Origin of the sequence: Cupriavidus sp. a3 (genome assembly GCF_051015765.1) — a bacterium.
Lineage (GTDB): Bacteria > Pseudomonadota > Gammaproteobacteria > Burkholderiales > Burkholderiaceae > Cupriavidus > Cupriavidus oxalaticus_A.
In genome coordinates, this window is record NZ_CP170643.1 from 1323100 (window position 1) to 1379415 (window position 56316).

The 56316-nt window shown below is 65.6% G+C and carries 52 protein-coding genes, 3 tRNA genes and 1 pseudogene (2 of these 56 cut by a window edge); 42 read left to right on the forward strand and 14 right to left on the reverse strand.

The window, feature by feature from the left end:
* Both ACAD63_RS06395 and ACAD63_RS06400 read left to right on the forward strand, forming a co-directional pair.
* Window positions 1-247, forward strand: the 3' portion of a protein-coding gene (locus ACAD63_RS06395; RefSeq protein WP_133096129.1) for a DUF2160 domain-containing protein. The gene continues 62 nt to the left of window position 1, outside the view; only the last 247 of its 309 coding nucleotides appear in the window; the start codon falls outside the window, past its left edge; its stop codon occupies window positions 245-247.
* A 133-nt stretch (window positions 248-380) separates the two neighbouring features.
* Complete coding sequence (locus ACAD63_RS06400) at window positions 381-2111, forward strand: ABC transporter substrate-binding protein (RefSeq protein ID WP_195431789.1); 1731 nt, start codon at window positions 381-383, stop codon at window positions 2109-2111.
* 85 nt (window positions 2112-2196) lie between these two features.
* Here ACAD63_RS06400 and ACAD63_RS06405 read toward each other — a convergent pair whose 3' ends face one another.
* Window positions 2197-4230 carry a diguanylate cyclase domain-containing protein gene (locus tag ACAD63_RS06405; protein WP_434033620.1) on the reverse strand — a complete coding sequence of 678 codons (2034 nt, stop codon included), beginning with the start codon at window positions 4228-4230 and terminating at the stop codon, window positions 2197-2199.
* 551 nt (window positions 4231-4781) lie between these two features.
* Between ACAD63_RS06405 and ACAD63_RS06410 the strand changes: the two genes are divergently transcribed.
* From ACAD63_RS06410 to ACAD63_RS06450, 9 genes and pseudogenes are all read left to right on the forward strand, one after another.
* Window positions 4782-5117, forward strand: a complete 336-nt coding sequence (locus ACAD63_RS06410; protein WP_135705543.1) for an ArsR/SmtB family transcription factor — start codon at window positions 4782-4784, stop codon at window positions 5115-5117.
* On the forward strand, window positions 5114-5596 hold the full coding sequence (locus tag ACAD63_RS06415) for an ArsI/CadI family heavy metal resistance metalloenzyme (RefSeq protein WP_133096072.1): 483 nt from the start codon (window positions 5114-5116) through the stop codon (window positions 5594-5596). Before ACAD63_RS06410 ends, ACAD63_RS06415 begins: the two co-directional genes overlap by 4 nt.
* A 9-nt stretch (window positions 5597-5605) precedes the next feature.
* The gene (locus ACAD63_RS06420) at window positions 5606-6100 is read left to right on the forward strand and encodes an arsenate reductase ArsC (RefSeq protein ID WP_135705542.1); all 495 of its coding nucleotides are present in this window, start codon (window positions 5606-5608) and stop codon (window positions 6098-6100) included.
* 39 nt (window positions 6101-6139) lie between these two features.
* Window positions 6140-6634 (forward strand): arsenate reductase ArsC, encoded by a 495-nt coding sequence (locus ACAD63_RS06425; RefSeq protein ID WP_135705541.1) that lies wholly within the window; start codon window positions 6140-6142, stop codon window positions 6632-6634.
* A 5-nt stretch (window positions 6635-6639) separates the two neighbouring features.
* Entirely contained in the window at window positions 6640-7344 is a 705-nt protein-coding gene (locus ACAD63_RS06430; RefSeq protein WP_133096075.1) for an aquaporin, read from the forward strand.
* A gap of 90 nt (window positions 7345-7434) precedes the next feature.
* Window positions 7435-7857, forward strand: coding sequence for an arsenate reductase (glutaredoxin) (gene arsC / locus ACAD63_RS06435; protein WP_133096076.1), 423 nt, complete (start codon window positions 7435-7437; stop codon window positions 7855-7857).
* Window positions 7854-8618 (forward strand): arsenical resistance protein ArsH, encoded by a 765-nt coding sequence (gene arsH, locus ACAD63_RS06440; RefSeq protein WP_133096077.1) that lies wholly within the window; start codon window positions 7854-7856, stop codon window positions 8616-8618. The genes arsC and arsH overlap by 4 nt, the downstream gene beginning before the upstream one ends.
* Before the next feature lie 40 nt (window positions 8619-8658).
* A pseudogene (locus ACAD63_RS06445) lies at window positions 8659-9033 on the forward strand (MFS transporter); the annotation flags it as partial.
* A 74-nt stretch (window positions 9034-9107) separates the two neighbouring features.
* On the forward strand, window positions 9108-9263 hold the full coding sequence (locus ACAD63_RS06450; RefSeq protein ID WP_434033621.1) for an ATP-binding protein: 156 nt from the start codon (window positions 9108-9110) through the stop codon (window positions 9261-9263).
* A 105-nt stretch (window positions 9264-9368) separates the two neighbouring features.
* Here ACAD63_RS06450 and ACAD63_RS06455 read toward each other — a convergent pair whose 3' ends face one another.
* The 5 genes from ACAD63_RS06455 to ACAD63_RS06475 all read right to left on the reverse strand — a co-directional run bounded on the left by ACAD63_RS06455 (window position 9369) and on the right by ACAD63_RS06475 (window position 12331).
* A complete protein-coding gene (locus ACAD63_RS06455; RefSeq protein WP_135705539.1) occupies window positions 9369-10004 on the reverse strand; it encodes a Shufflon-specific DNA recombinase in 636 nt (211 codons plus the stop codon).
* Window positions 10005-10139: 135 nt separating this feature from the next.
* Window positions 10140-10214: transfer RNA gene (locus tag ACAD63_RS06460), tRNA-Val, on the reverse strand.
* Window positions 10215-10305: 91 nt separating this feature from the next.
* A complete protein-coding gene (gene dnaQ, locus ACAD63_RS06465; RefSeq protein WP_133096078.1) occupies window positions 10306-11037 on the reverse strand; it encodes a DNA polymerase III subunit epsilon in 732 nt (243 codons plus the stop codon).
* A gap of 59 nt (window positions 11038-11096) precedes the next feature.
* A complete protein-coding gene (gene rnhA, locus ACAD63_RS06470) occupies window positions 11097-11534 on the reverse strand; it encodes a ribonuclease HI (RefSeq protein ID WP_029046361.1) in 438 nt (145 codons plus the stop codon).
* A 65-nt stretch (window positions 11535-11599) separates the two neighbouring features.
* Window positions 11600-12331 carry a class I SAM-dependent methyltransferase gene (locus ACAD63_RS06475; protein WP_195432029.1) on the reverse strand — a complete coding sequence of 244 codons (732 nt, stop codon included), beginning with the start codon at window positions 12329-12331 and terminating at the stop codon, window positions 11600-11602.
* 135 nt (window positions 12332-12466) lie between these two features.
* On the opposite strand from ACAD63_RS06475, the gene gloB reads away from it, so the two are divergent.
* From gloB to ACAD63_RS06550, 15 genes are all read left to right on the forward strand, one after another.
* Entirely contained in the window at window positions 12467-13267 is an 801-nt protein-coding gene (gene gloB / locus ACAD63_RS06480; RefSeq protein ID WP_135705538.1) for a hydroxyacylglutathione hydrolase, read from the forward strand.
* A gap of 133 nt (window positions 13268-13400) precedes the next feature.
* Entirely contained in the window at window positions 13401-15095 is a 1695-nt protein-coding gene (locus tag ACAD63_RS06485; protein ID WP_135705537.1) for a transglycosylase SLT domain-containing protein, read from the forward strand.
* 167 nt (window positions 15096-15262) lie between these two features.
* Window positions 15263-17155 carry a propionate--CoA ligase gene (locus ACAD63_RS06490; protein WP_434033622.1) on the forward strand — a complete coding sequence of 631 codons (1893 nt, stop codon included), beginning with the start codon at window positions 15263-15265 and terminating at the stop codon, window positions 17153-17155.
* Between the two features lie 146 nt (window positions 17156-17301).
* A complete protein-coding gene (locus ACAD63_RS06495; RefSeq protein WP_133096082.1) occupies window positions 17302-19656 on the forward strand; it encodes a bifunctional salicylyl-CoA 5-hydroxylase/oxidoreductase in 2355 nt (784 codons plus the stop codon).
* Complete coding sequence (locus ACAD63_RS06500) at window positions 19653-20456, forward strand: SDR family NAD(P)-dependent oxidoreductase (RefSeq protein WP_133096083.1); 804 nt, start codon at window positions 19653-19655, stop codon at window positions 20454-20456. Before ACAD63_RS06495 ends, ACAD63_RS06500 begins: the two co-directional genes overlap by 4 nt.
* A 25-nt stretch (window positions 20457-20481) precedes the next feature.
* Window positions 20482-21333, forward strand: a complete 852-nt coding sequence (locus ACAD63_RS06505) for an enoyl-CoA hydratase family protein (RefSeq protein ID WP_133096084.1) — start codon at window positions 20482-20484, stop codon at window positions 21331-21333.
* A 14-nt stretch (window positions 21334-21347) separates the two neighbouring features.
* Window positions 21348-22517, forward strand: a complete 1170-nt coding sequence (locus ACAD63_RS06510; protein WP_135705535.1) for an acyl-CoA dehydrogenase family protein — start codon at window positions 21348-21350, stop codon at window positions 22515-22517.
* A 49-nt stretch (window positions 22518-22566) separates the two neighbouring features.
* Complete coding sequence (locus ACAD63_RS06515; protein WP_195431987.1) at window positions 22567-24261, forward strand: AMP-binding protein; 1695 nt, start codon at window positions 22567-22569, stop codon at window positions 24259-24261.
* A complete protein-coding gene (locus ACAD63_RS06520; protein ID WP_133096087.1) occupies window positions 24258-24683 on the forward strand; it encodes an acyl-CoA thioesterase in 426 nt (141 codons plus the stop codon). The genes ACAD63_RS06515 and ACAD63_RS06520 overlap by 4 nt, the downstream gene beginning before the upstream one ends.
* A gap of 67 nt (window positions 24684-24750) precedes the next feature.
* Entirely contained in the window at window positions 24751-25161 is a 411-nt protein-coding gene (locus ACAD63_RS06525) for a RidA family protein (RefSeq protein ID WP_133096088.1), read from the forward strand.
* Window positions 25162-25507: 346 nt separating this feature from the next.
* Entirely contained in the window at window positions 25508-26644 is a 1137-nt protein-coding gene (gene carA / locus ACAD63_RS06530; protein ID WP_133096089.1) for a glutamine-hydrolyzing carbamoyl-phosphate synthase small subunit, read from the forward strand.
* A gap of 36 nt (window positions 26645-26680) precedes the next feature.
* Window positions 26681-27352 carry a leucine efflux protein LeuE gene (gene leuE, locus ACAD63_RS06535; protein WP_133096090.1) on the forward strand — a complete coding sequence of 224 codons (672 nt, stop codon included), beginning with the start codon at window positions 26681-26683 and terminating at the stop codon, window positions 27350-27352.
* Between the two features lie 100 nt (window positions 27353-27452).
* A complete protein-coding gene (gene carB / locus ACAD63_RS06540; RefSeq protein WP_133096091.1) occupies window positions 27453-30701 on the forward strand; it encodes a carbamoyl-phosphate synthase large subunit in 3249 nt (1082 codons plus the stop codon).
* 264 nt (window positions 30702-30965) lie between these two features.
* Window positions 30966-31442, forward strand: coding sequence for a transcription elongation factor GreA (gene greA, locus ACAD63_RS06545; RefSeq protein ID WP_063238187.1), 477 nt, complete (start codon window positions 30966-30968; stop codon window positions 31440-31442).
* 58 nt (window positions 31443-31500) lie between these two features.
* On the forward strand, window positions 31501-32004 hold the full coding sequence (locus ACAD63_RS06550; RefSeq protein WP_133096092.1) for a DUF4149 domain-containing protein: 504 nt from the start codon (window positions 31501-31503) through the stop codon (window positions 32002-32004).
* Between the two features lie 51 nt (window positions 32005-32055).
* Here the strand turns inward: ACAD63_RS06550 and ACAD63_RS06555 are convergent, their stop codons facing one another.
* Complete coding sequence (locus tag ACAD63_RS06555; protein ID WP_133096093.1) at window positions 32056-32559, reverse strand: YhbY family RNA-binding protein; 504 nt, start codon at window positions 32557-32559, stop codon at window positions 32056-32058.
* Window positions 32560-32757: 198 nt separating this feature from the next.
* Here ACAD63_RS06555 and ACAD63_RS06560 point away from each other — a divergent pair, with 198 nt between their 5' ends.
* From ACAD63_RS06560 to phoR, 11 genes are all read left to right on the forward strand, one after another.
* Window positions 32758-33423, forward strand: a complete 666-nt coding sequence (locus tag ACAD63_RS06560) for an RlmE family RNA methyltransferase (RefSeq protein WP_133096094.1) — start codon at window positions 32758-32760, stop codon at window positions 33421-33423.
* A 150-nt stretch (window positions 33424-33573) separates the two neighbouring features.
* The gene (gene ftsH / locus ACAD63_RS06565; RefSeq protein WP_133096095.1) at window positions 33574-35457 is read left to right on the forward strand and encodes an ATP-dependent zinc metalloprotease FtsH; all 1884 of its coding nucleotides are present in this window, start codon (window positions 33574-33576) and stop codon (window positions 35455-35457) included.
* Between the two features lie 134 nt (window positions 35458-35591).
* Window positions 35592-36467, forward strand: coding sequence for a dihydropteroate synthase (gene folP / locus ACAD63_RS06570; protein WP_434033623.1), 876 nt, complete (start codon window positions 35592-35594; stop codon window positions 36465-36467).
* A gap of 77 nt (window positions 36468-36544) precedes the next feature.
* Complete coding sequence (gene glmM / locus ACAD63_RS06575) at window positions 36545-37888, forward strand: phosphoglucosamine mutase (RefSeq protein ID WP_133096097.1); 1344 nt, start codon at window positions 36545-36547, stop codon at window positions 37886-37888.
* Window positions 37889-38119: 231 nt separating this feature from the next.
* Complete coding sequence (gene pstS / locus ACAD63_RS06580) at window positions 38120-39151, forward strand: phosphate ABC transporter substrate-binding protein PstS (RefSeq protein WP_133096098.1); 1032 nt, start codon at window positions 38120-38122, stop codon at window positions 39149-39151.
* 117 nt (window positions 39152-39268) lie between these two features.
* Window positions 39269-40237 (forward strand): phosphate ABC transporter permease PstC, encoded by a 969-nt coding sequence (gene pstC / locus ACAD63_RS06585; protein WP_018007824.1) that lies wholly within the window; start codon window positions 39269-39271, stop codon window positions 40235-40237.
* A 5-nt stretch (window positions 40238-40242) separates the two neighbouring features.
* On the forward strand, window positions 40243-41148 hold the full coding sequence (pstA, locus tag ACAD63_RS06590) for a phosphate ABC transporter permease PstA (protein WP_135706291.1): 906 nt from the start codon (window positions 40243-40245) through the stop codon (window positions 41146-41148).
* Between the two features lie 66 nt (window positions 41149-41214).
* Complete coding sequence (gene pstB, locus ACAD63_RS06595; RefSeq protein WP_022535815.1) at window positions 41215-42003, forward strand: phosphate ABC transporter ATP-binding protein PstB; 789 nt, start codon at window positions 41215-41217, stop codon at window positions 42001-42003.
* A 55-nt stretch (window positions 42004-42058) separates the two neighbouring features.
* Entirely contained in the window at window positions 42059-42763 is a 705-nt protein-coding gene (gene phoU, locus ACAD63_RS06600; RefSeq protein WP_029046387.1) for a phosphate signaling complex protein PhoU, read from the forward strand.
* A gap of 27 nt (window positions 42764-42790) precedes the next feature.
* The gene (gene phoB, locus ACAD63_RS06605; RefSeq protein ID WP_434033624.1) at window positions 42791-43498 is read left to right on the forward strand and encodes a phosphate regulon transcriptional regulator PhoB; all 708 of its coding nucleotides are present in this window, start codon (window positions 42791-42793) and stop codon (window positions 43496-43498) included.
* A 134-nt stretch (window positions 43499-43632) separates the two neighbouring features.
* Window positions 43633-44997 (forward strand): phosphate regulon sensor histidine kinase PhoR, encoded by a 1365-nt coding sequence (phoR, locus tag ACAD63_RS06610; protein WP_135705532.1) that lies wholly within the window; start codon window positions 43633-43635, stop codon window positions 44995-44997.
* Window positions 44998-45080: 83 nt separating this feature from the next.
* On the opposite strand, the gene ppk1 is transcribed toward phoR, so the two are convergent.
* Window positions 45081-47168, reverse strand: a complete 2088-nt coding sequence (ppk1, locus tag ACAD63_RS06615) for a polyphosphate kinase 1 (protein ID WP_434033966.1) — start codon at window positions 47166-47168, stop codon at window positions 45081-45083.
* Window positions 47169-47355: 187 nt separating this feature from the next.
* On the opposite strand from ppk1, the gene ppx reads away from it, so the two are divergent.
* The gene (ppx, locus tag ACAD63_RS06620; protein WP_133096104.1) at window positions 47356-48888 is read left to right on the forward strand and encodes an exopolyphosphatase; all 1533 of its coding nucleotides are present in this window, start codon (window positions 47356-47358) and stop codon (window positions 48886-48888) included.
* A 47-nt stretch (window positions 48889-48935) separates the two neighbouring features.
* Here the strand turns inward: ppx and ACAD63_RS06625 are convergent, their stop codons facing one another.
* From ACAD63_RS06625 to infA, 3 genes are all read right to left on the reverse strand, one after another.
* Window positions 48936-49775, reverse strand: coding sequence for a GNAT family N-acetyltransferase (locus ACAD63_RS06625; protein ID WP_133096105.1), 840 nt, complete (start codon window positions 49773-49775; stop codon window positions 48936-48938).
* A gap of 431 nt (window positions 49776-50206) precedes the next feature.
* The gene (locus ACAD63_RS06630) at window positions 50207-50683 is read right to left on the reverse strand and encodes a SixA phosphatase family protein (RefSeq protein ID WP_133096132.1); all 477 of its coding nucleotides are present in this window, start codon (window positions 50681-50683) and stop codon (window positions 50207-50209) included.
* Between the two features lie 218 nt (window positions 50684-50901).
* Window positions 50902-51123 (reverse strand): translation initiation factor IF-1, encoded by a 222-nt coding sequence (gene infA, locus ACAD63_RS06635; protein WP_008641674.1) that lies wholly within the window; start codon window positions 51121-51123, stop codon window positions 50902-50904.
* A 651-nt stretch (window positions 51124-51774) separates the two neighbouring features.
* Between infA and ACAD63_RS06640 the strand changes: the two genes are divergently transcribed.
* Both ACAD63_RS06640 and ACAD63_RS06645 read left to right on the forward strand, forming a co-directional pair.
* Window positions 51775-52296 (forward strand): hypothetical protein, encoded by a 522-nt coding sequence (locus ACAD63_RS06640; protein WP_135705529.1) that lies wholly within the window; start codon window positions 51775-51777, stop codon window positions 52294-52296.
* Between the two features lie 164 nt (window positions 52297-52460).
* The gene (locus ACAD63_RS06645; protein ID WP_133096107.1) at window positions 52461-53219 is read left to right on the forward strand and encodes an exonuclease domain-containing protein; all 759 of its coding nucleotides are present in this window, start codon (window positions 52461-52463) and stop codon (window positions 53217-53219) included.
* Between the two features lie 94 nt (window positions 53220-53313).
* Here the strand turns inward: ACAD63_RS06645 and ACAD63_RS06650 are convergent.
* A tRNA-Pro gene (locus ACAD63_RS06650) sits at window positions 53314-53390 on the reverse strand.
* A 410-nt stretch (window positions 53391-53800) separates the two neighbouring features.
* On the opposite strand from ACAD63_RS06650, the gene ACAD63_RS06655 reads away from it, so the two are divergent.
* Window positions 53801-55048, forward strand: a complete 1248-nt coding sequence (locus ACAD63_RS06655; protein WP_434033625.1) for a GGDEF domain-containing protein — start codon at window positions 53801-53803, stop codon at window positions 55046-55048.
* Between the two features lie 51 nt (window positions 55049-55099).
* Window positions 55100-55176 (forward strand) — tRNA-Arg (locus ACAD63_RS06660).
* 97 nt (window positions 55177-55273) lie between these two features.
* Here ACAD63_RS06660 and ACAD63_RS06665 read toward each other — a convergent pair.
* Window positions 55274-55606 carry a copper-binding protein gene (locus ACAD63_RS06665; protein ID WP_434033626.1) on the reverse strand — a complete coding sequence of 111 codons (333 nt, stop codon included), beginning with the start codon at window positions 55604-55606 and terminating at the stop codon, window positions 55274-55276.
* Window positions 55603-56316: the end of an efflux RND transporter permease subunit gene (locus tag ACAD63_RS06670; RefSeq protein WP_434033627.1), read on the reverse strand. Its footprint extends 2460 nt past the window's final position; the window shows 714 of its 3174 coding nt (coding positions 2461-3174); its start codon lies off the right edge, out of view; its stop codon occupies window positions 55603-55605. The genes ACAD63_RS06665 and ACAD63_RS06670 overlap by 4 nt, the downstream gene beginning before the upstream one ends.

Below are 56316 nucleotides of genomic sequence, written 5' to 3' on the forward strand. Positions count from 1 at the left end.
GCTGATCGGCATGACCGTCCTGGAAATCCGTTCGCCTTCGGTGCTGCGCAAGGGCTTCCTGCCAATCGCCACCACCCGCGGCGACCGGCTGTTCATCGGCCTGATGTGCGCGGCGTGGGTCAACCTGGCATGGGTCGGGCTGGGCGAGAAGCTCACCGCGTGGCTGTCCCTGGCCGAGGAACCGTCTGTCTGGATCAGCTTTGGCGTATCGATGCTGGTGCTGGCGCTGATCCTGCGCAAGGGCTGAACGGGCCCATCGGGGCCAGCAGTTTCCGCTTCGATGGGAGATAACGGTATAGCGGCTTATCCCTGCCCCGGGGCCGCCACCCAGACCATAGCCGGGGAGGGGAATTCATGAGGAGACACCGATGAAAGTGCACGTGAAGTTGGGGATGACAGCCCTTGCCTGCGCGGCTGCGCTGGCTTGCGGTACCTCAGCCCTGGCGGGCGAGGCGGAAGCGAAGAAGTGGATCGACAATGAGTTCCAGCCCTCGTCGCTATCCAAGGACAAGCAGCAGGCGGAAATGAAGTGGTTTATCGACGCCGCCGCCAGGCTCAAGGCCAAGGGTGTCACGCAGATCAGCGTGGTGTCCGAGACCATCACCACGCATGAGTACGAGTCCAAGACACTGGCCAAGGCCTTCGAGGAAATCACCGGGATCAAGGTCAACCATGATTTGATCCAGGAAGGCGACGTGGTCGAGAAACTGCAGACCTCGATGCAGTCCGGCAAGTCGATCTACGACGGCTGGATTTCCGATTCGGACCTGATCGGCACGCACTATCGCTATGGCTCGATCCTGCCGCTGACCGACTACATGAACGGCGCCGGCAAGGAGTGGACCAACCCGGGCCTGGACGTGAAGGACTTCATCGGCACCAAGTTCACCACCGCGCCGGACGGCAAGCTGTACCAGCTGCCCGACCAGCAGTTCGCCAACCTCTACTGGTTCCGCGCCGACTGGTTCGCGCGCAAGGACCTGCAGGACAAATTCAAGGCCAAGTACGGCTACGACCTGGGCGTGCCGACCAACTGGTCCGCCTATGAAGACATCGCCAACTTCTTCACCAACGACGTCAAGGAGATCGACGGCAAGAAGGTCTACGGCCACATGGACTACGGCAAGAAAGATCCCTCGCTCGGCTGGCGCTTCACGGATGCCTGGCTGTCGATGGCGGGTACCGCCGACAAGGGCCTGCCCAACGGCATGCCGGTCGACGAGTGGGGCATCCGCGTGGCCGAGGACAAGTGCACGCCGGTCGGCGCCTCGGTCGCGCGCGGCGGCGCCACCAACAGCCCCGCGGCCGTCTATGCGCTGACCAAGTACATCGACTGGATGAAGAAATACGCTCCGCCGCAGGCGATGGGCATGACCTTCTCCGAGGCCGGGCCGGTGCCGGCGCAAGGGCAGGTGGCGCAGCAGATCTTCTGGTACACGGCCTTTACCGCGGACATGACCAAGAAGGGCCTGCCGGTGGTCCATGGCGACGGCTCGCCCAAGTGGCGCATGGCGCCGTCGCCTTACGGCCCGTACTGGAAGCAGGGCATGCAGAACGGCTACCAGGACGTGGGCTCGTGGACCTTCTTCAAGAACACCGATCCCAACAAGCTCGCCGGCGCGTGGCTGTACGCACAGTTCGTCACCTCGAAGACGGTATCGCTGAAGAAGTCGCTGACCGGGCTGACCTTTATCCGCGACAGCGACATCAACCACGACTACCTGACCAAGAACGCGGCCAAGTACGGCGGCCTGATCGAGTTCTACCGCAGCCCGGCGCGCGTGGCCTGGACGCCGACCGGTACCAACGTGCCCGACTATCCCAAGCTGGCGCAACTGTGGTGGAAGAACGTGGCCACCGCGGTGACCGGCGAGAAAACCCCGCAGGCCGCCATGGACACGCTCGCCGACGAGATGGACCAGGTGATGGCACGGCTGCAGCGCGCCGGCATGAGCAATTGCGCACCCAAGCTCAACCCGAAGGGCGACCCGGCCAAGTGGCTGTCGAGCGACCACGCGCCATGGAAAAAGCTGGCCAACGAGAAGCCGAAGGGCGAGACCATCCCCTACGACAAGCTGCTGCAGGCATGGAAGGAGGGCAAGGTGCGCTGACCAGCGGCGCCGGCTGGCCGCAAGGCCTGCCTCCCGGCGCGCTGTCACCAGCAACGGGCTCCTGGTGCGCCCGTTTTTTTATCCGTCAGGCCGGCAAGCCGGCAGGCTCCTGGGACGGCGCCGATACCACCATGGAGTCGGCGTTGTCCGCAGGGGTGCAATCGCGCTGGGCAGCATAGCGCGCCTTGCCGTGCCGCTTGGCCTCGTACAGCGCCATGTCCGCGTGCATGAACAGCTCGCTGACGGTCATGGCCTGGCGCCCCTGATGCAGCGCCGAACCGACGCTGGCCGTGGCCGACAGCGAATGCCCGTCGATCACCAGCGGCATGCGCGCGGACTGCACGATGGCGTTGGCAACCGAATCCATCGCGCCGCAGTCGGATACACCGTCAAGGATCACCGCAAACTCGTCGCCGCCGATGCGCGCGACCGCGTCGCCCTTGCGCACGCAGGCGCGCAGGCGCTGCGCGAACGCCACCAGCAGGCGGTCGCCGACCGGATGGCCGTAGTTGTCGTTGACCGCCTTGAAGTCGTCCAGGTCCACCAGCAGCAGGGCCAGCGCGCGGCCGCCGGCACTCGTGCGCGCCATGCATTCCGCCAGGCGCCGGTCGAAGCCCTTGCGGTTAAGCAGGCCGGTCAGATGGTCGGAGACGGTCTGGGCCTCCAGATTGCGCAGCTTCTGGCGCTCGTGCGTCACATTGCGCGCGAACATATGGAGCCCGACCACGGTGTCCTGGGCATCGTTCCAGGCCGGCTGGTAGGTGACTTCCATGCACTCGTTGCCATCCGGGCTTTCGCGCGTGAATGTCACCGCGCTGCCGGCGAAGGCCTGCCCGAGGTATGGCTGGCAGGCCATGTATTCGTGAGTGCCCCACAACTCGCGCAAGGACAGCCCGACGATCTGCTGCGCCGGCACTCCGTAATGCTGCGCGTAGGCCTGGTTGGCGAAGGCGTAGCGCTGTTGCCGGTCGATGAAGGAGACGAAGTCCGGCACGTGGTTGGCGATGGCCTCGATGCGCTTTTCGCTCTCGGCGGCGCGGTCCTTGGCGGCCTGCAGCGCGGCCTCGCGCTCGGACAGCTGCGCCACCACCTCGGCAAAACTGGTGGCAAGCTCGCCGATCTCGTCGGCCCGGCCGGTGGGAAGATCCGCCAGCGCCGAGGGGGTGGTGGCAATCTGGCGCACGGCGCGGTGCAGCCGCTGCAGCGGCGCCAGCAGCCGGCGCATCACCAGCCACATCAGCGCGGCGGCGAACAGCAGCGATAGCCCGGCAATGACCATCGTGCGCTGGCGCACATCGACCAGCACGCCGTAGGCCTCGGCCGCCGGCAGCACGGCCACCACCTGCCAGCCGTTGGACTGCAGCAGGTGGCGCGCCACGATGGGCTGCGTCGGCCGGACCACTTCCAGCATCGAGGCGGGACGTTCGGCGCCGCAGGCCTCGTCGACCGCGCGCGCCGGCGTCAGCACGCGGCTGGGGTCGGGATGCATGGCGTAGCGCGGACTGGCGCCGGCCGACACCAGGCAGAAGCTGCCGGTATCGCCGACCCGGCTGTGCGCCAGCTCGCGCAGGAAATTGCTGGCCGACAGGTTCAGCACGCCGCCGACCACGCCGCGCAATTCGCCGTTGGGCCCGAGCAGCGGCACGGCCAGCACCATGCCCGGTGCGTTGGTCAGCTTGCCCTGGATCAGGTCCGACACCGCCAGCGGCTGGCCGCGCAGGACATCACGGAAATAGTCGCGGTCGTCCACCCGCAGGCGCACGTTGTCCGGCACGGCGGTGCTGAACACCAGCTGGCCGTCAGGAGCGGCAAGGAAGATGCCGTTGAACTGGTCCGGCATGTCGACCATGCCTTCGGCGGCACGTCGCAGCTCCGCCGGCCTGGCTGCGAGCATCGGCGACAGCTGCCGGGCTACACGGCGCAACGTCGCGGCCCGGCTTTGCACCTTTTCGTCCAGTTGCTCCGCCACCAGTTCGACCAGCGTGTCCTGCTGTTGCTGCCGCAGGTGCTTGAGGCTGTCGTAGGCGTAGTACTGGGCGTACAGGGCGCGCAGCACGATGATCAGCGTCACCACACCCGCCGTGGCGAACGCCATCCGGTACTTCAAAGAGTGCTGCATGATTGACGTCTTTCTTGTGCGCACTGACCCGTGTCCCGGTCCGGGGCTTATCTTGCCTGCCTCGCCCATTGCCGAGCCACGCGTTCAAGATTAGCAGATGTCAAGGGAGAATTCGAAACTGTTTGCAACAGATCAGGGGTTGTTGCAGGTGTGCGGAAAGGCGCGATTGAGGGTGCATCTTGCGCCTCGCAGGAGTGAGGCGCAGCAGGCGCAAAAGAAAAAAGCCAGCGCGAGGCTGGCTTTTCCTGAATGCTGGTGGGTGGTACAGGGATTGAACCTGTGACCCCTGCCGTGTGAATCGGAATCATTGCCCTTAATTTACAACAGGTTAGCAAAAAGGCCTTTGCGAAACAAGAGTTTACGTTGGCGCTCGTTAGCAGGTGGGGTTCAAGTTAGCTTTTCGTATGTGGCGCAATTGTGGCATGCCGCATTCCCCTCACTTCCATGCCATATGCGCTTGTTCGCCGTAGCAACCGAGCTGAAAGAGAGAGTCGCCAGGGGACACAGAAATTTCACTTTACAGAATTCTATAATTCGAATATTTTCGAAAAATGGAAACCGACCACGCCCTTGAAGCGCTCGCCGCGCTCGCCCATTCGATACGCCTGTCCGTGTTCCGGCTGCTGGTGCAGGCCGGTCCCGCGGGACTTCCCGCCGGCCGGATTGCCGAGTTGATGGCAATGCCGGCGTCCTCCCTCTCCTTTCATCTGAAGGAGTTGCACCGCGCCAAGCTGCTATCCAGTAGGCAGGACGGTCGTTCAATTATTTACATGGCTCATTTCGAGACCATGAACGGATTGCTGGGTTACCTCACGGAGAACTGCTGCAGCGGCAATCCGTGCTCGCCTGTGTCCACCTGTTCCGTCGCCTTGGAGCCCAAATCATGAAGCGCTTCCACGTTCACGTCAGCGTCGCCGATCTCTCTGCCAGTATTCGCTACTACTCGGCCCTCTTCGCAGCCGAGCCAACGGTCGTGAAAGTGGACTATGCGAAGTGGATGCTGGAGGATCCCCGCGTGAACTTCGCCATCTCGGCCCGTGGCGCGGAGACTGGCGTCGACCACCTCGGATTTCAGACAGACGACGCGGCCGAACTGGCCGAACTGAAGCAGCGAGCCGAAGCAGCCGACATGGCGTTGCTCGACGAAGGTGAGACCACCTGCTGCTATGCGAAAAGCGAGAAGTACTGGGTCACGGACCCCCAAGGCATCGCGTGGGAGCACTTCCATACCTTGGGCAATGTGCCGGTGTACGGCGAATCCCGAAAAGTCGACGCTGCTGGCCAGGAGTCGGCCTGTTGCGCCCCCCGAGCTCCGAAGGGCAAGCCGATCGGCATTGCGGTCAACGCCAAGCCTTCCTGCTGCTAAGGGTCCGTCATGAACGAAAAGACCTACAACGTGCTGTTCATCTGCACCGGCAATTCGGCACGCTCGATTTTGTCGGAAGGGTTGATGAACCATCTGGGCAAGGGGAGCTTCCGCGCCTATTCGGCCGGCAGTCATCCGACTGGCGTAGTCAATCCCCTCGCACTGGCGGCACTAGCTCGCCACGGGCTGGACACGACCACCTTTCGCAGCAAGAGCTGGGATGAGTTCTCACAAGACGGGGCGCCGAAACTCGATTTTGTCTTCACGGTGTGTGACAAGGCAGCGGGCGAAGTTTGTCCGGTATGGCCAGGCCAGCCGATGACAGCGCACTGGGGCGTCCCCGACCCGGCTGCCTGTGAGGGTACCGAGGCCCAGAAGCAGCAAGCCATCAACGACGCAACCATTACGCTCAAGCGCCGTATCGAATTGTTCCTGTCATTGCCGCTTCCGAAGCTGGACGCCGTCGCACTTCAGAAGGCTGTTAAGGACATCGGGAAACAGTGATACGCATTCCCTCCGCATCTGACTATTTCGTAGCGCCCCATGACCACCAACGTACTGATTTTGTGTACCCACAACTCGGCCCGCAGTGTGCTGAGCGAAGGAATGTTGAACCATCTGGCCAAGCAGTTTGGCCGCGATGTGCGCGCCTATAGCGCCGGAAGCTCGCCCAGCGGACGCATCAATCCGTTCGCCATCGAGGTGCTTGGCAATGCTGGCGTCGACGTCAGCGACTTCCGCAGCAAGAGCTGGGATGAATTTGTCGGCGAGAATGCCCCTGAGATGCGGGTGGTCATCACCGTGTGCGACAGTGCCGCCGCAGAGGCGTGCCCGTATTGGCCGGGCAGCCCGGTGAAGGTGCATTGGGGCTACCCTGACCCGTCGAACACGGAAGGCGGCGACGACAAGAAGCGGCAGGCTTTCGAGCTGACCCGGCAGGCCATCGGCTACCGCATGCTGCAACTGCTGACGCTGCCGCTGGACACGCTGAGCAATGCGGAACTGCAGGACCACCTTAACCGTATCTCGCAAAGCTGAGCGTCATGGTCGATCTGCGTAACAGACTGGGCGCCGAAGCCTTGGGAACGGCGCTGCTGCTGGCCATCGTTATCGGCTCGGGCATCATGGCAGAGCGGCTTGCCGGCGGCAATGTCGCCGTCGCCCTGCTGGCCAACACGGCGGCCACGGTCGGTGGCTTGTACATCTTGATTGAAGTCTTTGGCCCGATCAGCGGCGCGCACTTCAATCCAGCCGTCAGCGCGGTCATGGTGGCGCGAGGTGAACTGCCTGGCGCGGCGCTGCTGCCATACATCGCCGCCCAGCTCGTAGGCGCGGTGCTGGGGGCTTGGCTCGCCCATGCCATGTTTGACATGACGATCCTGCAGCTTTCCACCAAGGTCCGCAGCGGTCCTGGGCAATGGATTGCTGAAACCGTTGCGACCGCCGGCCTGCTTTTGGTGATTCTGCGCGCCCCGAACGGGCGCGCCTCTGCCATGGTGGCGGCCTATATCGGCTCGGCATACTGGTTCACCGCATCCACCTCGTTTGCCAATCCCGCAGCCGCGTTCGGGCGCATGTTCAGCGACAGCTTTGCGGGCATCGCACCGGCGAGCGTGCCGGGATTCATGCTGGCGCAATGTCTCGGCGCGGCCATCGGGCTGGGGCTGCATCGGCTGCTTGAGCCGCGTGCGTTACCCCACGGCCACCCAAATGTCATCGAAGCCTCCGGCGAGCACCAGGCAGACTGACGCTGACCGGAACCGGGGCGCCACTCTTGCCGCCTTGGTTGGAATCCTTTCAACTGCCTGCAACCAGATACCAACTGAACCCGGGAAACCATGTCCGTCACCATCTATCACAACCCCGCCTGCGGCACATCGCGCAACACACTGGCCATGATCCGCAATGCGGGTATCGCGCCGAATGTCATCGAATATCTGAGCACGCCGCCTGACCGACAGACGTTGCAACAGATGATTAGCCTTGCGGGCCTCACAGTTCGTGAAGCCATCCGCGAAAAGGGTACGCCCTACGCCGAACTGGGCTTGTCCGACCCGGCCCTGACCGATGAGCAGTTGCTCGAAGCGATGCTGGCCCATCCGATCCTGATCAACCGGCCGTTCGTCATCACAGAGCGGGGCGTGCGGCTGTGCCGGCCATCGGAACTCGTGCTCGACATCCTGCCCTCGCCACAGCAAGGTGCCTTCACCAAGGAGGATGGCGAAGCCGTCATCGACGCGCAAGGCCGGAGGGTCAAATGACCATGGCGCTGCCTAACGTTATCCCGGCCGTGCTCGATACCCCGGACCTGAACAAGCTGGAACCGGTGCGCGTCAGCACGCATCCACCGCGCATCCTGCTGCTCTATGGCTCGCTGCGCGAAACGTCTTATAGCCGGCTGCTGGTGCAGGAAGCCGAGCGGATCCTGCAGCATTTCGGCGCGGAGACGCGCGTGTTCGATCCGCATGACCTTCCGGTGTGCGACAGTGTTCCCGCCGATCACCCCAAAGTGGTAGAACTGCGCAAGCTCTCGGAGTGGTCGGAAGGCCAAGTGTGGTGCAGTCCCGAGCGGCACGGCACGCTGACCGCGGTTTTCAAGAACCAGATCGACTGGCTGCCCCTGGAGATCGGATCCATCCGACCGACTCAGGGTCGCACGCTCGCGGTGATGCAGGTCTGCGGCGGCTCGCAGTCGTTCAACGCGGTCAACGCGCTACGCGTGCTGGGGCGCTGGATGCGCATGGTGACGATTCCCAATCAGTCATCGGTAGCCAAGGCATACCAGGAGTTCGACACGAACGGCCGCATGAAGCCGTCCTCCTACTATGACCGGGTGGTCGACGTCATGGAGGAACTGTACAAGTTCACTCTGCTGGTGCGTGATCGCAGCGACTATCTGACGGACCGCTATAGCGAACGCAAGGAAGCGGCGCCTGCGAACGTCGCCGCGCTCGCCGCGGCCGCCATGAGCCATGAACGGGACGCGCAGGTCACCGACACAGATAGCGGCGAAGTCGAATAAAAAACGGACGGGATGGCCATGGAGCCAACGAGTCGTGTGATTGCCAGCCAATCTCAGCACGCCTAACAGTACGGCCACGGACCCGCCACCCGCAAAGACTGCGTCCTCCCAGGCTCCTAAGGATGGCGTGCCCTCTCAGCGGCTTGCCTCGTTCACACTCGCCTTTGTCTTCGCCGCCACCTGGTTCATTAGCACCGCCATGGCGGCGCACCTGCCGCGATTGCTGCAGGCAGGTGGTGCGACACTCGCAACTGCCGTGATGGTCGGTGCGCTGATCGGCCCCGCTCAGGTGGGTGCCCGGATATTGGAGTTCGGGCTGCTGCGCAAGATCCACCCGCTGCTTTCGGCCCGCATCGCTGCTGCGCTTCACCCTGCGGGTGCCATCGCGTTCGGCATTGTTGGGGCTGCTCTGGCGCAATGACCGCAAGCTTGCCCGACTCTTGCACCGAGCCCGGCTCAAGTACCCCCAGGCCGCCATCGAAGACCTCGATGCCCGCCCCGGACGGGGCATTGATCGCAACCATCGCCGATGCGATTCTCGATCGACTGATGCACCGCATTCACCGCATCACGCTGGCCGGCGACTCAATGAGAAAGACTGCTCAAAAAACAAGCGCCACAGCCAGCGGCAACCCCACTGGCTAGCCTGGCAGAGTAGAATCCGTCCCCGCGCAACACCCTCAACCGATCACCGGTCACGATGCCGGAATTGCCGGTCACGACCAACCGGAAACCGCTGGGAAACAGCGGTCACGATAAAGCGGAATCCGCGGTCACGATGCCGGAATCAGCGGTCACATTCACCGGAATACGCACTCGGGCCAGTAAGGCGACCTCTTGGGTCGCGTGGAGGCGTTTCGAGCGCGGCAAGGAGTCGTTCCTATTCCCGTGTCCCAAGCGACGATTGCGCCCGCGGTTTTCGGCGGGCCGGCGAACCATCGACACGGCATTGTCAATGTGGATTCCCCATTCTTTGCCTGCCACATTGATTACATGGGAAATCAGGTTCAGGTCGCGGTTCGTTGTGGAGCCGGACACCTGCTTCAGTCGTTTGTCGCGCCATTCGGCGATGAGCTTGCCAGACAGGGCGGCAACCTTTACCTGTGCGAGTGGGTCGCGGAGCATCGCAGTGAGCCGATATCGTTCGGATTCGGCCCCTTTTTTCTGGCCGGACACCTCTTGTAGGTACCTTCGAATCAGATCGCCCAGGGTGTTTTTCTCAGCTTCGGTGCGATCAATGAAGACCCCGCGCTCGATCTCGGATTCGATTACCGTCGCCCATGCACGGGCGTCTGCCTTGGTGGAGAAGCTGCGGGAGAGGGTAGGCCAGCCTTTGCGCCGAATCTGGGCTTCCCAGTTCGAGCCCCGTTGCCGAATAGTCGCCATTCGTGGTCCTCACAAGTTTGCGTGTGGCAAATTTGTGGCAATCGGACCGATTCGAGGGAGGCCAGAAATCGCGGGGTTAGTGTGTCCTAACCCCAGAAATGAGAAAAGCCAGCGCGAGGCTGGCTTTCCGTGTTCTGGTGGGTGGTACAGGGATTGAACCTGTGACCCCTGCCGTGTGAAGGCAGTGCTCTACCGCTGAGCTAACCACCCCTTTCTGCATCGTCGTTGCCGTCGTGCAGCGGAGAAATGAGATTATGCAGGGCTCCCTGTATCTTGTAAAGCCCTTTTCCCAACTTTTTGTTCAGGCGGCCATCGTGCCGGGTTCCTCGGCCGTGGCTTCCTGCCATACCGTCTTGCCGCCGCTGGCCTTGTCCAGGCCCTTGAGCAGATCGAAATGGGCTTCCAGTTCCGCCTCGGTGGCGCGCAGCACCGGCAGTACCAGCCGAGAGAGGTCGGCCGTAGCGGTGGCCCCGCCTGCGCCAGTGCCGCTTTCCATGGTGTCGATTACCAGCGAATCCTGGCCGCGGGTCATTGCCAGGTAGACCTCTGCCAGCAATTCCGCATCGAGCAATGCGCCGTGCAGCGTGCGGTGCGCGTTGCTGATCCCCAGCCGGTCGCACAGGGCGTCGAGGGAGTTGCGCTTGCCGGGGAACATCTGCCGCGCTTCGCGTAGCGTATCGATCACGTTGCCGACATGCTCGCGGAAGGGAGGCATGCCCAGCAGCTGGAATTCCATGTCGAGGAAGCCCAGGTCGAACTGCGCGTTGTGGATGATCAGCTCGGCATCTGCGACGAATTCGCGGATCTCGTGCACGACCTCGGCAAAGCGGGGTTTGTCCGCCAGGAACTCGACCGTGATGCCGTGGACGGCGATCGCACCTTCGTCGATGTCGCGCTCCGGGTTGACATAGAAGTGCAGGTGGCGCCCCGTCAGGCGGCGGTTAAGCAGCTCCACGCAGCCGATTTCGATCAGGCGGTCGCCGGTGGCGGCATTCAGGCCGGTGGTTTCGGTGTCGAGAACGATTTGTCGCATGGCGGGCATTCTAGCGGAGCGGCATTGCCCCGCGGTTCTTGTTGTGGCGTTGCGGCGGTTCAGCGGCCGATCGATTCGACGCCGCGGTTGGCCAGCGCATCGGCGCGCTCGTTGCCGGGATGACCGTTGTGGCCGCGCACCCAGTGCCACGAGATCTGGTGTCCCTGGGTCAGCGCGTCGAGTTCCTGCCACAGGTCGGCGTTCTTCACCGGCTTCTTGTCGGCGGTCTTCCAGCCGCGGGCTTTCCAGCCGGGCAGCCATTCGCTGATGCCTTTCTGGACATATTGCGAGTCGGTGTAGACCCGCACGGTGCAGGGCCGCTTGAGCGCGCGCAGCGCTTCGATCACCGCGGTCATCTCCATGCGGTTGTTGGTGGTGTTGGGCTCGCCGCCGAACAGTTCTTTTTCATTGGTGCCGGCGACGAGCACCGCACCCCAGCCGCCGCGGCCGGGATTGCCTTTGCAGGCGCCGTCGGAGTAGATCGTGACTTCTTGCATGGAATTCCGTTGGGGGCCGGCCGCGCAGCGCGGCCGGCGCATGGGTTGTCCGCCGTGGCTCCGGCTCAGTGGTCGTCGCCGGGCGTCTTGCCGTGGGTGCCGGTGGGCGTTGCCACGGGCGTTGCCACCGGTGCCAGCGCCGGCTTGGCTTTCCACGCAGGGCCGACCAGTCGTATGTTGCGCACGCGCTTGATCGCCGAGATCATATAGACCGCGCCGAAGATCGGCCACCAGCGGTCGCCGGCCTTTTCCATGAAGGCGGTGCGCTGCAGCCAGCGCTCGGTGCGATAGGGCGGGCAGTAGCAGCCGAAGCGGCCGCGGATGATATCGAAGCCGAGCAGCTTGAGCCAGTCCTTGATGCGCACGAAGCCGATCTGCTGCGCATCGGTCGGCAGGAAGGGCGTGGCGCCGAGCCGGTTCATGCCCTGGCGCGCGCCCCACAGGCTCATCGGGTTGAAGCAGGTGACCACCACGCGCCCTTCGGGCATCAGCACGCGCGAGACTTCGCGCAGCACTTCGTGCGGGTCTTCGGCAAACTCCAGGATATGGGGCAGGGTTACCAGGTCTACGCTCTGCGTGTCGAACGGCAGCTCGTCGAAGCGGCACAGCAGCTGGCGCGCGTCCGGATGTGCCGCGCGCGGCCCGTGCGGCCCGCTGGCCGGATCCAGCGCCAGCGCCGAGAACGGCATCCGGTTCTCGCGCAGGGTATCGACGTACGGCATGCCCAGCTGTACGGCGTGGTAGCCGAAGATGTCCGCCACGGTGCGGTCGTACTGCTGCGCTTCCCAGCGCAGCATGTACTTGCCGGGCGGCGAGGCCAGCCAGTCTTCCCAGCTTACAATCGGGCCATTGGGACCATTGGGGCCATTCAGGCCGCGCTGGCCGTACTCGCCGTTCCGGCGATTGGGACGATTGGACATAGGAGCATGCGCATGTTGAAGGTTGAGCCGATCCCGGCGTTCCAGGATAACTATATCTGGGCCATTCACGATGGGCATCATGCCGCCGTGGTCGATCCCGGCGAGTCGGCGCCGGTGGAGGAATTTCTGGCGCAGCGGGGGCTGGCTCTGGGCGCTATTGTAATCACTCACCACCACGGCGATCACCAGGGCGGCGTTGCCGGCCTGCTGGCGGCACACCCGAGCACGCCATCGGGCGCGCCGATGCCGGTGCTCGGGCCCGCCGGCGAACGTATCGGCGGACGCACCCGGGCGCTGCGCGAAGGCGACGAGGTGACACTGGCCGAGCCCCCGGTGACGTTGCGGGTGCTGGACGTACCCGGGCATACCGCCGGCCATATCGCCTATGTGGGCGACCTGGGCGAAGCGGGCCGCGCCGTGTTCTGCGGCGACACGCTGTTCGCCAGCGGCTGCGGGCGCCTCTTCGAGGGCTCGCCGGCGCAGATGTTGGCGTCGCTGGACAAGCTGGCGGGCCTGCCGGGCGACACCCGCGTCTACTGCGCCCACGAGTACACGCGCAGCAACGTGCGCTTTGCCCGGGCGGTCGAGCCGGATAATGCCGCGCTGGCGGCGTGGGAGCAGCGCGTCGATGCGCTGCGTGCCGCGGACACGCCTACGTTGCCGACCACCATCGCCCACGAGCGCGAGGTCAACCCGTTCCTGCGCTCGCGCGAGCCGTCGGTACGCGCAGCGGTGTCGGCGCACGGCGGTGCCACCGACAGCGATGCCAAGGCATTTGGCGCGCTGCGCAGGTGGAAGGACAATTTCCGCTAAATTAAAGGCAGGCCCGGCCGAAAACCCTTGCGGGTCAAGGCTTTCGGGGCGCTACCTAGAAAAATCTGATTGACGCGATAGGCCGTTTTTTTTAGCATCACGCATCCTTTTAGCGTCACGATTCGAGAACTTAATGAAAATTGGTCGATTACTGGCGGTAGTTGCGTGTGCGGCGCTGCTTGCAGCCTGCGCCAGCACCCCTACGCCGCCTGACGCCGATGCCAACGGCGCGACCGCCCAGACTGCCAGGCGCCAGGATCCGCTCAATTCGCTCAGCGACAAGTCGGCGCTGTCATCCTCTTCCACCATCAATGTCGACCAGGGCGGCCTGGACTGGCTGCGCGGCCCGTCCAACGATATCTGGGACCGGATCCGGCGCGGCTTTGCCATGCAGGACCTGGAGGGCACGCTGGTCGATGACCGCACCCAGTGGTATGCGCAGCGCCCGGAATACATGGAGCGCATGGTCGGGCGGTCGAGCCGCTACCTGTACCACATCGTCGAGGAACTGGAACGCCGCAAGATGCCGACCGAGCTGGCGCTGCTGCCGTTCGTCGAGAGCGCGTTCAACCCGCAGGCCCAGTCCAGCGCCAAGGCCGCCGGCATGTGGCAGTTCATCCCCAGTACGGGCAAGTCATACAACCTGAAGCAGAACATGTTCCGCGACGAGCGCCGCGATGTGCTGGCCTCGACCGATGCCGCACTGGACTATCTGCAGCGGCTCTATGACATGTTCGGCGACTGGCACCTGGCGCTGGCCGCGTACAACTGGGGCGAGGGCGCGGTGTCGCGCGCGATCGCGCGCAACCAGGCGCGCGGGCTGCCGACCGACTACGCCAGCCTGACCATGCCCAACGAGACGCGCTACTACGTGCCGAAGCTGCAGGCGGTCAAGAACATCATCGCCAACCCGGCCATCTATGGCGTCAGGCTGCCGGAGATCCCGGACCATCCGTACTTCGTCACGGTGACCACGTCGCGCGATATCGACGTGAACCTCGCCGCCAAGCTGGCGGACATGACGCTGGAAGAGTTCAAGGCGCTGAACCCGTCGTTCAACCGCCCGGTGATCCTGGGGGCATCCAACCCGCAGATCCTGCTGCCGTTCGACAATGCCGAGCGCTTCCAGTACAACCTGAACACCTACCGAGGCGGGCTGTCGAGCTGGACCGCGGTCACGGTGGACGGGCGCGAGCGCGTCGAGTCGCTGGCGGCGCGGCTCAATGTCGATGCCGACACGCTGCGCGAAATCAACAGCATTCCCAAGGGCATGCGCCTGAAGGCCGGCTCGACCGTGATGATCCCGCGTTCGGGCCGCCACGACCAGGACATCAGCGCGAGCCTGGCCGACACCGCCATGCTGGCGATGGAGCCCGACCTGCCCGACGCGCGCCGCGTGGTGGTGCGTGCAAGCCGGCGTGATACGGTGACGTCGGTGGCGCGGCGCTACGGCGTGTCGCCGGGCCAGGTGCAGTCCTGGAACAAGCTGTCCGGCACCAAGCTGGTGGCAGGGCAGAGCCTGGTGCTGATGGTGCCGGTGCGCGGTGCCGGCGCGGTCCGCGCGGCGCGTGCCGAACGGGCCGACCGGGCCGAGCGCGAAGACCGCGCCGAGCGCGCCGAACGTGGCAGCAAGGGCAGAATCGTGCGCGTCTCGACACAGGGGGGCAAGGCCGAGCCGCGCAAGCGCATCACTGTGGAAGCCTCCCCGCGCCGCGGTACCAAGGCGGCGCCGACGGCCAAGGTGGCGCGCGAGGCCAAGGCGGCCCCGGTGAAGGCATCGGCCAAGTCCAGCGTCAAGGCCAGCAGCAAGGGCAGCAAGGCGCGCTGAGCGCAGGGCTTGAGAGCAAAAAGGCGTGCCGGCGGCACGCCTTTTTTGCATCTGCCGTGTGCATCGGCCGGGGGGCGGCACCCCTCTGAATCCCGTTTCCTCCACGCCCGCGCCGGTGGCAAACTACCGTCATCATCACAATGACCGCAGACGCGGAGGAGACTGCCATGACGGCAAGCCATGCCGTGCATGCCCGTTCGCTGGCCGACCCGCAGGGGTTCTGGGCCGAACAGGCGGCACGCATCGATTGGGAAACTCCCTTCGATCAGGTGCTCGACAACAGCTACGCGCCGTTCACCCGCTGGTTCGTGGGCGGACGCACCAACCTGTGCCACAACGCGGTAGACCGCCACCTGGCGGCGCGCGCCAGCCAGCCCGCCTTGCACTGGGTTTCGACCGAAGTTGACCAGTCCCGCAGCTACTCCTATGCCGAGCTGCACGACGAGGTCAACCGCATGGCGGCGATCCTGCAGGGGCTCGGGGTGCAGAAGGGCGACCGCGTGCTGGTCTACATGCCGATGATCCCGCAGGCTGCGTTTGCGATGCTGGCGTGCGCGCGCATCGGCGCGATCCATTCAGTGGTGTTCGGCGGCTTTGCCTCGGTGAGCCTGGCGGCACGGATCGACGACGCCCGCCCGCGCGTGGTGATCAGCGCCGACGCCGGCTCGCGCGCCGGCAAGGTCGTGCCGTACAAGCCGCTGCTGGACGAGGCCATCCGGCTGTCGTCGCACCAGCCGGAGAAGGTGCTGCTGGTCGACCGCCAGCTGGCCGACATGCCGCGCACCGAAGGCCGCGATGAAGACTACGCCACCTGGCGCGACCGCGTGGCCGGCGCGCAGGTGCCGTGCGCATGGCTGGAGTCGAGCGAGCCGTCGTATGTGCTCTACACCTCCGGCACCACCGGCAAGCCCAAGGGCGTGCAGCGCGATACCGGTGGCTACGCGGTGGCGCTGGCCACGTCGATGGAATACATCTTCTGCGGCAAGCCGGGCGACACCATGTTCACGGCCTCGGATATCGGCTGGGTGGTCGGCCACAGCTATATCGTCTACGGGCCCCTGCTGGCCGGGATGACCACGCTGATGTACGAAGGCACGCCGATCCGCCCGGACGGCGGCATCCTGTGGCGGCTGGTCGAGCAATACCGGGTCAACCTGATGTTCAGCGCGCCCACCGCGATCCGCGTGCTGAAGAAGCAGGACCCGGCCTGGCTGACCCGCTACGACCTGTCCAGCCTGCGCCTGCTGTTCCTGGCCGGCGAGCCGCTGGACGAGCCCACCGCGCGCTGGATCCAGGACGGCCTGGGCAAGCCGGTGGTCGACAACTACTGGCAGACCGAGTCGGGCTGGCCGATCCTGGCGATCCAGCGCGGCATCGAGCCGCTGCCGCCCAAGCTGGGCTCGCCGGGCGTGCCGGCCTACGGCTACGACCTGAAGATCGTCGACGAGAACACCGGCGAGGAATGCCCGCCCAACCAGAAGGGCGTGGTCGCGATCGACGGGCCGCTGCCGCCCGGCTGCATGAGCACGGTGTGGGGCGACGATGACCGCTTCGTGCGCACCTACTGGGAGGCGGTGCCGAACCGGCTGTGCTATTCCACCTTTGACTGGGGCGTGCGCGACGAGGACGGCTATGTCTTTATCCTCGGCCGCACGGACGATGTGATCAATGTCGCCGGCCACCGGCTGGGCACGCGCGAGATCGAGGAAAGCCTGTCTTCGAACGCCGCCGTGGCCGAGGTGGCGGTGGTGGGCGTGCAGGATGCGCTCAAGGGCCAGGTGGCGATGGCGTTCTGCATCGCGCGCGATCCGGCCCGCACCGCAACGCCGCAGGAGCGGCTGGCGCTGGAAGGCGACCTGATGAAGACGGTGGAACAGCAACTCGGCGCCGTGGCGCGGCCGGCGCGGGTATTGTTTGTCAATGCGCTGCCCAAGACGCGTTCGGGCAAGCTGCTGCGGCGCGCCATGCAGGCCGTGGCGGAGGGGCGCGACCCGGGCGACCTGACCACCATCGAAGATCCGGGTGCGCTGGAGCAGATCCAGGCGGCGCTGAAGGGATGAAGGGTTGAAGCGGTCGACGGTGCGGAGTGCGTGGCGAGGCACTCCGCACCGAATGCTTGCCTTATCTCGTGATGCAATCTAATATTTGAAGCATAAAATATTTAGACATGATCTACATGACGGCACGGCCGGCAGGAGATGAAGCGATGCGAGTGCTTTGTATTGGCGGCGGCCCCGCCGGACTGTACTTCGGCCTGTTGATGAAACTGCAGGACCCGGCTAACGAAGTGATCGTGGTCGAGCGCAACCGGCCGTACGACACCTTCGGCTGGGGCGTGGTGTTCTCCGATGCCACCATGGACAACCTGAAGCAAGCCGATCCGGTGAGCGCCGACGAGATCAACGCCGCCTTCAACCACTGGGACGACATCGACATCCATATCGGCGGGCGCACCATCCGTTCCGGCGGCCATGGCTTTATCGGCATCGGCCGCAAGCGCCTGCTCAACATCCTGCAGGCGCGCTGCGAAGCGCTCGGCGTCAGGCTGGTGTTCGAGAACGATGTCACCGACGACCAGGCGCTGGCAATGCAATACCAGGCTGACCTGGTAATCGCCTCGGATGGCCTGAACAGCCGCATCCGCACCCGCTACGCCGAGACCTTCCAGCCCGACATCGATACGCGCCAGTGCCGCTTCGTCTGGCTGGGCACGCACAAGCTGTTCGACGCCTTCACCTTCGCCTTCGAGAAGACCGAGCACGGCTGGTTCCAGGCGCATGCCTACCGCTTCGACGACAACACCTCGACCTTTATCGTCGAAACACCGGAATCGGTCTGGCGCGCCGCCGGCATCGACGAGATGAGCCAGGAAGAGGGCGTGGCGTATTGCGAGAAGCTGTTTGCGCGTTACCTCGACGGCAACAAGCTGATTACCAACGCGGCGCACCTGCGCGGCTCGGCGATCTGGATCCGCTTCCCGCGCGTGATCTGCCGCCAGTGGGTGCATTGGAACACGCTGCCGGACGGTCGCCGCGTGCCCGTAGTGCTGATGGGCGATGCCGCGCACACGGCGCACTTCTCGATCGGTTCCGGCACCAAGCTGGCACTGGAAGATGCGATCGACCTGGCCGAAGAGATCCGCGGCAGCGGCCACGACGGCCTGCCTGATGCGCTGGCGCGCTATGAAGCCACGCGCGGCGTGGAAGTGCTGAAGATCCAGAATGCCGCGCGCAACTCGACCGAGTGGTTCGAGAACGTCGAGCGCTACGCCGGCAGCTTGCCGCCGGAGCAGTTCGCCTATTCGCTGCTGACGCGTTCGCAGCGCATCTCGCACGAGAACCTGCGCGTGCGCGACGCCGATTATGTGGCGCAATTCGAGCACTGGCTGGCGCAACAGGCCGGCGTGCCGCAGCAAAGCCTGAAGCTGCGCGAGCATGAGCCGTTGCCGCCGATGTTCACGCCGTTCCGGCTGCGCGGCGTCACGCTGAAGAACCGCGTGGTGGTGTCGCCGATGGCGATGTACTCCTGCACCGACGGCATGCCGGGCGACTTCCACCTGGTTCACCTCGGTTCGCGCGCGCTGGGCGGCGCCGGCATGGTGGTGGCGGAAATGACCTGCGTGTCGCCCGATGCGCGCATCACGCCGGGCTGCCCGGGCTTGTGGAACGATGAGCAGCGCGACGCATGGAAGCGCGTCGTCGATTTCGTCCATGCCAACAGCGATGCGCGCATCGCCATGCAGATCGGCCACTCGGGCCGCAAGGGGTCGACGCAACTTGGCTGGGAAGCGATGGACCATCCGCTGCCGCAGGGCAACTGGCCGGTGATGTCGGCCTCGCCGCTGCCGTACCTGCCCGGCGAGTCGCAGACCCCGCGCGAGATGACGCGGGACGACATGGACCGCGTGCGCGACGACTTCGTGGCCAGCGCGCGGCGCGCGGCCGAAGCGGGCTTCGACTGGCTCGAGCTGCACTGCGCCCACGGCTACCTGCTGTCGAGCTTTATCTCGCCGCTGACCAATACGCGCAACGACGAATACGGCGGCTCGCTCGCGGCGCGGCTGCGCTATCCGCTGGAGGTGTTCGAGGCCGTGCGCGCGGTATGGCCGCAGGACAAGCCGATGTCGGTGCGCATCTCGGCGCACGACTGGGTCGAAGGCGGCATCACGCCCGACGACGGCGTCGAAATCGCCCGCGCCTTCAAGGCCGCCGGCGCCGACATGATCGATTGCTCGTCGGGGCAGGTCAGCCCGGACCAGGCGCCGGTCTATGGCCGCATGTACCAGACCCCGTTCGCCGATCGCATCCGCAACGAGGCGGGCATCGCCACCATCGCCGTGGGCGCGATCTTCGAGGCCGATCATGTCGACTCGATCATCGCCGCGGGCCGCGCCGACCTGTGCGCGATCGCGCGGCCGCACTTGGCCAACCCGGCGTGGACGCTGCAGGAAGCCGCGCGCATCGGCTACCGCGACATCAACTGGCCCAAGCAGTACCTGGCGGGCAAGCGGCAACTGGAAACCAATCTCGAACGCGCCGCGGCGCAGGAGAAGCAGGCATGACGGGCAGCATGGCGACACTGGCCGGCAGGCACGCGCTGGTCACCGGCGGCGGGCGCGGCATCGGCGCAGCGATCGCGCGGCGGCTGCTGGCCGACGGCGCCAGCGTCACGCTGCTGGGGCGCGATGCCGGCACGCTGCAAGCGACGGTGCAAGTCCTGCGCGAGCAGGCACCGGCAGGCGCCAACGTTTCGTTCGTCACGGCCGATATCGCCGATGCCGGCAGCGTAGCGCGCGCCTTTGCCGCGGCCACGGAGCAGGCTGGTCCGGTATCGATGCTGGTCAACAACGCCGGGCAGGCGCACAGCGCCCCCTTCATGAAGACCGATGCCGCGCTGTGGCAGCGCATGCTCGACGTCAACCTGACCGGCACCTTCCTGTGCACGCAGGCCGCTCTGCCTGCGATGCTCGAAGCCGGCTGGGGCCGCATCGTCAACGTGGCCAGCACCGCCGGGTTGATCGGCTACGGCTACGTCAGCGCCTATTGCGCGGCCAAGCATGGCGTGATCGGACTGACGCGCGCGCTGGCGCTGGAGACCGCGGCCAAGGGCGTGACCGTCAACGCGGTTTGCCCGGGCTACACCGAGACCGATATCGTGCGCGACGCCGTCGCCAACATCGTCGGCAAGACCGGCCGCAGCGAGGACCAGGCGCGCGCCGAACTGGCCGCGCGCAACCCGCAGCGGCGACTGGTGCAACCCGAGGAGGTGGCCGACGCCGTGGCATGGCTGTGCCAGCCGTCCGCCGGCGCGATCACCGGGCAGGCGATCCCGGTGGCCGGCGGCGAAGTGATGGCGGGCTGACAAAACAAGGACCTGAGAGAGAACCATGACTGAAATCGCACTCGACATGCGCCACCACAAGCGCAGCTTTGCCGGCTACGAACCGCGGCACTTCCTGTGGTCGGTGTCCGACGACGGCAAGGTCGGCACCATCACGCTGAACCGGCCGGAGCGCAAGAACCCGCTGACGTTCGACTCCTATGCCGAGCTGCGCGACCTGTTCCGCGCGCTGTGCTACGCCAGCGACATCAAGGCGGTGGTGGTCACCGGCGCCGGCGGCAATTTCTGCTCGGGCGGCGACGTGCACGAGATCATCGGGCCGCTGACGCAGATGACCATGCCCGAACTGCTCGACTTCACGCGCATGACCGGCGACCTGGTCAAGGCGATGCGCGCGTGCCCGCAGCCTGTGATCAGCGCGGTCGACGGCATCTGTGCCGGCGCGGGCGCGATGATGGCGCTGGCTTCGGACATGCGGCTGGGCACGGCGCAAGCCAGGACCGCGTTCCTGTTCGTGCGCGTTGGGCTGGCTGGCGCCGACATGGGCGCGTGCTCGCTGCTGCCGCGCGTGATCGGACAGGGGCGTGCCAGCGAGCTGCTCTATACCGGCCGCGCCATGAACGCGGAGGAGGGGCTGCAGTGGGGCTTCTTCAATGCGCTGCATCCGTCCGAGGCCGTGCTGGCACAGGCGCAGGCACTGGCCGCGCAGCTCGCCGCCGGGCCGACCTTCGCCCACGGCGTGACCAAGAAGCTGCTGCACCAGGAATGGAACATGGGGCTGGACGAGGCCATCGAAGCCGAAGCCGAAGCCCAGGCCATCTGCATGCAGACGCGCGATTTCCGCCGCGCCTACGATGCCTTCGTGGCCAAATCGAAGCCGGTGTTCGAAGGCGACTGAGCCAGGGAGCCGCGATGTCAGACAAGACCTATCTCGACCTGCCGCTGTTCGACGACGCGCACCGCACGCTGGAGCGCGAGCTTGACGCCTGGTGCGCGCAGCACCTGCATGTCGACCACGGCGATGCCGATGCCGCCTGCCGCGCCCTGGTGCGCCAGCTCGGCGAAGCGGGCTGGCTGCGCTATTGCGTGCCGGCCACGCACGGTGGCGCGTTGCCCGCGCTCGACTCACGCTCGCTGTGCCTGCTGCGCGAGACGCTGGCGCGCCATGACGGCCTGGCCGACTTTGCCTTCGCGATGCAGGGGCTGGGCTCGGGCGCGATCTCGATTGCCGGCAGCGAAGCGTTGCGCGCGCAATACCTGCCGCGCGTGGCGCGCGGCGAAGCGATCGCCGCCTTTGCCCTGTCCGAGCCCGAGGCCGGTTCCGATGTCGCGGCGATGCAATGCAGCGCGCGGCTGTCGGAAGACGGCAAGCACTATGTGATCGACGGCACCAAGACCTGGATCTCCAATGGCGGCATCGCGGACTTTTATTGCGTGTTCGTGCGCACCGGCGAAGCGCCGGGCGCGCGCGGCATCTCGGCCTTCGTGGTCGATGCCGACACGCCGGGCCTGACCATCGCCGAGCGCATCGACGTGATCGCGCCGCACCCGCTTGCCACGCTGCGCTTCGACAACTGCCGCGTGCCGGTCGGCAACCGGCTGGGCGAGGCGGGGCAGGGCTTCAAGGTGGCGATGATGACGCTCGACATCTTCCGCGCCTCGGTGGCGGCGGCTGCATTGGGCTTCGGGCGCGCCGCGCTGGACGATGCGCTGGCGCGTGCCTGCGAGCGGCCGATGTTCGGCGGCGTGCTGGCCGACCTGCAACTGACGCAGGCCGCCATCGGCGACATGGCAACGGCCATCGACGCGGCCGCGCTGCTGACCTATCGCGCGGCCTGGCTGCGCGACGTCAGGAAAGAGCGCACCACGCGCGAAGCGGCGATGGCCAAGATGGTCGCGACCGAGAACGCGCAGCAGGTCATCGACCGCGCGGTGCAGATGTTCGGCGGCCTCGGCGTCAAGGTCGGCACGCGCGTGGAAAGCCTGTACCGCGAGATCCGCTCGCTGCGCATCTATGAAGGCGCCACCGAGGTGCAGAAGCTGATCATCGCCCGCGAAACACTGGCCGGCCGGAAGGCCTGAGCCATCCGACCGGAACTGCCGTACCGACAGAGCAGACAGGAGACAAGCCATGGCGACCACCGCCCACCTCGATACCTTCGCCCGCGACCGCCTGCCGCCGCCCGAGCAGTGGCCGGTGTTCCGCTTCAATGCCGACACTGACTACCCGGCGCGGATGAACTGCGCGGTGGAACTGGTCGATCGCCACGTGCGCGAAGGTCGCGGCGAGCGCATCGCCATTCGCCATCGCCCTGCGAGTCAAGCAGGCCAGGCGGGCCAGATCGAGACGGTCACCTACGCGCAACTGGCGGCGCTGGTCAACCGCATCGCCCATGTGCTGGTCGAGGACATGGCGCTGGTGCCCGGCAACCGTGTGCTGCTGCGCGGGCCCAACAACCTGATGATGGCCGCAAGCTGGCTCGCCACCATCAAGGCCGGCCTGATTGCCGTGCCGACCATGCCGCTGCTGCGCGCCAGGGAACTGAAGCAGGTCATCGACAAGGCGCAGGTCACCGCGGCGCTGTGCGATGCGCGGCTGCGCGAGGACCTCGACGCCAACCAGCGCCCCGGCGGCGCATACCATTGCCCGACCCTGGCGCGCGCGCTGTATTTCAACGGCACCGGCGAGGGTTCGCTGGAAGCCGCGATGGCGGGCAAGCCCGACAGCTTCGATGCCTGCGACACCGCCAGCGACGATATCTGCCTGATTGCCTTCACCAGCGGCACCACCGGACAGCCCAAGGGCACCATGCATTTCCACCGCGACGTGCTGGCCATGTGCGACCTGTTCCCGCGCCATGTGCTGCGCTCCGTGCCGGACGATATCTTCTGCGGCACGCCGCCGATCGCCTTCACGTTCGGGCTGGGCGGCATGCTGTGCTTTCCGTTGCGCATCGGCGCCAGTACGGTGCTGGCGGAGAAGCTCACGCCGGAATCGCTGCTGGAGCTGATCCACGACTTCCGCGCCACCATCGTCTTCACCGCGCCCACGTTCTACCGGCAGATGGCGGCGCTGGCGCCGCGCTTCGATATCTCCAGCCTGAGGCATAGCGTATCGGCCGGCGAGGCGTTGCCGGACGCCACGCGCCAAGGCTGGAAGGCCGCTACCGGCATCGAGATGACCGACGGCATCGGCGGCACCGAGATGATGCATATCTTTATCTCCAGCGCCGGTGCCGAGGTCAGGCCGGGTGCCATTGGCAAGGTGGTGCCCGGCTACGTGGCGCAGATCGTCGACGACGAGATGCGGCCGCTGCCTCCGGGGCAGGTGGGCAAGCTGGCGGTGCAGGGCCCGACCGGCTGCCGTTACCTGGACGACCCGCGCCAGGCCAACTACGTGAAGGCGGGCTGGAACCTGCCGGGCGATACCTTCACGGTCGACGCAGACGGCTATTACTTCTACCAGGCGCGCTCCGACGACATGATCATCTCGGCCGGCTACAACATCGCCGGCCCCGAGGTGGAGAGCACGCTGATGCAGCACGAATCGGTGGCCGAGTGCGGCGTGGTCGGCGCACCCGACGACGGGCGTGGGCAGGTGGTCATGGCCTACGTGGTGCTGCGCGAGGGCGTGCCCGCGGACGACGCCACGCGCACCGCGCTGCAGGACTACGTCAAGCGCCAGATCGCGCCGTACAAGTATCCGCGCCGCATCGAGTTCGTGCCGGCGCTGCCGCGCACCGAGACCGGCAAGCTGCAGCGCTTCCGGTTGCGCCAGATGGCGGAGCAGGGCAATGGCGGCAACCACGGTGGGAGCAAATCATGAGCCCGGTCTTCCGCAGCACCGTCCTGGTGCGCTTCAAGCACTGCGACGCGGCCGGGATCGTGTTCTACCCGCGCTACTTCGAGATGCTCAACGACTTCATCGAAGACTGGTTCGGCGAAGCGCTGGGCTGGCCCTTCGACGTCATGCACGGCGAGGGCCGGGCCGGCGTGCCGACCGCGGAGCTGGAATGCCGCTTCCTGGCGCCGAGCCGGCTGGGCGAGGTGCTCACGCGCGAACTGCGCGTGCTCAAGCTCGGCCAGTCCAGCTTCACGCTGGCGATCCGCTTTGCCGGCCCGCACGACGATACCCGCATGGAAGTGACGCAGCGGCTGGTCTGCGTCGACACCGGCTCGATCGCGCCGCAGCCGTTGCCGGAGGCCGTGCGCCAGGCCATGGCGGCCTACCTGGTGGCAACGGCCTGACTGGCCGGCTACCGCATTCCCGACCGAATTCCCGATCCATCAATCAGAAAGCAAAAGGACATCAACCATGAAAATCCTGCAGCCGCCCGACTGGGCGCCCCCGCGTGGCTACGCCAACGGCATGATGGCCGAGATCCAGGCCGGCAGCCGCCTGCTCTTTGTCAGCGGCCAGATCGGCTGGAACGGCAAGTGCGAGTTCGAGACCGACGATTTCGGCCTGCAGGTGGCGCAGGCGCTGCGCAATGTGGTCGACGTGCTGGCCGCCGGCGGGGCGAAGCCTGAACATATCGCGCGCATGACCTGGTATGTGAAGGACAAGGCGGAATATGTCGGTGCCTATGGGGCGATCGGCCAGCACTACCGCGCCATCATTGGCCGGCACTTTCCGGCGATGACGGCGGTCGAGGTGGCCGACCTCGTCGAGCCGCGCGCCAAGGTGGAAATCGAGGTGACGGCGGTCGTGCCGCCGGATGCGTAACGGGGTCTGCACACCGCCGGACCTGGGCGCGGGCACCGGCGGGCCGGGTGCCCGCGGCGGCGCCCGTGTGATGCAAGTCCTTGAAAACTTGAGAAATTGGGTGGCGCGGGATATAATTCGAAAGTTTCGCTTTCAGAACCCTTCACCCTAGCGCCAACCGCTTTCCACCTTCCGCCGCCCCCATCCGCGCCGCCTTTGCCGTTCGCACCTGATGTGATGCAAAGAGCATGCCGCAACCGGATCCGACCGCATCGGCGCAATGCCGCTGCCGACGTCACGGATCCAGCCTGGGAGGCACGAGGCGTCGATTGGTCGGTCACGGGGTGAGTCCAGCAGGAGCCTACCCGTGTTACCGTCTTTTCCGTCCGCCATTCTCGCGCTAGCAGACGGCACGGTCTTTCGTGGCTATTCCATTGGCGCTTCCGGCCATACCATCGGTGAAGTGGTGTTCAACACCGCCATCACCGGTTACCAGGAAATCCTCACCGACCCGAGCTATTCGCGGCAGATCGTCACGCTGACGTATCCGCATATCGGCAACTACGGTGTCAATCCTGAGGATGTCGAAGCCACGAAAGTCCATGCCGCCGGCCTGATCATCAAGGATCTGCCGATCCTGGCCTCCAATTTCCGCAAGGAACACACCCTCGCGCACTACCTGAAGCAGGAAAAGGTGGTGGCGATCGCCGGCATCGATACCCGCAAGCTGACCCGCATCCTGCGCGAGAAGGGCGCCCAGAACGGCTGCATCCTGGCCGGCGAGGACAACGTGCAGAAGGCCATCGACCTGGCCCGCTCGTTCCCCGGCCTGGCCGGCATGGACCTGGCCAAGGTGGTCTCGGTCAAGGAACCGTACGAGTGGACCCAGTCCGAGTGGGCGCTGGGCGAAGGCTACGGCAAGCAGGACAAGCCGCAGTTCCACGTGGTTGCCTATGACTACGGCGTCAAGTTCAACATCCTGCGCATGCTGGCCGAGCGCGGCTGCAAGGTGACGGTGCTGCCGGCCCAGGCCACCGCCGCCGACGCGCTGGCGCTGAATCCGGACGGCGTGTTCCTGTCCAACGGCCCCGGCGACCCGGAGCCGTGCGACTACGCCATCGCCGCCACGCGCGAGTTCATCGAGCGCGGCATCCCGACCTTCGGCATCTGCCTGGGCCACCAGATCATGGCCCTGGCCGTCGGCGCCAAGACGCTGAAGATGAAGGCCGGCCACCACGGCGCCAACCACCCGGTCAAGGACCTGGAGGATGGCCGCGTGATGATCACGTCGCAGAACCACGGTTTCGCGGTCGATGCCGACACGCTGCCCGCCAACGCGCGCGTGACCCACGTGTCGCTGTTCGACGGCACGCTGCAGGGCTTCGCGCTGACCGACAAGCCGGCGTTCTGCTTCCAGGGTCACCCGGAAGCCTCGCCTGGCCCGAACGACGTGGCTTACCTGTTCGACCGCTTCATCCAGCACATGACCGACGCGCGCAAGTAAGCGCGACCGGAACAGCGCTGGACCAAGGGACATCCCATGAACGCCTTCATGCAAACCGCCTTCGGCATCACCGATTTCTGGACCTACCTGCTCGGCACGATCTTTATCGTGCTGCTGCCGGGGCCGAACTCGATGTACGTGCTGTCGGTGGCGGCGCAGCGCGGTGTGCGCGCCGGCTACAAGGGCGCGTGCGGGGTGTTCCTGGGCGATTTCGTGCTGATGGTGCTGTCGGCGGCGGGCGTGGCCTCGCTGCTGAAGGCCAGCCCGGCGCTGTTCTACGTGGTGAAGTACATCGGTGCGGCCTACCTGGCGTGGATCGGCTTCAGCATGCTGCGCGGCGCGGTGCGCAACTGGGCCGCGCGCGGCGATGCGGCCGCGACTGCGCCCGTGGGCAAGGCCGACCAGTCCGACCCGTTCCGCAAGGCGTTGCTGATCAGCCTGCTGAACCCGAAGGCGATCCTGTTCTTCATTTCGTTCTTCATTCAGTTCGTCGATCCGGCCTTCGCCTATCCGGCGCTGTCGTTCTCCGTGCTGGGTGTGGTTGCCCAGCTATGCAGCTTCGCCTACCTGACCACGATCATTTTCGTGGGCGCGACGCTGGCCGATGCGTTCCGGCGCCGCCGGCGCCTGTCGGCGGGCATGTCGAGCGGGGTGGGCGCGATGTTCATCGGCTTCGGCGCCAAGCTGGCCACGGCCACCATGAACTAACCGCAGCGGCGGGCAGACTGACATTTTCGAATCCCGACGGATTCCCTGATTACCGGCGCGGCCCGCATGCAAGCGGGCCGGCCCATAAAGAGAGCGTGCAATGCCAAAACGCACAGACATCAAGAGCATCCTGATCATCGGCGCGGGCCCCATCATCATCGGCCAGGCGTGCGAGTTCGACTACTCCGGCGCCCAGGCCTGCAAGGCCCTGCGCGAAGAAGGCTTCAAGGTCATCCTGGTCAATTCGAATCCGGCGACCATCATGACCGACCCGGCCACGGCCGACGTGACCTACATCGAGCCGATCACCTGGGAAGTGGTCGAGCGCATCATCGAGAAGGAGCGCCCCGACGCGATCCTGCCGACCATGGGCGGCCAGACCGCGCTGAACTGCGCGCTGGACCTGCACCGCCACGGCGTGCTGGACAAGTACAAGGTCGAGCTGATCGGCGCGTCGCCCGAGGCCATCGACAAGGCCGAAGACCGCCAGAAGTTCAAGGACGCGATGACCAAGATCGGCCTGGGCTCGGCCAAGTCCGGCATCGCCCACTCGATGGACGAAGCCGTGGCCGTGCAGGGCCGCATCGCCCAGGAAACCGGCACCGCCGGCTACCCGATCGTGATCCGTCCGTCGTTCACGCTGGGCGGCACGGGCGGCGGCATCGCCTACAACCGCGAGGAATTTGAAGAGATCTGCAAGCGCGGCCTGGACCTGTCGCCGACGCGCGAGCTGCTGATCGAGGAATCGCTGCTGGGCTGGAAAGAGTATGAGATGGAAGTGGTCCGCGATAAGAAGGACAACTGCATCATCATCTGCTCGATCGAGAACCTGGACCCGATGGGCATCCACACCGGCGACTCGATCACCGTGGCCCCGGCCCAGACCCTGACCGACAAGGAATACCAGATCCTGCGCAACGCCTCGCTGGCCGTGCTGCGCGAGATCGGCGTGGACACCGGCGGCTCCAACGTGCAGTTCTCGATCAACCCGAAGGACGGTCGCATGATCGTCATCGAGATGAACCCGCGCGTGTCGCGTTCGTCGGCGCTGGCCTCCAAGGCAACCGGCTTCCCGATCGCCAAGGTCGCGGCCAAGCTGGCCGTCGGCTACACGCTGGACGAGTTGAAGAACGAGATCACCGGCGGCGCGACGCCGGCGTCGTTCGAGCCGTCGATCGACTACGTGGTCACCAAGGTGCCGCGCTTCGCCTTCGAGAAGTTCCCGCAGGCGGACAGCCACCTGACCACCCAGATGAAGTCGGTGGGCGAGGTGATGGCGATGGGCCGCACCTTCCAGGAATCGTTCCAGAAGGCGCTGCGTGGCCTGGAAGTGGGCGTGGATGGCCTGGACGAGAAGTCGACCGACCGCGACGAGATCGTCGAGGAAATCGGCGAAGCGGGTCCGGACCGCATCTGGTATGTCGGCGATGCGTTCCGCATCGGCATGTCGCTGGAAGAGGTCTACAGCGAGACCGATATCGATCCGTGGTTCCTGGCCCAGATCGAAGACATCGTCAAGACCGAAGGCCTGGTCAAGGCACGCACGCTGGAAAGCCTGTCGGCCGCCGAACTGCGCCACCTGAAGCAGAAGGGCTTCTCCGACCGCCGCCTGGCCAGGCTGCTGAAGACCGACGCCCGCGCCGTGCGCGAAGCGCGCATCGCCCACAAGGTGCGCCCGGTCTACAAGCGCGTGGATACCTGCGCGGCCGAGTTCGCCACCAACACCGCCTACATGTACTCGACCTATGAGGCCGAGCATGGCGAGTGCGAAGCCAACCCGACCGACAAGAAGAAGATCATGGTGCTGGGCGGCGGCCCGAACCGGATCGGCCAGGGCATCGAATTCGACTACTGCTGCGTGCACGCCGCGCTGGCGCTGCGCGAAGACGGGTACGAGACCATCATGGTCAACTGCAACCCGGAAACCGTGTCGACCGACTATGACACCTCGGACCGCCTGTATTTCGAGCCGGTGACGCTGGAAGACGTGCTGGAGATCGTCGCGATCGAGAAGCCGGTCGGCGTGATCGTGCAGTACGGTGGCCAGACCCCGCTGAAGCTGGCACTGGACCTGGAAGCCAACGGCGTGCCCATCATCGGTACCAGCCCCGACATGATCGACGCCGCGGAAGACCGCGAGCGCTTCCAGAAGCTGCTGCAGGACCTGGGCCTGCGCCAGCCGCCCAACCGCACCGCGCGTGCCGAGGACGAAGCGCTGCGCCTGGCCGAAGAGATCGGCTACCCGCTGGTGGTGCGCCCGTCGTACGTGCTGGGCGGCCGCGCGATGGAAATCGTGCACGAGCCGCGCGACCTCGAGCGCTACATGCGCGAGGCCGTCAAGGTGTCGAATGACTCCCCGGTGCTGCTGGACCGCTTCCTGAATGACGCTATCGAGTGCGATGTCGACGCCCTGAGCGACGGCAAGCGCGTGTACATCGGCGGCGTGATGGAGCACATCGAGCAGGCCGGCGTGCACTCGGGCGACTCCGCCTGCTCGCTGCCGCCGTACTCGCTGTCGGCCGAGACCGTGGCCGAACTGAAGCGCCAGACCGCCGCCATGGCCAAGGCGCTGAACGTGGTCGGCCTGATGAACGTGCAGTTCGCTATCCAGCAGAACAACGGTGTCGACACCGTCTATGTGCTCGAAGTGAACCCGCGCGCTTCGCGTACGGTGCCGTACGTGTCCAAGGCCACCGGCATGCAGCTGGCCAAGATCGCCGCGCGCTGCATGGCCGGCCAGTCGCTGGACGAGCAGGGCATTACCGACGAGGTGGTGCCGCCGTACTACAGCGTCAAGGAAGCCGTGTTCCCGTTCAACAAGTTCCCGGGTGTCGATCCGGTCCTCGGACCTGAAATGCGCTCCACCGGTGAAGTGATGGGCGTGGGCAAGACCTTCGGCGAGGCACTGTTCAAGAGCCAGCTGGCAGCGGGTTCGCGCCTGCCGGAAAAGGGCACCGTGCTGATCACCGTGAAGGACAGCGACAAGCCGCGCGCGGTTGCCGTGGCCCGCATGCTGCACGACCTGGGCTACCCGATCGTCGCCACCCGCGGCACCGCGTCGGCCATCGAGGCCGCCGGCATCCCGGTCAAGGTGGTGAACAAGGTCAAGGACGGGCGTCCGCACATCGTCGACATGATCAAGAACGGCGACCTGGCGCTGGTGTTCACCACCGTCGACGAGACCCGCGGCGCGATCGCGGACTCGCGTTCGATCCGTACCTCGGCGCTGGCCAACCGCGTGCCTTACTACACCACCATCGCCGGCGCCAGCGCCGCGGTGGAGGGCCTGAAGCACATGCAGAGCCTGGAGGTCTATGACCTGCAAGGCCTGCACGGCACGCTGGCGTAAGCCACGCTGCACATTGCCATCCCGCCGGGCGCTCGCGTCCGGTCAAAGGGACGGCAAGGCCCGGAAGCCCGCCGGTGTTGATGCCGGCGGGCTTCTTGGCCTAAACTACGTCAAATTCATCGATCGAATCGGCCTGGCACCAGTGCATGCAGTGTGCGGCCCTTCGGTCCTGTCTGAAAGCCGCGGTTGAGCGGAAGTGCCCTGGCAGGTATTGCCAGGATGGCTCCTGCTCCGCTGCGGCTCATTTTTTTGTTGAACGAAGACATGAGCACCATTCCGATTACCAAGCGTGGCGCCGAACTGCTCAAGGAAGAGCTGCAGCGCCTCAAGGCTGTCGAGCGTCCGGCGGTGATCAATGCCATCTCCGAAGCACGCGCTCAAGGCGACCTTTCCGAAAACGCCGAATACGACGCTGCCAAGGAAAAGCAGGCCTTTATCGAAGGCCGCATCCTGGAAGTGGAGTCCAAGCTGTCGACCGCGCAGGTCATCGACCCGACCCAGCTGGATACCGACGGCCGCATCGTCTTTGGCGCGACCGTTGACCTGGAAGACCTGGAGTCCGGCAGGCCGGTCAGCTACCAGATCGTGGGCGATGACGAGGCCGACCTCGACACCGGCAAGATCTCGGTCAGCTCGCCGATCGCGCGTGCGCTGATCGGCAAGTTCGAAGGCGACGTCGCCACCGTGCTGGCCCCTGGCGGCGAGCGCGAGTACGAAGTCATTACCGTCCGCTATATCTGAGGCCGGTCGGGCCGGGTATGGCGCTCGCCCGCCATCCGGCCCCCGGAAAGACCGGCACGTGTTCTCTTCTTCCTATAACAGCCTGCCGCCGCTGCCGCACCGGCTATTCCTGCTGCTGACGGTGGTGTGGGCGGGCAGCCTGTGGACGGTTGGCTACATGGTGGCGCCGACGCTGTTCTCGGTACTGCCCAGCCGCGAGATGGCTGGCATGATCGCAGGTCACCTGTTTCATACCGAAGCCATCATCGGCGTGACCATCGGCGTGCTGCAGCTGGTGCTGTGCAACGTGATGATCCGCCGCGGCGCCAACCGCTATCGCAGCCTGCGCTGGCTGGTGCTCGGCATGTTGTGCTGCGTACTGGTCGGCTACTTCGGCATCCAGCCGTTCATGGGGAGCCTGAAGGAAAAGGCGCAGGCGCTGGGGCTGGGGGTTTCGGAATCGCCTTACCGGGCACAGTTCGGCATGCTGCACGGCGCGTCGAGTGCTTTCTACCTGCTGCAAAGCCTGCTCGCGCTGGTGCTGGTGTGGCGCGCTTCGGCGCCGCGTTCGGCCGGGGAGTGAGTGGAGTGCTGCGGCCACCTGGCGGTGGCCGCAATAGAAGCAGCGGGCGGATCAGCCCAGGGCTTTCTTCTTCTGGCTGGTCGGCCGCGCGCGCGCGCGCTTGACGTTGCCGCCGGCCGTGACGCGCTCGTTGCCGAGTACGGTCACTTCCTTGCGGGTCGGGCGACGGTTCGGTGCGGCGCTGGGCTTCTTGACCGTCACCGTGCGCGGCGCGGCGCCGCCACGGCGGGCCGGGGCAAGGCGGCCCAGGCTATCCGGCTGGTTTTCCTTCAGGCGTGCCTCGCCCGGGCGCCAGACCACCAGCAGCTTGCCGATGTGCTGGATCGGCGCGGCGTGCAGCGCGTCACAGATTTCTTCGTAGATGGCAATGCGCGCGTCGCGGTCATCGCCGAACACGCGGATCTTGATCAGGTCGTGCGCAGCCAGGCTGCGGTCGATTTCGGCCAGTACGGCGCGGGTCAGGCCCTCGGCGCCGACCATGACGACCGGGTTCAGGGCATGGGCACGGGAGCGCAGTTCGGAGCGCTGGGCGGGAATCAGTTGTAGTGCAGGCATAGGTTGGCGCCGGTGGCGCTGGAGTTTGGTGCGCGGCGGGCCCGGCAGATGCCGGTTCGGCAGGCGGGCGGAGCGCGAATTGGCGCGTATTATCCGTCAATCCGGCACTGTCGGGCGGCAAAATCATCAAAACAGTAGAAAAACCTTGAGCATGCGGCGCACGCCGCGTGCCGGGGCAGGCAACAGGCTGGATCTGGCATGGCAAAGAACAAGTTCAACCATTCGTGGCTGCACGACCACATCAACGACCCGTACGTAAAGATGGCGCAACGGGAGGGCTACCGTGCCCGCGCCGCCTACAAGCTCAAGGAAATCGACGAGCAGGACAAGCTGATCCGCCCGGGGCAGGTCATCGTCGACCTTGGCGCCGCCCCGGGCAGCTGGAGCCAGTACGCACGCAACAAGCTGGCTGCGTCGACCCGGGCCAAGGACGGGAAGATCGACGGCGCGGTGGTGGCGATCGATATCCTGCCGATGGAGCCTGTCGCTGACGTCACTTTTATCCAGGGCGATTTCCGCGAGGAAGAGGTGTTCCGGCAACTCGAAAGCCTGGTGCTGGAAGCCTCCGGCGGCGACAAGATCGACCTTGTTATCTCCGACATGGCCCCCAATTTGTCAGGTGTGGCCTCCGCCGATTCGGCCCGGATCGAGTACTTGTGCGATCTGGCCCTTGAGTTTGCGCAGGCCCATTTGAAGCCGGAAGGCGCATTGCTGGTAAAGTGTTTCCACGGGAGCGGCTACAGCCAGATCGTGGAGAAGTTCAAACGGCAGTTCAAAGTGGTCGCGAAGCGCAAGCCCAAGGCGTCACGCGACAAATCTTCCGAAACCTTTATCCTTGGGCGCTACCTGAAGGCGGTGGATTAACTGAATCCGATCAGGCCAGGGCAAAATAAGAGGGCAAAAGTGCCCCACCCGCGGCTATCGGCGTCATAGTTTCGCTGTTTCCCCCCGAGGGCGGGCGCTGCATTACAATGCAGCTATCCGTTGGCAAGGCAATTGCAAAGGAGTTCGGCCTTGAATAACAACCTGTTTCAAAAGGCGGCAATCTGGCTCGTGATCGCGCTGGTGTTGTTTACCGTCTTCAAGCAGTTCGACAAGCCCCGTGCGCAGGACAGCGTCACCTATTCGCAGTTCATGGATGACGCCAAGAACGGCAAGGTGTCGCGTGTCGACGTGCAGGGCCGCAACCTGGTGGTCTCGCCGAAGGAAGGCGCCAAGTACACCATCATCTCGCCGGGCGACATCTGGATGGTCGGCGACCTGATGAAGTACGGCGTCCAGGTGACCGGCAAGGCGGATGACGAACCCAACGTGCTGGTCCAGGCCCTGTACTACCTCGGACCGACCCTGCTGATCATCGTGTTCTGGTTCTACATGATGCGCCAGATGCAAGGCGGCGGGAAAGGCGGCGCATTCTCATTCGGCAAGTCGCGTGCGCGCCTGATCGACGAGAACCAGAACGCCGTCACGTTCCAGGACGTGGCCGGCTGCGACGAGTCCAAGGAAGAAGTGGTCGAACTGGTCGACTTCCTGAAGGATCCGCAGAAATTCCAGAAGCTGGGCGGCCGTATCCCGCGCGGCGTGCTGCTGGTCGGCCCTCCGGGTACCGGCAAGACGCTGCTGGCGCGTGCCATCGCCGGCGAGGCCAAGGTGCCGTTCTTCAGCATCTCGGGTTCCGACTTCGTTGAAATGTTCGTCGGCGTGGGCGCGGCGCGTGTCCGCGACATGTTCGAGAACGCCAAGAAGCAGGCCCCCTGCATCGTGTTCATCGATGAAATCGACGCGGTCGGCCGCCATCGTGGCGCCGGCATGGGCGGCGGCAACGACGAGCGCGAGCAGACCCTGAACCAGATGCTGGTCGAGATGGACGGCTTCGAGGCCAACTCGGGCGTGATCGTGATTGCCGCGACCAACCGTGCCGACGTGCTGGACAAGGCGCTGCTGCGTCCGGGCCGTTTCGACCGCCAGGTCTACGTGGGCCTGCCGGACATCCGCGGCCGCGAGCAGATCCTGAAGGTCCATATGCGCAAGGTGCCGATCGGCAACGACGTCGACGCTTCGGTGATCGCGCGTGGTACCCCGGGTTTCTCGGGCGCCGACCTGGCCAACCTGGTCAACGAGGCCGCGCTGTTTGCCGCCCGCCGCAACAAGCGCGTGGTCGACATGCAGGACTTCGAGGACGCCAAGGACAAGATCTACATGGGTCCGGAGCGCAAGTCGACGGTCATGCGCGAGGAAGAGCGCCGGGCCACGGCTTACCACGAGTCGGGCCACGCGGTGGTGGCCAAGCTGCTGCCCAAGGCCGACCCGGTGCACAAGGTCACCATCATGCCGCGTGGCTGGGCGCTGGGCGTGACCTGGCAGCTGCCCGAGCATGACAAGTATTCGAAGTACAAGGACAGCATGCTGGAAGAGGTCGCTATCCTCTTCGGCGGCCGCGCGGCGGAAGAGGTCTTCCTCAACGCCATGAGCACCGGCGCGTCCAACGACTTCGAGCGCGCCACCAAGATCGCCCGCGACATGGTGACCCGCTTCGGCATGAGCGATTCGCTCGGCGCCATGGTCTACGTGGATACCGAGCAGGACGGCATGTTCGGCAAGCTGTCTTCGAAGACCGTGTCGGAAGCCACGCAGCAGAAGGTCGACGCCGAGATCCGCCGCATCATCGACGAGCAATACGCGCTGGCCAAGCGCCTGCTCGAAGATAACCGCGACAAGGTCGAGGCCATGACCAACGCGCTGATGGAGTGGGAAACCATCGACGCCGACCAGGTCAACGACATCATGGCCGGCAAGCCGCCGCGTCCGCCGCGCGGTGTGTCGGGCCCGAACGGTGGCGGGAGCACGCCTCCGGGCGGCTCGCCGGTGGCGCCGACCAACGCGCCTGCCACGGCCTGATCGCATCAGCTCGTCGACCTGACGACGCCTGCATGCTGGCTGTGTAATGCATGACCCTGAAGCCGGTGCCTGATGCACCGGCTTTTCCTTTTGCGCGGCCGGGTTCGCGCACCGCTTGATTGAGTATTCAGACCTTGCAGCAGACTCCAGAGACCCGGTATTTCCAGTGCGGACGCTTCCGCTTTGCGCTTGGCCAGCGCCCGCTCGTGATGGGCATCCTCAATGTCACGCCCGACTCTTTCTCGGACGGCGGCCAGCACGCCGGCCGCGACGCCGCCGTGCGCCACGCCGAGCAGATGATCGCCGAGGGCGTGGACATCATCGACATCGGCGGCGAATCCAGCCGCCCGGGCTCGGCCGCGCTGCCGCTCGAGGATGAACTGTCGCGCGTGATCCCGGTGGTCGAGGCGCTGCGCGACTGCGGCAAGCCGCTGTCGATCGACACCTACAAGCCCGAGGTCATGCGCGCCGCGCTGGCGGCCGGTGCCGATCTCATCAACGATATCTGGGGCTTCCGCATGCCGGGCGCGGTGGAGGCACTGGCGGCGCCAGAGGCGGGCCAGGCGGGGCTGTGCGTGATGCACATGCAGCGCGACCCGCAGACCATGCAGGAAGACCCGCACTACGAGGATGTGGTCAGCGAGGTGGCGGATTTCCTGGCCGAGCGGATTGCCGTGCTGCGCGCCGCCGGCATCGACGACGCGCGCCTATCCCTCGATCCGGGGTTTGGCTTTGGCAAGACGCCGGATCATAATCTGCGCGTGCTCGGCCAGTTGCCGCGGATGGCGCTGGAGGGTCTGCCGGTTCTGGCGGGGATCTCGCGCAAATCCACGCTGGGCGCGATCCTGGGCGGGCGCCCGCCACAGCAACGAATTGCCGCCAGCATTGCCGCCGCGGTGTGTGCGGTTGAGCGCGGTGCGTTTATCGTACGCGTGCATGATGTGGAGCAGACCGTGGACGCGGTCAAGACCTGGTGGGCCGTGCGCAATGAGTCCGTCACGGCAGCCTGAACACCCCGTCCACCCGGGGCAGGCGCCGCAGAGCGCCAGGTAGTGCAACGCAGGACAGAACAGAAAGGGAACAGCGAATGACACGCAAATATTTCGGGACCGATGGCATCCGGGGGCGCGTTGGCGAGGCGCCGATCACCCCCGACTTCGTGATGCGCCTGGGCCATGCGGCCGGCAAGGTGCTGGCGCACGGCGCCAAGACCGGGCAGGGCCGCCCGACCGTGCTGATCGGCAAGGACACCCGCATTTCCGGCTATATGCTCGAAGCTGCGCTGGAAGCCGGCTTTACCTCGGCCGGCGTGCACGTGCTGCTGACCGGCCCGCTGCCCACGCCGGGCATTGCCTACCTGACGCGCGCGCTGCGCCTGTCGGCCGGCGTGGTGATCTCGGCCAGCCACAACCCGTACTACGACAACGGCATCAAGTTCTTCTCCGCCGACGGGGACAAGCTGCCCGACGCGGTCGAGGCCGAGATCGAGGCCGCCATCGACGAGCCGATGTTGTGCGCGCCCTCCGACGACCTGGGCCGCGCCCGCCGCATCAATGACGCCCCAGGCCGCTATATCGAGTTCTGCAAGAGCACCTTCCCCCATGAGCAGGACCTGCACGGCCTGAAGCTGGTGGTCGATTGCGCCCATGGCGCCGCCTATCACATCGCGCCGCACGTCTTCCACGAGCTGGGCGCCGACGTGGTCTCGATCGGCAACCAGCCGGACGGCCGCAATATCAACGCAGGCTATGGCGCCACCGCGCCCGCCAGGCTGATCGAGGCGGTCAAGGCCAACGGCGCCGACCTCGGCCTGGCCTTCGACGGCGACGCCGACCGGCTGCAGGTGGTGGATGCCGACGGCCGGCTTTATAACGGCGACGAGCTGCTGTACCTGATCGTGCGCGACCGCCAGGCCAATGGACAGGTGGTGCCCGGCGCAGTGGGCACGCTGATGACCAATATGGCGGTGGAACTGGCGCTGCAGCGCCAAGGCGTGGAATTCGTGCGCGCCAAGGTCGGCGACCGCTACGTGCTGGAAGAGCTGAACAAGCGCAAGTGGACGCTGGGTGGCGAGGGCTCCGGCCACCTGCTGTGCCTCGATCGCCACAGCACTGGCGACGGCATCGTCTCGGCGCTGCAGGTTCTGGCGGCACTGCGCCGCAGCGGCAAGACGCTGGCGCAGCTGCTGGATGGCGTCTCGCTGTTCCCGCAGACACTGATCAACGTGCGTGTGCAGAAGGGATTCGACTGGCAGTCGCACGCTGGCCTGCAAGCCGCGCGCGCCAAGGTCGAGCCGGCCCTCGAAGGCCGTGGCCGGGTGCTGATCCGCGCCTCCGGCACCGAGCCGGTGGTACGGGTGATGGTAGAGGCTGAACAGGCCGAGATGGCCGAGCGCGCCGCGAAGACGCTGGCTGATGCGCTGAGCGCCTGATCCGCCGCAGCGGTGACGCAAACGCCGGGTTCATCCCGGCGTTTTTTCTGGGTATTCTGCAATTAACCGCCGTCACATTGCACCCCCATGAGAGATCGAGGGCGCGTTGAAACCTAAGCTGGCAGCGGCTTTCAAGAAGATTTAAAGATGTCACGGAATTGTCATATGGGGAGCATACAGTTCGTCTTGTCAAAAATTTGTCATTCCCAACCAATGTTCTCTGGAGGACATATGAAGCTGGTCAAGACTGCCGTGGCAGGCATCGTTTCGATGGTCGTAGCGGGTACTGCGTTCGCGGCGGAAATTACCGGTGCAGGCGCTTCCTTCCCGGCGCCCGTGTATTCCAAGTGGGCCGACGCATACAACAAAGCAACGGGCAACAAGGTCAACTATCAATCCATCGGCTCGTCGGGCGGCATCAAGCAGATCGGTGCCAAGACGGTCGATTTCGGTGCCTCGGACGCGCCGCTGAAGGACGAGGAACTGAACAAGCAGGGCCTGGTCCAGTTCCCGACGGTGATCGGCGGCGTGGTGCCGGTGATCAACCTGCAAGGCGTGAAGCCGGGCGAGCTGACCATCACCGGCGAGGTGCTGGCCAATATCTACCTGGGCAAGATCAAGAAGTGGGACGACCCCGCCATCAAGGCGCTGAACCCGCAAGCCAAGCTGCCGAGCCAGGACATCCTGCCGGTGCGCCGCGCCGACGGTTCGGGCACCACCTTCATCTTCACCAACTACCTGTCCAAGGTCAGCGCTGACTGGAAGGGCTCGGTGGGCGAGGGCACCACGGTCAACTGGCCGGGCGGCGGCACCGGCGGCAAGGGCAACGAGGGCGTGGCCGCTTTCGTGCAGCGCCTGAACGGCGCCATCGGCTACGTCGAGTACGCCTACGCCAAGCAGAACAAGATGACCCACGTGAACATGAAGAACGCGTCGGGTGCCGTGGTCAAGCCTGGCGACGATGCCTTCAAGGCCGCCGCTGCCGGCGCGGACTGGAGCAAGAGCTACTACCAGATCCTGACCAACCAGCCGGGCAAGGATGCATGGCCGATCGCCGGCGCCACCTTCATCCTGGTGCACAAGAACCAGGAAAAGCCGGCGCAGGGCGCGGAAGTGCTGAAGTTCTTCGACTGGGCCTACAAGAGCGGCGCCAACATGGCCGCCGACCTGGACTACGTGCCGCTGCCGGAGAGCGTGGTCAACCAGATCCGCTCGACCTGGAAGACCAGCGTGAAGGACGCCTCGGGCAAGGCGCTGTACTGATCTGACGGTATCGCCGGCCCCGCGCTCGCGCGGGGCCGGTGTCGGGCAGCCTGACTCCCGCCCCGACACCGCGCTCCCGCCCAGGCGGGAGCGGCGATCCACCCTGAATTCTCCGACATGGCGACTATCCCCTCCGACACCCGCGGCGTCCAGCCTCCGAGCCGGCTCGGCGACATCCTGTTCGGCGGCCTGACCCGCGGCGCCGCCATCGTGACGCTGCTGCTGCTGGGCGGCATCATCGTCTCGCTGGCGATCAGCGCCTGGCCCTCGATCGAGGCCTTCGGCGCGCGCTTCCTGTGGTCCGCGGAGTGGGATCCTCCTGCCGATGTCTACGGCGCGCTGGTGCCCATCTACGGCACCATCGTGACCTCGCTGATCGCGCTGATCATCGCGGTGCCGGTTAGCTTCGGCATCGCCCTGTTCCTGACCGAGCTGTCGCCCGCCTGGCTGCGCCGTCCGCTCGGCACCGCCATCGAGCTGCTCGCCGCGGTGCCGTCGATCGTGTACGGCATGTGGGGCCTGCTCGTGTTCGCGCCGATCTTCGGCGAGTATTTCCAGAAGCCCCTGGCGGCCACTGTGGGCCAGCTGCCGGTGATCGGCAAGCTGTTCCAGGGCGCGCCGCTGGGTATCGGCCTGCTGTGCGCGGGCGTGATCCTGGCGATCATGATCATCCCGTACATCGCCTCGGTGATGCGCGACGTGTTCGAAGTCACCCCCGTGCTGCTCAAGGAATCCGCCTACGGCGTGGGCTGCACCACCTGGGAAGTGATGTGGAACGTGGTGCTGCCCTACACCCGCGCCGGCGTCATCGGCGGCGTGATGCTGGGCCTGGGCCGCGCGCTGGGCGAGACCATGGCTGTCACCTTCGTGATCGGCAATACCAACCTGCTGGACAGCGCCTCGCTGTTCTCGCCGGGCAACAGCATCACCTCGGCGCTCGCCAACGAGTTCGCCGAAGCCGGCGCCGGCCTGCATACGGCCGCGCTGATGGAGCTGGGCCTGATCCTGTTCTTCATTACCTTCGTGGTGCTGGCGTTGTCGAAGCTGCTGCTGCTGCGACTCGCCAAGAATGAGGGCGCCAAATGAGCCAAATGACCCAAGCGAGCCAGGCTGTGTCTTCCGTATCGATCCCCGCCGTCCGTCCCGATGCCGATGCCGTGCGCGCGCGCCTGCAGGCCCGCCGCCGCCGCGTCAACCTGTATGCGCTGACCGCTTCGCTGGTGGCGATGGGCTTCGGGCTGTTCTGGCTGGCGTGGATCCTGTGGACCACCGTCACGCTGGGCGTGGGCGGCCTGTCGCTGGACCTGTTCACGCAGATGACGCCGGCACCCAACACCGCCGGCGGCGGCCTGGCCAACGCCATCTTCGGCAGCTTCGTGATGGTGGGCATGGCCACACTGTTCGGCACGCCGCTCGGCATTCTGGCCGGCATCTACCTGGCCGAGTATGGCCAGCGCTCGCCGCTCGCCAGCTTAATCCGGTTCATCAACGACATCCTGCTGTCGGCGCCGTCGATCGTGATCGGCCTCTTTGTCTACGCGCTGGTGGTGACCCGCATGGGCCACTTCTCGGGTTGGGCCGGCATCTGCGCGCTGGCGCTGCTGCAGGTACCGATCGTGGTGCGCACCACCGAGAACATGCTGAACCTGGTGCCCAACGCACTGCGCGAGGCCGCCTTCGCCCTGGGCACGCCCAAGTGGAAGATGGTGCTGTCGATCACGGTGAAGTCATCGTACGCCGGCATTGTGACGGGCGTATTGCTGGCGGTGGCTCGTATTGCCGGTGAAACCGCGCCGCTGCTGTTCACCGCGCTGTCCAACCAGTTCTGGACCTCCGACCTGAACAAGCCGATGGCCAACCTGCCGGTGACCATCTTCCGCTTCGCCATGAGTCCGTTCACCGAATGGCAGCAACTGGCCTGGGCGGGTGTGTTCCTGATTACGATCGGCGTGCTGGCCCTGAACATCCTGGCGCGCATCCTGTTCCAGAAGAAATAAGCGGCGGGACGACCATCCCACGTTTCGCCCTGAAGACTGCAAGCTGACTGCAAGCGAGAGAACGCAATGACCTCCACCGTCATCGACATTCCTGATTCGGTACGCGCCAAGATCGACGTGCGCAACCTGAACTTCTACTACGGCCAGTTCCATGCGCTGAAGAACATCAACATGTCGATCCCCGACCGCAAGGTCACGGCTTTCATCGGCCCCTCGGGCTGCGGCAAGTCGACGCTGCTGCGCACCTTCAACAAGATGTATGCGCTTTATCCCGAGCAGCGTGCCGAGGGCGAGATCAACATGGACGGCGACAACCTGCTGACCGCCAGGCAGGACATCGCCCTGCTGCGCGCCAAGGTCGGCATGGTGTTCCAGAAGCCGACGCCGTTCCCGATGTCGATCTACGACAACATCGCCTTCGGCGTGCGCCTGTTCGAGAAGCTGTCGCGCTCGGAGATGGATGACCGCGTGGAATGGGCGCTGACCAAGGCCGCGCTGTGGAACGAAGCCAAGGACAAGCTGAACCAGTCGGGCTACGGCCTGTCCGGCGGCCAGCAGCAGCGCCTGTGCATCGCGCGCGGCATCGCCATCCGCCCCGAAGTGCTGCTGCTCGACGAGCCGTGCTCGGCACTGGACCCGATCTCCACCGGCCGCATCGAAGAGCTGATCGCCGAGCTGAAGGACGAGTACACGGTGGTGATCGTCACCCACAACATGCAGCAGGCCGCGCGCTGCTCCGACTACACCGCGTACATGTACCTGGGCGAGCTGATCGAGTTCGGCGAGACCGAGAAGATCTTCATCAAGCCGCACCGCAAGGAAACGGAAGACTACATTACCGGCCGCTTCGGTTGATTAGGCCGATCGTCACCGCAGGGCGTAGCATACCAACAGCGGCCAGGAGAAACCCATGCCAGACAAGCACCTTTCGACCCAGTTCGACGCCGACCTCAACGCGATCAATACCAAGCTGCTGCAGATGGGCGGGCTGGTCGAGTCGCAGATCGAAGTTGCCATGCGCGCGCTGGCCGACTTCGACGCCGACCTGGCCGACCAGGTCATTGCGCGCGAGCAGCAGCTCAACGCGCTGGAAGTCGAGATCGATGCCGATTGCGGCAATATCATCGCCCGGCGCCAGCCGACCGCGCGCGACCTGCGCCTGGTGATGGCCATTTCCAAGACCATCACCAACCTGGAGCGTGCCGGCGACGAGGCGGAGAAGATCGCCAAGCGCACCAAGCACATCATGGAAGACGCGTCGGCGCACAGTATCAACTACGCCGAGGTGAAGCTGTCGGGCGAGATGGCGATCTCGCTGCTGCGCCAGGCGCTGGATGCCTTTGCCCGCCTGGATACCGTGGCGGCCGCGCGCATCGTCAAGGACGACAAGGCGATCGACGAGGAATTCCGCGGCTTCGTGCGCAAGCTCATCACGTACATGATGGAAGACCCGCGCACGATCTCGGTCGCGCTGGATTTCCTCTTTATCGCCAAGGCGGTGGAGCGCATCGGCGACCACGCCAAGAATATCGCGGAATTTATCATTTACATTGTCAAGGGGACGGACGTCCGCCATGTCTCGCGCGAGGACATGGAGCGCGAAGCCCTGAGCTGACCCGCCTGATTGCGGAGAACGATACACATGCCGAGCAGTATTCTCGTTGTCGAAGACGAACCGGCGATCGCAGAACTGATCGCTGTCAACCTGCAGCACGCGGGGCACTATCCGATCCGGGCCTATAACGCCGAGCAGGCGCTGTCGCTGATGAGCGACGTGCTGCCCGACCTGGTGCTGCTGGACTGGATGCTCCCGGGCAAGTCGGGTGCAACCTTCGCCAAGGAGTTGCGGGCCAACGACCGTACCCGCCAGATCCCGATCATCATGCTGACCGCCCGCGGCGAGGAGCAGGACAAGGTGATGGGCCTGGAAGCCGGTGCCGACGACTACGTCACCAAGCCGTTTTCGCCCAAGGAGTTGCTGGCCCGCATCAAGGCCGTGCTGCGCCGCCGCGCGCCGCAGCTGACCGATGACGTGGTGGCGATCAATGGCCTGCGGCTGGACCCGGCCACGCATCGTGTCTCCGGCGAGGACGACAGCGGCCCGATCAAGCTGGACCTGGGCCCGACCGAGTTTCGCCTGCTGCACTTCCTGATGACCCATCCGGAGCGCGTGCACAGCCGTTCGCAGCTGCTCGACCAGGTCTGGGGCGACCATGTCTTTGTCGAAGAGCGCACCGTCGACGTGCACATCAAGCGCCTGCGCGCAGCGCTGACCCCGGGCGGCTACAGCAATATGATCGAAACCGTGCGCGGCAGCGGCTACCGCCTCGCGCGCGTCCCCGGCGCCTGACAGGCCGGGCTGGCACGGGGCGACGCCGTTCGCCCCGTGCTACTCCCCACGCTGCTGGCAGGGCGCGGCGAAATCGTGGCACACTCCGTCGCAACCCATGCGGCCGCTGCCGGCCGCTAGCCTGAACCCTGCGCATGAACGTCATCTGGGCCCGTTCCGCGGCCATCCTGATCAGCCTGGTGGTGGTAGCCGCCGGCGTTTACCTGGCCCTCGGTCCGCTCGCCGCGCTGGCACTGGCCTGTGCGGTGCTGTTCGGGCTGCTTTGCTTCTACCTGTACCAGATCAACCGCCTGTGGAAAGTGCTCGACGCGCCCGTCTACGGCGAGATCCCGAGCGCCGTGGGCCTGTGGGGCGAGGTGTATTACCGGCTGCACCGTCTGGTCAAGCGCTGGCGCACGCAGGTACTGCAGGTCGAGCAGCAGCACACCCGCTTTATCCAGGCGATCCAGGCCTCGCCCAACGGCGTGCTGATGCTGGACGATGCCGACCAGATCGAATGGTGCAACGACGTGGCCGAGCAGCACTTCGGCCTGAACGCGCGCCGCGACGTGCGCCAGCGCATCACGCACCTGATCCGCCGGCCCGAATTCGTCCACTACCTGACGCGGCAGCGCTTCGACGATCCGCTGGTGATGCGCGACATGGGCACACACAAGCACAGCGTGATCGCGGTCCAGATCCTGCCCTACGGCGATAACCGCAAGTTGGTGATCACGCAGGACATCACCAAGCTGGAAAACACCGAGGCGATGCGCCGCGACTTCGTCGCCAACGTTTCGCATGAACTCAAGACGCCGCTGACGGTGCTAACCGGTTTCCTGGAAACCGTGCGCGACCTGCCGGTGTCGGACGATGATCGCCGCCGCTATGTCGACATGATGCTGGTGCAGTCGATGCGCATGCAGAGCATCGTCGAAGACCTGCTGGCGTTGGCAAAACTTGAAAGCGATGCGCAGCCGCCGGGTAACGACATGGTCGCCGTGCAGGCAATGGTTGCGCACCTGATGCATGATGCCGAAGCGCTTTCGCAGGGCCGGCACAGGATTACGGCCGAGATCGACCCCACGGTGGGATTCCGCGGCGCGGAGACCGAGCTGTTGTCGGCGCTGGGCAACCTGGTGTCCAACGCAGTGCGCTACACGCCGGACGGCGGGCGCATCTCGTTGCGGCTGGGCTGGGAAGAGGGTCATGCCGTGTTCTCCGTGGCGGACACCGGCCTTGGCATCGCCGCCGAGCATATCCCGCGGCTGACCGAGCGCTTCTACCGCGTCGACCGCAGCCGTTCGCGCGATACCGGCGGCACCGGGCTGGGCCTGGCCATCGTCAAGCATGTGCTGTCGCGCCACCATGCCGACCTGCGCGTGACCAGCGAGGAAGGGCGCGGCAGCGTGTTCCGCATCATCTTCCCGCTGGAGCGCAGCGTGCGCAGCCTGAGCGACGCGGCCGCCGCCGTGCCGGCATCGCCGCAGGCGCCGGATTCTTCGCGCCGGGCCGCCTGAGCGGACTGCCTCGCCGGTCCACCAAAGCAACAAGCCCCGCCTGGCGGCCGCCATGACGGGGCTTGTTGCTTTTCAGGCAGCATTCACGGATTGCCGCCGAACATCGCCAGCATGTCGTTCTGGCTGACGCGCGGATGCCTGGAGCGCGTCTGCTTGCGCACGTAGTTGCCGTCCGGCTGCATGATCCACGCGGAAGCATTGTCGCGCAGGTGCACCTGCAGGCTTTCCTTGATCACGCGCGCCTTCAGCGCCTTGTCCAGCACTGGGAAGGCTACCTCGACGCGGCGGAACAGGTTGCGATCCATCCAGTCGGCGCTGGACAGGTACAGCACCTCTTCGCCGCCCGCGCGGAAATAATAGACGCGATGGTGTTCCAGGAACCGCCCGACGATCGACCGCACCGAGATGTTCTCGGACATGCCCGGCACGCCTGGCATTAGCGCGCAGACGCCGCGCACGATCAGGTCGATCTTCACGCCCGCGCGCGAGGCCTTGTACAGCTCGTCGATGATCGACGCCTCCAGCAGCGCATTCATCTTGGCGATGATCCGGGCCGGCTTGCCGGCGCGCGCGTTGCGGGCCTCGCCGCGGATATGCTCGACCAGGTTGGTCTGCATGGTGAACGGAGATTGCCACAGGTGGTTCAGCCGGATCGTGCCGGCGGTGCCGGTCAGCAGCTGGAACACGTGGTGCACGTCTTCGCAGATCGCCTCGTCGGCGGTCAGCAGCCCGAAGTCGGTATAGAGGCGTGCGGTGCGCGGATGGTAGTTGCCCGTGCCCAGGTGCGCGTAGCGGCGCAGCTTGACCTGCTTGGCCTTGGGACCGGTTGGCTCGCGGCGCACGATCAGCAGCATCTTGGCGTGGCACTTGTGGCCGACCACGCCATAGATCACGTGCGCGCCGGCCGATTCCAGCCGCTCGGCCCAGTTGATATTGGTCTCTTCGTCGAAGCGCGCGAGCAGCTCCACCACCACGGTGACTTCCTTGCCGTTGCGCGCGGCGGTCATCAGCGCTTCCATCACCAGCGACTCGTTGCCGGTGCGGTACACGGTCTGCTTGATCGCGACCACGTTGGGATCCGCGGCGGCCAGCTGCAGCAGGTCGAGCACCGAGCTGAAGCTCTCGTACGGGTGGTGCAGCAGCACGTCCTGCTGGCGCATCACGTCGAACATCGAGGCCCCCGTGGCAAACGCCTTCACCGGCGCCGGCACATAGGGCGGGTACTTGAGGGCGGGGCGATCGACCATGTCGGGGATCTGCATCAGCCGCGCCAGGTTCACCGGGCCGGAGACACGGTACAGGTCCTGCTCGCTCAGGCCCGATTCCAGCAACAGCCGGCGCGCCAGCGGCGTCGGCGTATCGGAGGACACCTCCAGCCGCACCGTGTCGCCGAAATGACGCGTCGGCAGTTCGCCCTGCAGCGCTTCGCGCAGGTCGGTGATCTCGTCCTCGGAAACGAACAGATCGGAATTGCGCGTGACGCGGAACTGGTAGCAGCCGTGCACCGCGATCGCCGGGAACAACTCATGCACAAAGCCCTGCATGAACGACGACAGCATCACGAAGCCGAACGGGTAGCCCGACAGCTTCTCCGGCATCTTCACCACGCGCGGCAGCGCGCGCGGCGCCTGCACGATGGCAAGGTCGGCCTCGCGGCCGAAGGCATCCTTGCCGGACAGCTCGACCACGAAGTTCAGGCTCTTGTTGAGCACGCGCGGGAAGGGGTGGGCGGGGTCCAGCGCGATCGGCGTCAGCACCGGCGCCAGCTCGCGCTGGAAGAACTCGCGCGCCCATTCGCGCTGCGCGTCGCTCCAGGTCGTGGTCAGGTGGAAAAAGACACCTTCTTTTTCAAGTAGTGGAAAAATGGTGTTCTGCAGCATGTCATACTGCGAAGCCACAAGCCGCTGCGTGCGCTCGGTGACAAGCTGGTAAGTCTGCTGGAAGGACAAACCGTCCGGCGTCAGCCCCGAAGCGTTGTCGCGCATCTGTTCCTTCAGGCCCGCCATGCGGATTTCAAAGAACTCGTCCAGATTGCCGGACACGATGCAGATAAACTTCAACCTCTCCAGCAGCGGTACCTTGGGGTCCGCGGCTTGCGCCAACACGCGGGCATTGAATTCCAGGATGCCCAGCTCGCGGTTGAGCAGCGTGCTGGACGGCGTCGTCGACATGGTCATGACCTTCTTTTGGTAATGTGGCGACTTTTTCATAAAATCGTGTCACTTTTATGACAGTTTGATTTTGTCATGAGGCGGACATGACACGGACATATTTTTGCGGGGCGCGTGCGCCGGCGGCGGGACACCTAGCCTGGACCGGGCCACGCAACACGAACGCGAACCAGCTCTCTAGCACACGATGAACAACACTCCACGCCTGCTCGCCGCCGTCGACATGGGCTCGAACAGTTTCCGCCTGATGATCGGGCGGGTGGACGAGACCACCACGGCCAACGGCACCGCGAGCCAGATCTTCCAGGTCGACGCCCTGCGTGAGCCTGTGCGGCTGGCGGCTGGCCTGACGCCCGACAAGTACCTGGACCAGCCCGCGCGCCGGCGCGGCATCGATGCGCTGCGGCGCTTCGGCGACCGCCTGCGCGACTTTGCGCCCGACCAGGTGCGTGCGGTCGCCACCAATACGCTGCGCGTCGCCAAGAATGCATCCGAGTTCCTGATCGAGGCCGAGAACGCGCTCGGCTTCCCGATCGAAGTCATCGCCGGGCGCGAAGAAGCGCGGCTGATCTACCTGGGCGCCTCGCACGATGCGCCGGCCTGCCAGGGCAACCGGCTGGTGGTGGACATCGGCGGCGGCTCGACCGAATTCATCATTGGTAGCGGCTACCAGTCCAAGCTGATGGAAAGCCTGTACATCGGCTGCGTATCGCATAGCCGGCAGTTCTTCCCCAGCGGCAACGTCGACGAATACGCGATGAAGCAGGCCGAGCTGGCCGCGCGCCGCGAGATCCAGGTGCTGGTGCGCCAGTACCGCGCCGCCGGCTGGCAGCAGGCGGTCGGTTCGTCCGGTACGGCGCGCGCGCTGGCCGAGCTGATCGAGCTCAACGGCATGAACGACAACCCGGCTGACCACGGCATCACGCGCGAAGGGCTGGAGCGGCTCAAGCGCGCGCTGATCAAGGCCGAGAACACCAACCGCGTCAAGCTTACCGGGCTGAAGGCGGACCGCATCCCGGTGCTGCCGGGCGGGTTGTCGATCATGCTGGGCGTGTTCGCCGAGCTCGACATCGACCGCATGGACGTCACCGACGGCGCGTTGCGCCTGGGCGTGCTCTACGACCTGCTGGGGCGCAGCCACCATGAGGACATGCGCACCGTCACGGTCGACCAGTTCATGCGCCGCTACGGCGTCGACCGTGCCCAGGCGGGGCGCGTGCGCGGTACCTCGCAGGCGCTGCTGTCCCAGTTCCCGGATCCCGCCAACGAACGGCGCGATGACAACCTGGCGCTGCTGGGCTGGGCTGCGAGTCTGCATGAGATCGGCATGTCGATCTCGCACAGCGGCTACCACAAGCATTCGGCGTATATCGCCACGCATGCGGACATGCCGGGCTTTTCCAAGACCGACCAGGCGCGGCTGGCCACGCTGCTGCTGGGGCATGCGGGCAAGCTTGGCAAGCTGTCGGGCAGCGGCAAGTTCGTCGACTGGCGCATGCTGTTCAGCCTGCGCCTGGCCTTCGTGCTGTGCCGGCGCCGTTCGGACGTCGGCTCGCCCGATATCCGCGTCAGCCAGCTCGCCGAGGCGCTCGACGAGGGCTTCGAGGTGCGCCTGCCCAAGATGTGGATCGAGGCCAATCCACTGATCGAATACAGCCTCGCGCAGGAGGCCGACGAATGGCAGCGGATCGGCAAGCGCTACAAGGTCGTCTACGACTGACCAACGGCTGAGCGCGGAAGAAGGGGCCGCCGCTCGGGCGGCCCCGATCATACGGCCTGGTTCAGGCCGAGGAAGTGGCGGGCGTAGCGCGGGTTCATGTCGTTCACGCGCAGCAGCGTCAGGAAGTCGGCCACGTTGAAATCCGGATCCCAGGCCGGCTGGCCGCAGATCTTTGCCCCGAGGCGCAGGTAGCCCTTGATCAGCGCGGGCGGCTCGACCTCGAGCTGCTGGTTCAGGTCCTCGACCGGCAGCGGCAGGCGCGGGAAGGCATGGTATTCGATCGGTGCCAGGTAGCGCTCGCTGAACAACCGGTGCAGGCTGGCAGCATAGTGGCCGCCGTCGCTCATCGGCACGCTGGCGCAGCCCAGCATCGACTCGATGCCCCAGCGCTGCAGGTACTCGCCCAGCCCGCCCCACAGCGCCATGATGACGCTGCCCGAGCGATAGTCGCGGTGCACGCAGGAGCGGCCCAGTTCCAGCATCTTGGGGCGCAGGTGGGACAGGCGCACCAGGTCGAATTCCGATTCCGCGTAGAGGCAGCCCAGGCGCTTGGCCTGGTGCGGCGGCAGCACGCGATAGGTGCCGACCACGCGCAGCGTGGCCATGTCGCGCACGATCAGGTGGTCGCAGTAGCCATCGAACATGTCGATGTCCAGCTCCGGCACCGAAGACGTCAGGCGTGCGCCCATCTCCTCGGCGAACACCTTGTAGCGCAGGCGCTGCGCCTCGACTACTTCGTCCTGGTGGCGCGCCCACGCCACGCTGAGAGCAGGCGACTCACTTGCCTTATCCGATTGGCGATGAAGACGGCTCCGCGCCGTCTGGCCGGCAAGGCCATTGGGCAAAGAGTCAAAAAGCGGCTGGGTCGGCGTGGGGAGGTCTCGCATCAGTATGTCCTTTTGGTGACGAAACTGTTGCGATGCAATGTAGTGAGCCGCGGTGACATTGCCGTGACCTGGCGATGACGCTTCCGTGACGTCCGGCGAGGTGCTGGTGCTGGTGCCGGTGGCGCCGTTGCGCGACCGGCCAGCTTCGGGGGATGGTTCTGCCGGCGCGCCTGCGGGTTGGCGGGGAAGATGGGGGTCCGACGGGCAATCCATGGAAATCTCCGTGACACCTGTGGTCGAAGCCCATGCCTGGCATGGCGAGGGCGGCGCGGCCAGAGGGCTGCGCCGTAGCGACTCTAGGGAGCGGAGAATGCGGCTGCCATCAGCTATTTCGGATTTTTGCCAGGCGCGACCATGCCGGCCATGCCAGAAGCTGCAGCCGGCTCATGCGTGCCGGCTGCAATGGCGAAGTCGGAAATATCTGGGCCGCGTCAGAGAAATTCGGGATTGATAACCGCGCGCAGCACGGTCTGTGCCTCGCTTTCGCGGGTCCGTCCGGTCAGCCACCAGATGCCTGCCTTGCGCACGCTCCAGTCCATCTCGTTGCCGGCCAGAAGCAGGCTGGCGACGCGGCCGATCCATGGCTGGTGCCCGACGACCACCACGTGCTCGGTGCGTTCGGGCCATTGCACCGCGGCCAGCACCGCGCTGACGTCGGCGCCGGGGGCCAGCTCCTCGACGATCTGCGCGTTGCCCGTCAACGCCGCCGCGGTTTCGCGGGTGCGTACGGAGGGGCTGCACAGCACGCGCGTGTCCGATGGCAGGTGCGCACGCAGCCATTTGGCGGACGCCTCCGCCTGCTTGCGGCCGCGGCGCGTCAGGGGCCGCTGCATGTCGGCATGGCGGCTCAGGCTGAGGGCGTCGGGGAGGTCTTCGGCTTCGGCGTGGCGCCAGAGGATCAGGTTCATGTCGGGTGTGGCGAGGGTGATGCTTCGAGTATGGTGAAGCTGCCCGACCAGCGCAAGCGGATGGCCTGGTGCCACGAATTGCCGTAAACGAAGTCGGGCCGCCCGTCGGGCAGCCCGCAAGTGTGTCCGGGCGCGGTGTCAGCTCCATGACAGCGCGTCGGCAACGCCCCGGAATTCACTTGTACGGCGGGAGCGGCGGGCTCCGGCCGTGCGAAGACTCAGGACTTGTGGCGGAAGTTGATGCGGCCCTTGGTCAGGTCGTAGGGCGACATTTCCAGGGTGACGCGGTCGCCGGCCAGGATGCGGATGCGGTGCTTCTGCATCTTGCCCGAAGCGTATGCCCAGATTTCCACGCCGTTTTCCAGCGTGACACGATAGCGGTTGTCGGGCAGGGCTTCCGACACCACGCCGCCAAATTCAATGAGTTCTTCCTTAGCCAATCTGCTTTCCTTTTCGGCAGCCCGCGAAGGCTGCATGGTTGCGTTATCAAAAATTCCGGTCCGGTTCGTCCGGCCCGAGGGCACGGCGCGAACCGGCGCACATTCGCCAGGCTTGGCGAACCGCGCCAATGAAGTCGTTCGGGGCAGGCGCACGCGGACGATGCCGCGCGGCGCCACGCGTGGCGCCAGATACTCGATCCATGCCGGTCGCGCCCCGGCCAGGCGGGCACGGATTGCCTGGCGTGGACACTGCCGGTGACGGCCTGGGTGGCCGTTCGCTACGCGGAGCAGGGCGGGCAGGTGTACCCGGTGGTTCGCCAGTTCTGGTGTCGCCGCGGATGGCCGCGCCGGCTGCTGCTGAGCGCTCGCGAGAGCGCGCTGGTGAGAACGCCCGGTTACAGGGATGCACGGACACCCCGGGGCTACTTGCTCTCATATTGTATCACGTACGCAGTTGCAGCATTGCCCCTGCGAACATGGGGAAGCCGTGGGACAACTGCGCATTGTGCAGCGCATGGTCCATGCGATGTAAGGTGATGTATGAAGCGCTTTGCGTATCCGGCATGCCTTGGTATTTGCCTCGTATGAGCTAGAACTAACTCGTACGGCCGCCGGGAGTCAGCGGGGCCGGAATCTCGCAAGGAGACTGCCATGGAACTCCATCTGGACTCGCACCGCTTCGTCCGCTGCACTCCGGACTGGCGGGCCGCCGTGGTGGCCGGGCTGATCGCCGGTGCAGTGTATATGGTGCTTGAGCTGCTGACGGCGCGCTTCCTGATGTACCAGGGCGCCTGGGGCACGGTGAAGATGGTGGCGGCCATTATCCTCGGCCGCGAAGCGCTTTCCGCCGATGCCTTCAACTGGACCGTGGTGCTGTCGGCCGGCACGGTTCATTTTGCGCTGTCGATCATACTTTCGGCAGTGCTGGCGATGATCCTGTCCTCATTCCGTCTCGATTCCAGCATGGGGTTGGCGTCGCTGGTCGGCATCGTGTTCGGCGTGGTGGTCTACCTGGTCAATTTTTATGTGTTCGGCAGCTATTTCAACTGGTTCGACGAGGCGCGCGGGTGGGAAAGCCTGTTCGCCCACGCACTGTTCGGGCTGGTCGCGGCGGATGTGTACGTGAATCTTGAGCGGCGCCGCGGCGATTCCACCGGCCCGCAGCAGGCCTGAGATGGCCGGCCTGGTGCCGAGGCGCCGGCCTATCTCCAACCGATGGCGCCTCCGGCTAGCCCATCTGGTTGATATGACGTTTGGCACCCCCGCACTACGCTAGAGGCAAACGACCATAGCGGCCGCCGCCAACGTGCCTTGCGGACGGCTACACCGGAGTGCCCATGCGGGTCGCAATCGTCAGTACCGAGACAACCGGGCTCACGCCAGTGGACGAGCCTGTCAGCATCGGCCTGCTGCTTGTCGAAGTAGCGCCGAGGGCGGGCAGTCTCGTGCGCGAAATCACTGACTACTACGGTTCGCAGGAGCCCACCGTGCCGATCAGCGAGGCCGCTACCGGCATGCACGGCCTGACCGCCGAGATGCTGCGCGGGCAGCGCTTCGATGTCGGTGCGATCCGTGCCATCGTCGAGGATGCTGACGTGCTGGTCGCCCATGGGGCCGAATTCAATGTGCGCATGCTGGAAAAGGTGCTGCCCGAGGTACAGCGCAAGCATTGGCGCTGCTCGGTGCGCCAGGTGCGCTGGTCCCAGTATTTCCATGCTCCCAACCACAAGCTCGATACGCTGTGCGAACACCTGCGCATCTTCCGGCCGCGACCGCAAATCGCGCTGGACGACTGCCTGGCGCTGTCCAAGCTCCTCTTCCAGCAGATGGGAGCGGTAGGGCAGGCCACGCCGATGGGCTTTCTGCTGGCGCAGCCGGACTATGTGCCGCGGACTGTCGTGCACGGCGCGGCGGCCTCCCCGGCCAATGCGGCGCCGACAGCGCCCGTATCGCCACAACGGGACGGCGGCCCGGGCTGGCAGCCTCAGGTCGACAAGCAACACGACAGTGCCAGCCGCGGCCTTGTGCTGGCGGCCGTGGTGCTGCTGCTGATCGCGGCCGCACTGCTCTGGCCCGACATGATGCCGCGGTGGTGAGCGGGGCCGACGCAGTCGCGCGGGGGCGGGCAGAAAAGAAAAACGGCCTGGACATTGCTGTCCAGGCCGTGTTCCTTGAAGCCAAACTTAAAACTGGTCGGGGCGACATGATTCGAACATGCGACCCTCTGATCCCAAATCAGATGCGCTACCAGGCTGCGCTACGCCCCGAAGCCGAGCATTGTAGCGCGCGCCGGCAGGGCCGGTCAATCTGGCGTATCCGGCACATCGCGGTACGCGAGCCGTCCCGCGGGCGCGCTCCCCCTTTTGGCGGGGGACACTTTGGCTTGACTTGGGTTTGCGCGCTGCGATAATCCGCACACCGCTCTTAGTCCGACCGGCGTGATGTCGGGAATGCCGGTTTGCAGATTCCTTCCGGACTGGCCTGATCACCATAACAAGAACGGCGCTCCCTGTCCTGGCGAGCGCCTCGGCGCGTTGGCTTTGCCGCTGGCAACGCCACGGCGGCCCGACACAGGATATGCGGCAATCGATGAAAACGGTCCGGCACAGGACCGGCATAAAAAGGGGAAAGGCGGCGCCTGGCGGGGCGCCGTTGGTCGCCTTGGACGGGAATGAAGATGTTTCAGTCGCATATTGTGGTGCTCATCGCAGGGCTGTTTGCCGTGCAGATGGCGGTGGTTTGCGTCGTATTGCGTCGATCCGCGGGCATGGGCCGCAGTGGCCTGACGTCATGGGCACTGGGCAATGCCGCCGCGGCGATCGGCTCGGTGCTGGCTGCGGTGCAGGACGCGCGCCCCGCGTGGCTGGTGCCGGACGCAACCGATCTCGCGTTGCTGGCTGCGTTCGCCTTGATGGCGATCGGGGCGCGTCATTTTGCTGGTCGCTCCGGCAAGACCGGGCTCCTACTGGGAACCTGCCTGGCTGCCGCTGTCGGCGTGGCATGGCAGTTGGTGGCAGCCGGCATCCCCGATGCGCCGCTGGCAGGGCTGCAGATGGCGCCGCTGCTGACGGCATGCCATATCGGCTTGCTGCTCGACGTGACCCGCAGCATCGGCCCATCGGTGCGGACTTCCCGCGGCGTCGGGCGCCTGGCTGCTGCTTCGCTGGTGCTGATTGCCCTTGCCGTGGCCGCGACCAATGCATGGACCATGGCCTTGCCGGTTGCCGCGCTGGTGCAGGGCGGCGCCTGGCCGCGGCCATTGCCGTGGGACGGCGAACTGGCCATGCTCAACGTCTTTGCGCTGGTTGGCCTCTCGGTCAGCTTTGCGCTGATGGCGCATGACCGGTTGCGGCGCATGCTGGAGCGGCGCGCGCGGCATGACGACCTGACCGACGTGCTGCTGCGCGGCGCCTTCTGGGAAGCGCTGGAGCAAGCCTGCCTACAGGCCGAGCGCCAGCGCAAGCCGTTGACCGTGGCCTTTGTGGACCTGGACCACTTCAAGGCGATCAACGATGTCTACGGCCACCTGGCCGGCGACAGCGTGCTGCGCCACTTCGCCGGGCTGCTGCGGCGTACCAGCGGCCCGCACGACGTGCTCGGGCGACTCGGCGGCGAAGAGTTTGCCATCGTCATGCCCGATACCGTGATGGAAAATGGCCGGCTGGCCTGCATGCGGCTGGCGACGGCCGTGCGCGCGAGCCCTTGTCCTTCCCAGCCGGATGCAATCGCTTACACCGTCAGCATCGGCCTTGCCACGCGCAACCCCGGGGAGGGCGCCGACGCGCTGATGCGCCGCGCCGACCGCGCCTTGTATGACGCCAAGCTCAAAGGCCGCAACGGCGTATCGATGCATCCGGTTGCCGGCAACCATGCGTCGGCGGCGGGCCGCTACGTCACCCGCGCGAACGAGCGCCTGGCTTCCTGAATGCCGCCGATCCGCACTGCGGGCCGGCGCTGCGGTAGAATGCACGCCTTCGCGTCCTTAGCTCAGTTGGATAGAGCACTCGCCTTCTAAGCGAGCGGTCAGAGGTTCGAGTCCTCTAGGACGCGCCAAGCACGCTTTGCGGGCGATCGCCTGCATGCTCCGGTCACCGGCGTGGCTCCGGGAAATGCCGTCCCGGCCATTTGCCCTGCGCCACCGCGCCTTGCCTTACTTGTGCCGTAGGTCAATCACTGTCGGCTTCCCTTCGATCGTGTCGAAGATGGCGGAAACCGACTCGCCTTCCTTGAAGTTCTTCAACGAAGCAGGGTCCTTGACCGCCATGGTCATGGCCTGCATCCCGAGGTTCTCGATCGGCCCATGCTTGAGCGTGACCTTCCCGGCCCGCGCATCAATCTTTTTGATTTCGGCCGCAACGGCGCGTGGGGCTTGCCGGGTTGCGGCAGGCGTCTTCATGTCCATGCTGTCCATCGAGCCGGCAGCAAATGCGACCGGCGCGGCAGCAAGGGCCAGGGCGGCAGCGAACGTCTTAACGTGGTTCATTTCGGGTCCTCCTGAAGTGAGGGATTGGGGGAAAGAGAAGAAGCCGCCTTCGCGTGACGGCGGCGCAGTAACAAGTAGACGGCCGGTACCACGAACATCGATAGCAGCGGGGCGGTCACCATGCCGCCGACCATGGGAGCCGCGATACGCTGCATGACCTCGGAGCCGGTGCCGTGCGACCACATGATGGGAATCAGGCCGGCCAGGATGACGGCGACGGTCATCGCCTTGGGGCGAACGCGCAGGACTGCGCCTTCCTGGATCGCGTCCAGCAAATCCGTGACGCCGGTCTCTCCGTTCTTGATGCGCTCGGCCCATGCCTGCTTCAGGTAGAGCAGCATGATCACGCCGAACTCCGCCGCGACGCCAGCCAGCGCGATAAACCCGACAATGCCGGCCACGGACAGGTTGTAGCCGAGCAGATAGAGCAGCCAGAATCCACCGATCAGGGCGAGCGGCAGGGTGCCCATGATCAGAATTGCCTCATCCAGGCGGCCGAATACCAGGTAGAGCAGCACGAAGATGATCAGCAGCGTGAACGGTACCACGACCTTCAGCCTGCCGGTGGCGCGCTCCAGGTACTCGAACTGGCCCGACCAGCTCAGCGAGTAGCCCGCGGGCATCGGCACCGCCTTTGCCACCGCGGCCTGCATGTCGTGCACGGCGGAACGCAGGTCGCGTCCGCGAATGTCGACATAGATCCAGCCGGA

Excerpts from the sequence above, each read along its gene's own strand:
- ACAD63_RS06405 (WP_434033620.1), bottom strand. The coding sequence starts at position 4,230 with ATGCAGCACTCTTTGAAGTACCGGATGGCGTTCGCCACGGCGGGTGTG.
- ACAD63_RS06410 (WP_135705543.1), top strand. The coding sequence starts at position 4,782 with ATGGAAACCGACCACGCCCTTGAAGCGCTCGCCGCGCTCGCCCATTCG.
- ACAD63_RS06415 (WP_133096072.1), top strand. The coding sequence starts at position 5,114 with ATGAAGCGCTTCCACGTTCACGTCAGCGTCGCCGATCTCTCTGCCAGT.
- ACAD63_RS06420 (WP_135705542.1), top strand. The coding sequence starts at position 5,606 with ATGAACGAAAAGACCTACAACGTGCTGTTCATCTGCACCGGCAATTCG.
- ACAD63_RS06425 (WP_135705541.1), top strand. The coding sequence starts at position 6,140 with ATGACCACCAACGTACTGATTTTGTGTACCCACAACTCGGCCCGCAGT.
- ACAD63_RS06430 (WP_133096075.1), top strand. The coding sequence starts at position 6,640 with ATGGTCGATCTGCGTAACAGACTGGGCGCCGAAGCCTTGGGAACGGCG.
- arsC (WP_133096076.1), top strand. The coding sequence starts at position 7,435 with ATGTCCGTCACCATCTATCACAACCCCGCCTGCGGCACATCGCGCAAC.
- arsH (WP_133096077.1), top strand. The coding sequence starts at position 7,854 with ATGACCATGGCGCTGCCTAACGTTATCCCGGCCGTGCTCGATACCCCG.
- ACAD63_RS06450 (WP_434033621.1), top strand. The coding sequence starts at position 9,108 with ATGCCCGCCCCGGACGGGGCATTGATCGCAACCATCGCCGATGCGATT.
- ACAD63_RS06455 (WP_135705539.1), bottom strand. The coding sequence starts at position 10,004 with ATGGCGACTATTCGGCAACGGGGCTCGAACTGGGAAGCCCAGATTCGG.
- dnaQ (WP_133096078.1), bottom strand. The coding sequence starts at position 11,037 with ATGCGACAAATCGTTCTCGACACCGAAACCACCGGCCTGAATGCCGCC.
- rnhA (WP_029046361.1), bottom strand. The coding sequence starts at position 11,534 with ATGCAAGAAGTCACGATCTACTCCGACGGCGCCTGCAAAGGCAATCCC.
- ACAD63_RS06475 (WP_195432029.1), bottom strand. The coding sequence starts at position 12,331 with ATGCTGCGCTGGGAAGCGCAGCAGTACGACCGCACCGTGGCGGACATC.
- gloB (WP_135705538.1), top strand. The coding sequence starts at position 12,467 with ATGTTGAAGGTTGAGCCGATCCCGGCGTTCCAGGATAACTATATCTGG.
- ACAD63_RS06485 (WP_135705537.1), top strand. The coding sequence starts at position 13,401 with ATGAAAATTGGTCGATTACTGGCGGTAGTTGCGTGTGCGGCGCTGCTT.
- ACAD63_RS06490 (WP_434033622.1), top strand. The coding sequence starts at position 15,263 with ATGACGGCAAGCCATGCCGTGCATGCCCGTTCGCTGGCCGACCCGCAG.
- ACAD63_RS06495 (WP_133096082.1), top strand. The coding sequence starts at position 17,302 with ATGCGAGTGCTTTGTATTGGCGGCGGCCCCGCCGGACTGTACTTCGGC.
- ACAD63_RS06500 (WP_133096083.1), top strand. The coding sequence starts at position 19,653 with ATGACGGGCAGCATGGCGACACTGGCCGGCAGGCACGCGCTGGTCACC.
- ACAD63_RS06505 (WP_133096084.1), top strand. The coding sequence starts at position 20,482 with ATGACTGAAATCGCACTCGACATGCGCCACCACAAGCGCAGCTTTGCC.
- ACAD63_RS06510 (WP_135705535.1), top strand. The coding sequence starts at position 21,348 with ATGTCAGACAAGACCTATCTCGACCTGCCGCTGTTCGACGACGCGCAC.
- ACAD63_RS06515 (WP_195431987.1), top strand. The coding sequence starts at position 22,567 with ATGGCGACCACCGCCCACCTCGATACCTTCGCCCGCGACCGCCTGCCG.
- ACAD63_RS06520 (WP_133096087.1), top strand. The coding sequence starts at position 24,258 with ATGAGCCCGGTCTTCCGCAGCACCGTCCTGGTGCGCTTCAAGCACTGC.
- ACAD63_RS06525 (WP_133096088.1), top strand. The coding sequence starts at position 24,751 with ATGAAAATCCTGCAGCCGCCCGACTGGGCGCCCCCGCGTGGCTACGCC.
- leuE (WP_133096090.1), top strand. The coding sequence starts at position 26,681 with ATGAACGCCTTCATGCAAACCGCCTTCGGCATCACCGATTTCTGGACC.
- carB (WP_133096091.1), top strand. The coding sequence starts at position 27,453 with ATGCCAAAACGCACAGACATCAAGAGCATCCTGATCATCGGCGCGGGC.
- greA (WP_063238187.1), top strand. The coding sequence starts at position 30,966 with ATGAGCACCATTCCGATTACCAAGCGTGGCGCCGAACTGCTCAAGGAA.
- ACAD63_RS06555 (WP_133096093.1), bottom strand. The coding sequence starts at position 32,559 with ATGCCTGCACTACAACTGATTCCCGCCCAGCGCTCCGAACTGCGCTCC.
- ACAD63_RS06560 (WP_133096094.1), top strand. The coding sequence starts at position 32,758 with ATGGCAAAGAACAAGTTCAACCATTCGTGGCTGCACGACCACATCAAC.
- glmM (WP_133096097.1), top strand. The coding sequence starts at position 36,545 with ATGACACGCAAATATTTCGGGACCGATGGCATCCGGGGGCGCGTTGGC.
- pstS (WP_133096098.1), top strand. The coding sequence starts at position 38,120 with ATGAAGCTGGTCAAGACTGCCGTGGCAGGCATCGTTTCGATGGTCGTA.
- pstC (WP_018007824.1), top strand. The coding sequence starts at position 39,269 with ATGGCGACTATCCCCTCCGACACCCGCGGCGTCCAGCCTCCGAGCCGG.
- pstA (WP_135706291.1), top strand. The coding sequence starts at position 40,243 with ATGACCCAAGCGAGCCAGGCTGTGTCTTCCGTATCGATCCCCGCCGTC.
- pstB (WP_022535815.1), top strand. The coding sequence starts at position 41,215 with ATGACCTCCACCGTCATCGACATTCCTGATTCGGTACGCGCCAAGATC.
- phoU (WP_029046387.1), top strand. The coding sequence starts at position 42,059 with ATGCCAGACAAGCACCTTTCGACCCAGTTCGACGCCGACCTCAACGCG.
- phoB (WP_434033624.1), top strand. The coding sequence starts at position 42,791 with ATGCCGAGCAGTATTCTCGTTGTCGAAGACGAACCGGCGATCGCAGAA.
- phoR (WP_135705532.1), top strand. The coding sequence starts at position 43,633 with ATGAACGTCATCTGGGCCCGTTCCGCGGCCATCCTGATCAGCCTGGTG.
- ppk1 (WP_434033966.1), bottom strand. The coding sequence starts at position 47,168 with ATGTCGACGACGCCGTCCAGCACGCTGCTCAACCGCGAGCTGGGCATC.
- ppx (WP_133096104.1), top strand. The coding sequence starts at position 47,356 with ATGAACAACACTCCACGCCTGCTCGCCGCCGTCGACATGGGCTCGAAC.
- ACAD63_RS06625 (WP_133096105.1), bottom strand. The coding sequence starts at position 49,775 with ATGCGAGACCTCCCCACGCCGACCCAGCCGCTTTTTGACTCTTTGCCC.
- ACAD63_RS06630 (WP_133096132.1), bottom strand. The coding sequence starts at position 50,683 with ATGAACCTGATCCTCTGGCGCCACGCCGAAGCCGAAGACCTCCCCGAC.
- ACAD63_RS06640 (WP_135705529.1), top strand. The coding sequence starts at position 51,775 with ATGGAACTCCATCTGGACTCGCACCGCTTCGTCCGCTGCACTCCGGAC.
- ACAD63_RS06645 (WP_133096107.1), top strand. The coding sequence starts at position 52,461 with ATGCGGGTCGCAATCGTCAGTACCGAGACAACCGGGCTCACGCCAGTG.
- ACAD63_RS06655 (WP_434033625.1), top strand. The coding sequence starts at position 53,801 with ATGTTTCAGTCGCATATTGTGGTGCTCATCGCAGGGCTGTTTGCCGTG.
- ACAD63_RS06665 (WP_434033626.1), bottom strand. The coding sequence starts at position 55,606 with ATGAACCACGTTAAGACGTTCGCTGCCGCCCTGGCCCTTGCTGCCGCG.